Here is a 53,443-nt window from a genome sequence, read left to right as displayed (position 1 = left end):
GTCGAGCAGCTCGAAGCCCATCGAGGGGACCGGCGAGAGGACAATCTTGTTGAGCTCGGTGGCGATGCGCTCGCGCGAGACGATGCGAATCCGCTCGCGGTTGCGGCGAATCGCCTCGAAGGTCTCCTCCTCGACGGAGAAGCCCAGCTGCGTGGCGAAGCGCACGGCGCGCATCATGCGGAGCGGGTCGTCCGAGAAGGTGACGTCGGGGTCGCACGGCGTGCGGATGATGCAGGCCTCGAGGTCCTCCATGCCGCCGAAGGGGTCGACCAGCTCGCCGAACGTGTCGCCGTTGAGCGACCACGCCATGGCGTTGATGGTGAAGTCGCGGCGGCGCTGGTCATCCTCGAGCGTGCCGGGTTCGACCTGCGGCTTGCGCGAATCGCGGGTGTAGGACTCCTTGCGAGCCCCCACGAACTCGACCTCGACACCCCGGCAGCGGACCATCGCCGTGCCGAAGGTCTTGAAGACCGAGACGCGGGCGTGCAGCTCGGCGGCAAGCGCCTCGGCCACCTCGATGCCGCTTCCGACCACCACCACGTCGATGTCGGTCGAGGGGCGGTGCAGGTAGTAGTCGCGGACGTAGCCCCCCACGACGAAGGCCCTCACGCCCCGCTCGTCGGCAATGCGCCCGATGCGGCGGAATATGGGTTGCGACAGCGGCTCCACGTTACTTCACGTACTGCTCGATGGCCTTCTTCCAGACGAGGTAGCCCTCGCCCGTCAGGTGCAGACCGTCGTTCGTGTAGCGCTTGTCGAGCAGTCCGCGCTCGTCGACCAGCACCGAATAGATGTCCAGATAGGGGATGTCCAGCTCGCGGCAGAGCTCCTGCAGCAGCTTGTTGGTCTCGATGATTTCGGCACCCTTCGACCAGTGCTTGCGCGTCTTGCCGCCGGCATCGACGCCGTTGACCGGGAAGATGCTCTGCACGTAGAGCTTCGTACGGGGCGACTCCGTGCGGAAGCGCTCGAGGATGCGGCGGATGTTGTCGACGACCGTCTGCGGGGCGATGCCGGCCGCCAGGTCGTTGGTGCCGATGAGCAGGAAGAGCTTTTTGGGCTGCCCCTTCACAATCGGGTCGAGTCGCTCGAGCATCCAGCCCGTGCGGTCGGCGCTGATGCCGCGGTTCTTGATGCGGGGGTTGTCGAAGAGTTCGGCCCACTCGCAGCCGTCGGTGATGCTGTTGCCCAGGAAGACGATATCGTTCGAATGGATGGGCAGCACCTCGAAGAGGCTGCGGCGCTGGAAGTTGTAGGAGCTTTGCGCAAAGGTGGGAAGCGCCGCCGCAAGCAGCAGCGCAAGAAAGAGCAGTTTTTTCATATCGGTCAGTGTTTGAGTTGTCGTTGGTAGAGCTGCACAGTGTTCTCCAGCCCGTAGTAGAGGGCGTCGCAGATGAGCGCATGGCCGATGGAGACCTCGTCGGTCCAGGGAATCCGCCCGATGTAGTAGGCCAGATTCTCCAGATTGAGGTCGTGGCCCGCATTGAGGCCGAGCCCCTGTCGGCGGGCCTCCTCGGCGGCAGCCACATAGGGAGCCACGGCCCGCTCGGGCGAGGCGGCGTATTCGCGCGCATAGGCCTCGGTGTAGAGCTCCACGCGGTCGGCGCCGCAGGCGCGGGCGCCGGCCACCATCTCGGCTACCGGGTCGACGAATATCGAGACGCGGATGCCCCGCTCGTGGAAGCGGGCGGTCACCCCGGTGAGGAAGTCGCGGTTGGCGACGGTATTCCAGCCGGCATTCGAGGTGATGGCGTCGGGAGCGTCGGGCACGAGCGTCACCTGCGTCGGGCAGACCTCGAGCACCAGGTCGATGAAGCTCGGGATGGGGTTGCCCTCGATGTTGAACTCGGTCGTAAGCACCCGCTTGAGCGCCCGCACGTCGTCGTAGCGGATGTGGCGCGCATCGGGACGCGGGTGCACCGTGATGCCGTCGGCTCCGAAGCGCTCGATGTCCTGCGCCGCGCGCACGACGTCGGGCATGTTGCCGCCGCGCGAATTGCGGATGACGGCAATCTTATTGACGTTTACACTTAATTTTGTCATAATAATCACTAACTTTGCGGTCAAGGGCGGCCTTCGGAGCGAAACCGCAGGCAGCCCCGCCGGGTGGACGTTTCGTTGCGGAAAGGCCGCCCGGAAGGCTTTCGGGCCCCGTTCCGCGAGGTCAAAGTTACGTAAAATTTCGAAACTCTGCCGATGAAAATCATACTTTTTTCCCGCCCGCAGGTGGCGCACGACGCCGGGGAGCTCCGCCAGCTCTTCGACGGCATCGATGCCTTCGGATTCGAATGCGTCGTCAACGAGGAGTTCGCCCCCGTGGCCGAGCGCCTCACCGGCAGGCTCTTCCCCCCGTCGGCGCGCTACGGCAGCCGCGTCGGGGAGGTGGATGCCCGCGCGGCGGTGATGCTCTGCTACGGCGGCGACGGCACGCTGCTCGAGGGGGCGCACCGGCTGGGCGGAGCCCCCGTCCCGGTGCTGGGCGTCAACGCCGGCCACCTGGGCTTCCTGACCAGCGTCCCGACCGGAGGCATGGCCCCGCTGCTGGAGGAGATTCGCGACGGCGGGCTGCGCACCGAGCCGCGCACGTTGCTCGAGGTGCGGGGCAGCTTCGCACAGCAGCCCGAGTCGACTTTATGCCTCAACGAATTCACCGTCCAGCGCCACGGCGCCGGGCTGATTTCGGTCGAGACCTACGTCGACGAGCAGATGGTGGCCACCTACCACGGCGACGGGGTCATCGTCTCGACCCCCACCGGCTCGACCGCCTATTCGCTCAGCGCCGGAGGGCCGGTCGTCGCCCCGACCTGCTCCTGCATGGTCATCACCCCCATCGCCCCCCACAACCTCACGATGCGGCCGGTGGTCATCCCCGACACGAGCCGCGTGCGGCTCCACATCCGCGCCCGCCATTCGGACCCCTTCGTCACGCTCGACAACCGCACCTGCGCCGTGGCGCCCGAGGCGGTCTTCACCGTCGAACGTGCTGAGCAGAAGATTTTTTTGGCCGTGCCCCACAATATATCATTTTACGACACGTTACGCAATAAGATGATGTGGGGAATCGACATCCGCAGCTGACCGCCCGCCTCAGGGCTCCGCGCAACAGCGGGTCGGTGGGGATGGAGCGTCGTTTCATCGCCCTCAATTTGGCGGCAGGATTGAACCATTTTGAATTAAATTCCCTATATTTGCACCCTATATGAGTGAACAGAAACGCATACCGCAACACGTCGCCATCATCATGGACGGCAACGGCCGCTGGGCCGAGTTGCGCGGCAAGGAGCGCTACGAGGGCCACATCGCCGGTGTGGAGGCCGTACGCACGACGGTGCGGGCCGCATCGCACCGGGGTGTGAAGTATCTGACCCTCTACGCCTTCTCGACCGAGAACTGGGGACGCCCCCGCGCCGAGGTCGACGCCCTGATGGAGCTTTTCTGTACGAGCGTGGTCAATGAAACGCCCGAGCTGCAGCGCCAGGGGGTCCGCATCCGGATGATTGGCGACCGCAACCGCTTCTCGGAAAAGGTGCAGCACTACCTGGCCCGCGCCGAGGAGCAGACCGCCCAGGGGCAGACCCTGACGCTCATCCTGGCGCTCAACTACTCGTCGCGGAGCGAAATCACGCGCGCCGTGCGCCATCTGGCGCAGCAGGCCGCGCGGGGAGAACTGCGACCCGAGGCCATCACCGAAGAGTGCATCTCGGCCGCGCTCGACACGGCCGACTATCCCGACCCGGACCTGGTCATCCGCACCAGCGGCGAATACCGCCTGAGCAACTTCCTGCTCTGGCAATCCTCCTACGCCGAGCTCTACTTCCCGCAGGTGCTCTGGCCCGACTTCACGGAGGAGGAGTTCGACCGCGCGCTGGAGGAGTACGCCCGCCGGGACCGCCGCTTCGGCCTGGTTCACGAAAAGAAAAATGATGCCGAGCCGCCCGCGAAGTGAGGCATCCCGGCCGATGATGCGTAAGTCAAACGGAAAGACACTAATTGAATAGATGAAGTATTTCGGTAAAACCGTACTCCTCGCAGCCGCAGCCGTGCTGCTCAGTTGCCCCCATATATTCGCCCGCCAGGAGAACCCCGAGCCCCCCGCCGACTCGACGGCCGCGGCCGCTCCCGAGTTCGACCAGAACGCCCCGATGTTCTCCCAGGACGGCGCCCCGCGGCGCTACTACATCCGCCACATCAACGTCCACGGCGTGCAGTACCTCAACGAGGAGATGCTCAAGTCGTCGGCCGGCCTCATCGCCGGCGATTCGGTCTATCTGCCCAGCAACTTCATCTCGAACGCCATCTCGCGTCTGTGGAGCCAGCGCTTCTTCTCGGACGTGAAAATCGGCGCCACCATCGAGGGCGACAGCCTCGACCTGGAGGTCTTCCTCAAGGAGCGCCCCCGCGTCTACAACTGGGGCTTCGAGGGCATCACGAAGGGCAAGAAGCGCGACCTGCTCGACAAGCTCAAGCTCCGCCGCGGCAGCGAACTCTCGGACTACGTGCTCGACAAGAACAAGAAGCTCATCAAGGCCTACTGGGCCGAAAAGGGCTTCCGCAACGCCGAGGTCGACGTGCGCATCGAAAACGACACGGTGCGGCCCCAGGGCGTCAACGTCACCTTCATCATCGACCGCAAGGACAAGGTCAAAATCGGCCGCATCAACTTCATGGGCAACCAGCAGTTCACCGACAAGCGGCTGCGCCGGACCTTCAAGAAGACCCACCAGCGGAGCATCAACATCTTCCGCAACTCGAAGCTCAACGAGGAGGACTACGCCGCCGACAAGGAGCTGCTCATCGACTTCTACAACTCGCGGGGCTACCGCAACGCCACGGTGGTGCGCGACTCGATTTACTTCATCAACAACAAGCGGCTGGGCATCGACATCGAGGTCTCGGAGGGCAACAAGTACTACATCCGCAACGTCACGTGGGTAGGCAACTCGGTCTACGAGACCGACTTCCTGCAGAACATGTTCGGCGTCTCGAAGGGCGACACCTACGACAAGAAGTCGATGCACAAGCGTCTGGGTATCGGCAAGGAGACCGACCCCGACGCCATGTCCGTCTCGTCGCTCTACCAGAACAACGGCTACCTGATGTCGCAGATTGAGCCGGCCGAAATCATCATCGCTCCCGACTCCATCGACCTTGAAATCAAGGTCTTCGAGGGCAAGCAGTTCACCATCAACGAGGTGGGCATCACGGGCAACCAGCGCGTCGACGACGAGGTCATCCGCCGCGAGCTCTACGTCCGCCCGGGCGAGCTCTACAACCGCTCGCTGCTCATGCAGACCATGCGTACGCTCAGCTCGATGGGCCATTTCAACCCCGAGGCCATCATGCCCGACGTGAAGCCCGTCTCGAACGAGCTGGTGAACATCAACTGGCCGCTCGAGGAGCAGGCCTCCGACCAGTTCAACATCGCCGGCGGCTGGGGCTCGGGCACCTTCGTCGGTTCGGTGGGCATCACGCTCAACAACCTCTCGATGAAGAACTTCTTCAAGAAGGGGGCCTGGCGTCCCTACCCGATGGGCCAGAACCAGCGGCTCTCGATTTCGGCCCAGACCAACGGTACCTACTACAAGGCCTTCGCCTTCAGCTTCACCGACCCCTGGCTGGGCGGCCACAAGCCCAACTCGTTCACCCTTTCGGCCCACTATTCGGACCAGAACGACGCCTACTACGTCTGGCAGACCAGTACGCAGTACTTCCGCACCTACGGCGTGGCGGCCGGTCTGGGCAAGCGCCTGACGTGGCCCGACCCCTACTTCACCTTCTACGCCGAGGCGGCCTACGAGCGCTACTCGCTCAAGAACTGGTCGTCGTTCATCATGACCAACGGCTCGGCCAACATGCTCTCGCTCAAGCTGGTTCTCTCGCGCAACTCGGTCGACCAGCCGATTTATCCGCGCCGCGGTTCGGAGTTCACCGCCTCGGTGCAGTTCACGCCCCCCTACTCGCTCTGGGACGGTCTCAACTACCGCCAGCTGGCCGAAACGGCCGAGAACACGAGCCTGAGCAGCTCGGTGCGTGACCAGGCCAACCAGACGCGCTACCGCTGGGTCGAGTTCCACAAGTGGCAGCTCAAGGCGCAGTGGTTCCAGGCCCTCTCGAGCAACTCGAACCTCGTGCTGATGGCCAAGGCCGAGATGGGTTACCTGGGCAACTACAACAAGTACAAGGTATCGCCCTTCGAGCGATTCGAGGTCGGTGGCGACGGCATGTCGGGATACAACATGTACGGTATCGACATCATCTCGATGCGCGGTTACGAGGACGGAGCGCTCGACCCCGTGGGCAGCTACTCGTGCGCCTACAACAAGTATACGGTCGAGCTGCGCTACCCGGTGATTCTCAAGCCCTCGTCGCAGATTTACGTGCTGGGCTTCCTCGAAGGCGGTAACGGCTTCTCGTCGTGGAAGACCTTCTCGCCCTTCAAAATCAAGCGTTCGGCCGGCTTCGGCGTCCGCCTCTACCTGCCCGTGGTGGGTATGCTGGGCATCGACTGGGGTTACGGCTTCGACGCACCGGCAGGCTCGACCACCAAGAGCGGCAGCCAGTTCCACTTCGTCCTCGGTCAGCAGTTCTGACGCCCCGGGCCGGAGTGAGCCGGGTCCCGGATTAATAGGGAGGGATACCCCGGAATGGAGCGAGGAGTGCCCCGGACCGGAGAGAAAGGTGCCCCGGGATGGAGTAAGCGGTGCCGGGTGGAGTCCGACCCGGAGGAGGTTCCCCGAAGCGGCTGCGGACGAATTTGAGGCATGCCGGACGTTTGCGGCAGACAAAACGGGGCCGCTGGCAATAAATTTGAAAGAAAAGAGTTATCTTTATGGGTGCTTTGTGGCGCAAACCGCCCCCACCCGCCAAGAGAACCTGATAAAAACGGAACTATGAAACGTCTGATTTTGATTGCGGCATTCGTGCTTGCGGCCGGAACCGTCGCCGCCCAGAACTGCATCACCGTCAACAGCGAGAAGCTCTTCAAGTCGCTCGACACCTACAATGCGGCCATCGAGCAGCTCGATTCGCTCGCTTCGGCCTACCAGAAGCAGGTCGACGCCCGCTTTGCCGAGGTCGAGGAGCTCTACAATACCTACATGGCGCAGAAGCGTACGCTCACGGCCGCCATGCAGCAGAGCCGCGAAAACGCCATCCTGACCAAGGAGAAGGAGGCGCAGCAGTATCAGGAGAGCATCTTCGGCAACGAGGGTACGCTCATGAAACAGCGCGTGGCGCTCATCGAGCCGATTCAGAAGCAGGTATTCGCCGTCATCGAGGCCTATGCCGCCGAGGTGGGGGCCGACCTGGTCGTCGACTCGGCCAACAACCCGACGCTGCTCTACAACTCGGAGCGCGCCGACCATACGCAGCAAATTATCGAACGACTGAAAACAACAAACAAATAACAAGACAACAAAAACAACTGATTCACCATGAAAAGAGCCATCAAACTGACCCTTGCGGTAGCACTCATGATGAGCGCCACGTCGCTCTTCGCCCAGAAGTTCGGGCGCATCAATACCCAGGAAATCATCATGAACATGTCCGAGACCAAGGAGATGCAGACCAACCTTGAGAGCTTTGCCAAGGAGCTGCAGGACCAGGTCGAGAGCATCAACGTCGAATTCAACAACAAGCGGCAGGAGTTCCAGAAGAACTACAATACCTACTCGGAGTCCGTTCGCCAGCTCAAGGAGAAGGAGCTCTATGAGCTTCAGCAGCGCCTCGAGGACTACAGCCAGGTGGCACAGCAGGATTACCAGAAGCGTCAGAACGAGCTGCTCGCCCCGATTGTCGAGAAGGCTCGCGCAGCCATCGACAAGGTGGCCAAGGCCAACGGCTTCATGGCCGTCTTCGACATCTCGACGGGTGCCATCGCCTACTTCGACGAGGCGACGCTGACCGACCTTGCCCCGCAGGTACGGGCCGAGCTGGGCATTACGGAGACTCCCGCCGCGGAGACGACTTCGAAATAGTTCGAAACACGAGGAGTCCGTACGCCCTCCGGCAGGAAGGGGGCATTCGGGTCCGATAAAAGCCTCGATACGACGGGCGGCCGATGTTCGGCCGCCCGTTCTTATTTCCTGCACCGCCGCAACCTCCCGACCCGGCACACCCCGCCCCGCAACCCGGGCAGAAGGCTCCGCCCGATACGGCATCGTGCGGCCGCTCTGCAAAAAGGAGATACAACTGTCCGAATGTTCCGAAAATGAGACATTCCGAATACTAAGCGCAAATATTTACGTTATATTCGATGAAAAGACGACAATAAAATGGAACTCACAAACAACCCAACGGAAGAAATCCCCTGCTTCACCCTTGCACAGCTTCTCTCCATGCAGGGCGCCTCGCCCGAGCGGGAACTTGCAAAGGGTTGCATGACGGCCAACAACAATCTGCAGCGCCGGCTGTTCCGCTACCCCTGTCGCATCGACGCCCTCTTCATCGGGGTGTGCACGGAGGGAGAGGCCGAGATATCGTTCAACCTCAACAATTTCCGGTTCTCAAAGGACAGCATGTTCATCTATGCTCCCAAAAACATCATCCAGGTACACTCCGACGAGCGATTCTGCGCCCACATGGTAATCATCACCCCGGAGTTCATGCAACGTCTCAACGTCGACATCAAACGCATGATGCCGCTCTTTCTCCGCTACGCCAACCGTCCCTGTATCGAACTCTCGGAGGAGGAGTGCCGGACGTTCCGCAGTTTCCTCTCGCAGGTCGAGCAGGAGCTGGCTGCCCCTGACACGCCCTTCTCACGCGACGTGGTCGACGCGCTGGTCACGGCCACCATCTACAAGTCGTGCGACATTCTCACCCTGCATGCGGAGGAGCAGGCCTCGCCAGAGCCCCCCATACGAAGTCGCAACGAGTTTTATTTCAAGGAGTTCATGAAACTTCTGAACGAGAATTACAAGTCGGAGCGGAGCGTCCTGTTCTATGCTCAGAAGCTCTGCATCACGCCCAAATACCTCACCTCGCTCATCAAGCGCGTGAGCGGCAAGTCGGTCTCCGAATGGATTGACGACTACGTGATTCTCGAGGCAAAGACGCTGCTCAAGTCCTCCAACATGAGCATCCAGGAGATAGCCTACTACCTGAACTTCCCCAACCAGTCCTTCTTCGGCTGCTACTTCAAGCGCCACGCCGGACTCTCGCCCTCGCAGTACAAGCTCAAGAGCTGAGAAGCCGGCCCGCCCCACGCCCGAAGCGGCGAACCATCCCAAGGAAGAGGCACACACCAAGAGACGAAAGGCCCGTCACCGCTTCGGTGACGGGCCTTTTGCCGTGTATTGCCTGCACACAGCCTGCCTCAATCGCACTCCGCCGGACGGACGGAAGAGGTGACCGCACCCCGCACGCCGCCCCGAAACAGGCACAGGACAAAAAAATAAGAGGGCTCTTGTAGAAGAGTCCTCTCGAACAGATGTTCCGTGGAGCAATTACTTCGTCTCCTCAACGGGGGCAACCTCCTCAGCGGCGGCAGCCTTCGTCGAATCGCAAGCCTCGGCGCAAACCTTCGTCGAGTCGCACTCCTCGGTGCACTCTACAGCAGCCTCGGTAGCCTCAGCCTCAACCTCGGCAGCCTTCTTGTTCGAGTTACCAGCGCAGCCTACCATTGCAACGGCAGCCAGAACAACGACAAAAGAAAAAATCTTTTTCATAGCAGGAATAATTTTAATGGTTATTTTTTTACGCCGCAAAATTACATAATCGGTGGAATTATGCAAGAAAAAAGAGAAAAAAATACAGCTTTACGCCACCTTTGTCCCGTAGGTATCAGTCATTTCACCAAATCGGCCGCCGTCAGCTCCTCATTCTTGACGTAGGCCTTCGGAAAGACCCCCTGGACACGTCCCTTCAGGATGATGGCCTCCTCCGAAGTGAGGCAGTCGCCGGCCGTCACCTTGAAGTAGGGATTCTCATAAACCATGTAGACGCGGATGCCGGGAAAGTGCTCCTCGAAGAGCGTCTTGGCCTCGACGGCCTTGGCCCGGGCATCCTGCCCGTTGTCGAAGAAGATGCAGACGCGGTAGCCGCGGAAACGCAGCTGCGTCTCACCCGAAGAGAGCTCCTTCACGGCGCGGGCCGCCTGGGCATCCTCGCGCACCGTGACGCGGGCCGTCCCCAGGGCGGCTTCGGAGGCGGCCGGACGGGCCAGCTGCTCCTTGAAGGCCTCGAGCGACTGGGCCCGAAGCGAACCTGCGGCCGCAAGGGCCACAATCAGCATGATGAACGTGCGCATAGTCAGAAAGGTCAGAATAGTTTCTTGAGGTCATCGACCGACAGCCCGAAGTTACGCAAAAAATCCGACAAAGGGACCCTTTCCTGCGAAAGATTGGCCGAGGCGAGCCCATACCGCCCGCGGGCATGCCACGTGACGGTGGCCTCGGCCGTCTGGCCCGACTGCAGCCGCCGGCCGACGAGCAGCAGCGTCAGCGGGTCGGAGGCCTGCAGCCGCCACCGCGTCCCGAGGCTCGCCTCGCTCCGCCGCGGCAGCACCACCTCGTCGACAAGCCGCGCGCTGGCCAGACACCGCTCGCCCCAGTAGAGGTCGAAGCCCGCCTCCTTGAGCCGGAGCGTGCGGCCCGTATCGTTGACGGCCCGCAGCGTGAGGTCCACGCCCGAGAGGCCGTGCAGGGCGACCGACTCGACCCCCTCGAAGCGGATGTTGCGGCGCACCCGCTCGACCGCTCCCGAGCAGGAGCTCGCCGCGACGGCCACCAGCAGCAGCGCCGCACACCAGAGCCGCCGCACCGCCGGCCGCAACCGACGCGCGCGCTTTGTCTCCGTGCGCCCGTGCGCACCTCGTTCCGTTCCGCTGCCGCACACGGGGCGTGCGGCGCAGCATGGGGTCGTTGTTTCGTTTCGTTCCATCATCGTTCTCCCGTATAAATCCGGGCTATTCCGAAGCTCTGGCTCCGGGCCCGGCAGTTGTGGAATCCCGCCCGGCGCATCAGCTCCATGAAGGCTTCGGGCTCGGGGAAGGCCTCGACCGAGGCGGGCAGGTATTCGTAAGCCTTGCGGTCCTTCGAGACGGCGCCGCCGATGCGGGGCAGCAGCCATCCCGAATAGAAGCGGTAGAGGCGGCCGAAGAGTGCCCCTTTCGGTTCCGAGAACTCCAGAATAACGGCCACACCCCCCGGTTTTATTGTGCGGGCCATTTCGCGCAGCCCAGCCTCGAGGTCGCCGAAGTTGCGCACGCCGAAGGCTACCGTCAGGGCGTCGACCGAGGCGGTCTCGACACGCAGATGTTCGGCGTCGCCCTCCTCGAGCCGCACGCGGGCGTCTAGCCCGCGCTCCGTAACCTTGCGGCGCGCCCGCTCGAGCATCTGCTCCGAGAGGTCGATGCCCAGCACCTGCGAGCCCGGAATGCGGCGGGCCAGCTCGATGGCCAGGTCGCCCGTGCCGGTGGCCAGGTCGAGGATGCGCCGTGCGCCGTGCCGCCGCACAAGCCGCACCACGCGGCGGCGCCACAGGCGGTCGATGTTGAACGAAAGAGTATGGTTGAGCAGGTCGTAGCGCGGCGCTATGCGGTCGAACATGTCGCGCACCTGCGCCTTTTTGGGGCGCTCCTCATCGTAGGGTTTTACCGTCATTCGTATCGGATGGTTTGTTCGGGTTTAATCGATGATATAATATAGGTAGGAAGCACCAGCAGCAGGACGATGACCGCCAGCACCCCGGCGTTGAGCAGGAGCCACCACCCCCACTCGAGGGCGATGGGGACCTCCGAGAGGAGGTATCCCTCCGAGTCGAGCTTCACTACATGGAACCACTGCTGCAGGAGGCAGAGCAGCAGCCCCACGCCGTTGCCCCACGCCATGCCGCGCAGGGCGATGAAGGCCGCCCGGTAGAGGAAAATCCGCCGCAGCGGGCCGTTGCGCATCCCCAGCGCCTTGAGCAGGCCAATCATCCGCGTCCGCTCCAGCACCAGAATCAGCAGCGCCGAGGCCATGTTGAAGAAGGCCACCACAAGCATGATGCCCACTATGACGGCGGCGTTGACGTTGTGGGCCGCCAGCCAGTCGAAGATGTTGGGATAGAGCTCGCGCAGCGACGTGACGGTGAGGTTCTGCGCCTCATCGCCGTCGTCGTAGAGCAGGCGGAGGGCCACCCGCCGCGCGAAGTCGTCCGAGTGGGCGAAGTCGTCCGTACGCAGCTCGTAGCCCGAGACCTCGTCCTCCTGCCAGTCGGCCAGCCGCTGCACGTTGCGCAGGTCGGTGAAGGCCAGCAGGGCGTCGGCCTCGTCCATGCCCGTCGCGTAGAGGCCCGAGATGCGGAAGCGGTCGCGGCGGGGGCGCATGCCGCTCCCCTCGACGAAGAGCATCTCGACCTTGTCACCCACGTCGAGCTTCAGACGGCGCGCCATCAGCTCGGAGAGCAGCACATCCTTCGTCCGCAGCGAGTCGCCCACTCGGGGCAGCTCCCCGCGGCGCAGGCGGCTGCGCAGAAACGACCAGTCGTAGCTCGCGTCGACCCCCTTGAGCAGCACCCCCTGCACGGCGTCCTGCGTGCGGACAATGCCGCTGCGCGCGGCATAGGGGGCCATCGAGGCGAAGCCCTCGACGCTGCGGAGCAGCTCCTCGAGGGCGGCCGTACGCCGCACGGGCTCCGAATCGGGGGCCGAAACCCCGCGGATGTCGGTCACCACGGCATGCGCCGCCAGCCCCGTCAGGTTGCGGACCACCTCGCGCTTGAAGCCCACGATGACGGCCAGCGAGAGGAGCATCACCGCCACGCTCAGCACCACGGAGACCACCGCGATGCGCACCATCACGCCGGGCTTGCTGCCCGACGAGGCCGAGGCCAGACGACGCGCGATGAAAAAGGGAAGGTTCACGACTCGGGGTTTTATGGAATTGTGTGCAAAGTAACATATTTTTTCGTAATTTCGCCCATCACTAAACCCCGGAACAATGAAAAAACTGGCATTGATTACGGGAGCGACCTCCGGCATCGGCCGCGCAACGGCGCTCCGTCTGGCAAAGGAAGGATACGACATCGTGGCAACGGGCCGCCGCGCCGAGCGGCTCGAGACGCTCCGCCGCGAAATCGAGGCGCTGGGCGCCTGCTGCACGACGCTCTGCTTCGACGTGCGCTCCGAGGAGGAGGTGCGCCGCGTGCTGGAGCCCCTCGAGCGGGTGGACCTGCTGGTCAACAACGCCGGACTGGCCGCCGGACTGGAGCACATCGACCAGGGCGACACGGCCGACTGGGACGCGATGATTGACACCAACGTCAAGGGACTCCTCTACGTCACGCGCGTCATCACGCCCAAGATGGTGGCCGCCCACCGGGGCCACATCTTCAACATCGGCTCCATCGCCGGCACGGAGCCCTACGAGAACGGGGCGGTCTACTGCGCCTCGAAGCACGCCGTGCACGCCATCTCGCAGTCGATGCGCGCCGATCTGCTGGCCGACGGCATCAAGGTGACCGAAATCCGCCCGGGCATGGTCGAGACCGAGTTCTCCGAGGTGCGCTTCCACGGCGACAAGGCGCGCGCCGAGAAGGTCTACGAAGGGGTGACGCCCCTGACGGGCGACGACATCGCCGAGGCGATTGCCTGGGTGGCGCAGCTGCCCGACCACATGAACGTGAACGACATGGTGCTCATGCCCGCCCAGCAGGCCGGCGCCTACTACACCGTCCGCCGTCACTGAGCGCAGCCGCCGGGCGGCGACCCCCGCACGCAGGGGGCGGCCCGGAGACGGTGCCGATGCCGATGACGCCCCGACGCCGGGCGGCGGCACGATGCCGAACGGACGAAACTCCTCTCCGGCGAGGGAAAGTCGCGCGGAGGCGCACGTTTTTGTACGCTTCCGAAATAAAATGCCTATATTTGCCGTTGATTTTCCGTAAGGAATAATTGACGGAAAACAAAAACACGACACCATGTTACAACCACTTATCGCCCTGCTCTATGCGGGCACCCAACAGAGCGCACACTTCTCCGCCGCTTCGTCGGGCATGTTTCTGCTCATCATCGCCATCGGCATCGCCGGCTACATCGTCCAGGCACGGCTCCAGTCGGTGTTCAAGAAATATTCGAAGGTTCAGTTCCCCGGCGGGCTCACGGGCGCCCAGGTCGCCGAGAAGATGCTGCGCGAGAACAACATCCACAACGTCAAGGTGACGCACGTGGCGGGACACCTGACCGACCACTTCAACCCCCAGACGATGACCGTCAACCTGAGCGACAGCGTCTACAACTCGACGAGCGTCGCGGCGGCGGCCGTTGCCGCCCACGAGTGCGGCCACGCCGTGCAGCACGCCCGCGACTACGCCCCGCTGACGCTCCGCTCGCAACTGGTTCCCGTCGTGCAGTTCGCCTCGTCGGCCGCCACGTGGGTCATCCTGCTGGGTCTGGTGCTGCTGGCCACCACGCGCAACGAGCTGGTATGCTGGATTGGCGTGGCGCTGATTGTCATGTCAGCCCTCTTCTCGCTCATCACCCTCCCGGTCGAGTACAACGCCTCGGCCCGCGCCCTTGAGTGGCTCGAGTCGAGCCGCACGATGCAGGGCGCACAGCTCGTCCAGGCCCGGGAGGCCCTCACGTGGGCGGCCCGCACCTATCTGGTGGCGGCGCTCGGCGCCATCGCCTCGGTGCTTTACTACGTCTTCCTCATCCTCGGTCGCCGCGACTGATGCAACCCGAAAAGAACTACCTCAACCGCGGCTGTATAGCCCTCACGATGCTCATTGCGGTGCTCGTGGGGGTCAGTTTCATTCCGCCCCAAAGCGTGGGCGGCATCCATCTGCGGCGTGCCAACATCCTCTCCGACCTGCTCACCTTCGAGGATGCCGCCGAGACCAAGGCCGAACCCGCGCTCTTCGACGAGGAGGAGTTCCATGTGGACATGGAGCAGGTTGCCGAACGGATTGTGGCCGACTCGCTGGCCGACTCCGTCCGCACCACCTTCGAGTGGTCGCTCGCACGGCCCGACTCGACCCTCCGCGCCCGGCGTCCCGACACGGTGCGCCTCACACCGCGCATCGTCCCCATCGAGGACTACGACACGACGGGCATGAGCCCCATGCAGCGATTCTACGAGGCGCTGCTCGGCGGCCGGCCGGTGCGCATCGCCGTTCTGGGCGACTCCTTCATCGAGGGCGACATCCTGACGGCCGACCTGCGCGAACGGCTCCAGTGCGCCTATGGCGGCGGCGGTACGGGTTTCGCCCCGATGGCCTCGCCGCTGACGGCCTTCCGCCGCACGGTGCGCACGCAGGCCCGCGGTTGGAACTCCTACAACATCATGCAGCGGCAGCGCACGCCCGAGGAGCTGCGCGCCAACTACTTCGTCTCGGGATGGGTCTGCAGCCCCGACGAGGGGGCCTCGACGCGCTGGGAGGCGACCGACGCCCGACAGCGACTCGACTCGGTGACGACGGCCCGCGTACTCTTCCTCGCGCCGGAGGATGCCCGCATCGAGGCGACGCTCAACGACACGCTGAGCCGCAGCTTCGACGTCGAGGGTGACGCCGCCGTGCGGCAGCTGCTCGTCACGGCGCCCCACATCCATGCGCTGAGCTTCAAGGTGCTCTCGGGCACCCGCCGGTTCATCGGCTACGGCGCCACCTTCGAAGGGGGCGGCGTGACGGTCGACAACTACTCGGTGCGAAGCAACAACGGGCAGGCAATGTTCTGGACCAACCCCTCGGTCAACGCCCAGGTGAACGCAATGCTGGGCTACGACCTGGTGGTGCTCCAGTACGGACTCAACATCATGCAGGCGGGCGTACACGCCTACAACAGCTACGGCCGCCAGGTCGAGAAGATGGTGGCCTACGTACGACAGTGCTTCCCCGGCGCGGCGGTGCTCGTGCTGGGCGTGAGCGACCGCTCGGTCAAGGGCGAGGCGGGCTTCGAGCCGATGGATGCCGTCCCCTACATGAGCGAATGCCAGCGCCGTGCGGCCCGCAATACGGGAGCCGCCTTCTGGCCCACGAGCGACGCCATGCGCGTGCTGGGGGGCATGGAGCGCTTCGTGGCCAGCGGCTGGGCGGGCAAGGACTACACCCACATCAACTACGCGGGCGGCCGACAGGTGGCCTGGGCGCTCTTCGACGCCCTCAACGCCGCACTGGGCGATGCGACCCTGAGGCTCGAGGCGGAGGCTCGTCGCCGCGAAATGCAGCAGGGGGTCATCGACTCGCTGCACATCGTCCGCCTCGACCGGCAACTCTTCTCCGGCGTCATGCTGGAGGACCCCGATAACACCTCGTTGCAATGACCCTTCCCATCACGGACGACCTCGCGGACAAACTCCAATCGCTGCTGCTCTACGACCCCTCGTCGCCGCTGATTTTCAGCAGCGGGCTCTTCCTGTTCCTCTTCGCGGGATTCCTGCTCCTCTACAGCGCCCTGGGCCGCGCCCAGACGGCACGCGTGCTCTACGTCGTCCTCTTCTCGCTCTACTTCTACTACAAGTCGAGCGGCATCTACTTCCTGCTGCTGGTCTTTGCCGCGGCGAGCGACTACTGGCTCGCCCACGCCATCGCCCGCACCGAGCGGCAGAGCGCACGACGGTGGTTCGTGGCGTTGAGCGTTGCCATCAACCTCGGCATGCTGGGCTACTTCAAGTACACGAACTTCTTCATCGACCTCTCGAACCAGCTCTTCGGACAGGGATTCCTCGAATTCCGCAACATCTTCCTGCCGGTGGGCATCTCCTTCTTCGTCTTCCAGTCGATGAGCTATACCATCGACGTCTACCGCCGGCAGCTGCGCCCGCTCGACCACTGGCTCGACTACCTCTTCTACCTCTCCTTCTTCCCGCAGCTGGTCGCGGGCCCGATTGTCCGCGCCCGCGACTTCATCCCCCAGATTTGCCAGCGCCCCTTCGTCACGCGCGAAATGTTCGGCACGGGGGTCTTCCTGATTCTGACGGGCCTCTTCAAGAAGGCCGTCATCTCGGACTACATCTCGCTCAACTTCGTCGACCGCATCTTCGACGAACCGCTGCTCTACTCGGGCTTCGAGTGCCTGATGGGCATCTACGGCTACGCGCTGCAAATCTACTGCGACTTCTCGGGCTACTCCGACATGGCCATCGGCATCGCCCTGCTGCTGGGCTTCCGCTTCCCGAAGAACTTCGACGCCCCCTACAAGTCGGCCACCATCACCGAGTTCTGGCGGCGGTGGCACATCTCCCTCTCGAGCTGGCTGCGCGACTACCTCTACATCTCGCTGGGCGGCAACCGCAAGGGGCGCGTGCGCACCTACATCAACCTGCTCCTCACCATGCTGCTGGGCGGCCTGTGGCACGGCGCCGCCATCCGCTTCGTGCTGTGGGGCGCGCTGCACGGCGTGGCGCTGGCGCTCCACAAGATGTGGCTCGCCCTCGTCCCCGGCGCCAAGATTTCGGGTGCGCAGATGCACCCGCTGAGCCGCATCGCGGGCATCTTCCTCACCTTCAACCTCGTCTGCTTCGGGTGGCTGATGTTCCGCGCCGAATCGATGCAGTGCGTCGAGCTGATGCTCCACCAAATCTTCACCAACTTCAACCCCGCCGTCATTCCGCAGGCCCTTGCAGGCTATGCGGGGGTCTTCGCCCTCATCGGCACGGGCTACCTGCTCCACATGCTCCCGGGGCGGGTCGACCAGATGGCCCGCAGCGTGGTGATGCGCTCGCCGCTCGTGGTGCAGGTGCTGATGGCCGCCGTGCTGATTTGGTGCGTGATGCAAATCAAGTCGAGCGACATCCAGCCCTTCATCTACTTCCAGTTCTGAAAAACACACGACGATGAACTTCGACCACGACCTCTTCCTGCTGCTCAACTTCGACGGCGGCACGACGCTCGACCGCGTGATGCTCACGCTCTCGGGCACGACCATGTGGCTGCCGCTCTATGCGCTGATTCTCTGGCTCGTCTGGCGCCGCAACGGCTGGCAGCGGACGCTGCTCTTCTGTGTGCTCATCCTGCTGGCCGTCGCTCTGGCCGACATGGTGGCCGGCATCTTCAAGCATTCGGGGCTGCTGGGCGGGCTCTGCCCCGACCTTGAGCCGCGCCTGCGCCCGATGTTCACCCCCGCACTCGAAGGGCTCGACATCACGCCCGACTCGCTCGCGGTGCTGCGCCGTGCCGCACCGGCCGACGCCTCGTGGGTGGTTCACGTACCGCAGGGGGCCCTTGCGGGCCGCTACGGAACCGTCTCGGCCCACGCCTCGACGACGGTGGCGCTGGCCCTCCTCTCGGCGGGCATCATCCGCCGCCGCTGGTTCACGTGGGTGATGGTCATCGCCACGCTGCTGATTTGCTACTCGCGCATCTATCTGGCCAAGCACTTCCCGATGGACATCGTCTGGGGAGCCGCACTGGGCGCCGTGCTGGGATGGGCCGGCTGCCGGCTCTACCGCATCATCGGCCGCCGTCTGCCCGAAAGGAAGTAAAACCGCACCAACGACACCCGAGCGCGGGGTCCGGACTGTCCGGGCCCCGCGCCTGGCTTGTATGCGCGTCCATGCACCGGCATCCGCGTCGGGATGTGCTGCATGCAAGGCTGTTTTCGACCGAAATGCATCACCATTCAATCAAAATGGTAAAAAGGAGAGCTGATTTTTCTTTTTGTCGTATAATTTTATTTGTTTTTCCTGCCGTTTTTTCCGATATTGCACCAACCTTTTCCCTTTATTAATCATTTAACCTTTGCAAGCATGAAAAAAATCTACTCGATTCTCGCATGCGCCATGCTTCTGCTGACGTCATGGAGCTGCTCCGAGGACACAACGTCCGGTCCGGGGCCAGAAGAACCCACGGCCCCCGAACTCTCGGCCCAACTTCAGTCCGCCCAGGAGGGCACCGTCACCTTCACGGTCACCGCAACCGAGGGTGCCGAGGTGGCCTACTGGTTCGGTGAGGCAGCCTTCTTCGAGACGGTGGACGTCACCCCCGAGACGATTTTCCGGACCGGCGAGACCATCACCCCCGTCAGCTTCCCCGCAACGGTCACCATCGAGGAGGCCAACCTCTACGTCGCAAACCGCATCTGGATAGCCGCCCGCAGCAACGGACTCTACAGCCAGGCACTCTGTCTGGAGGTCAACCCCTCGGACGAGGATATCCTCACGGCCGGCGAGGCGACCAAGACCAGCCTGAGCTACATCATCGGCAACGTCGCTCCGGACGCCGCCGTGAGCCACACCTACATCGAGCTCTGGTTCTACAAATACCTCCACGACCAGGCCGTGGCCGAATACGGCGAACTGACCGAGGAGGAGTTCAACCGTCTGGTGCTGGCCAACTACGGCATCACCTCGACCGGTCCGCGCACCGTGGTCTGGAACGCCGGTGATGCGAACGAGCCTCGCGACAGCTTCGCCGCCATCGTCGGCGGACGCACCTACGTGGCCCTCGCCGCACCGCTGCTCAATGCCGAAACCGGTCAGATGGGACGCGCCGAGTCGGTCGAAATCAACACCCCCGAGCCCGACGAGTCGTCGGCCCGCGTCCAGGTGACCATCTCGGAGCTCACCCCCGAGGGGATGCTCTCGGTCATCGACCCCGGCGAGGATGTGCGCTTCTTCTACTACGCCCTCTTCAGCCGGCAGACCCTCGACGAGTTCCTCAGCGAGAATACCGAGAAGGACCTCTGCGACTACCTCTACGAATACGGCTACGTCAGCGCCAACTGCTACACCGACCGGTGGGGCTTCACGGTTCCGGGAGCCGCCTACGTGCTGGCCATCTACGGCGTCGACATGAACGGCGACACCTTCCTCCAGCAGGAGGCCATCGAGCCGGAGCCCTACGAGCCCGAAATCGAGCTGACGCTCACCCCCTACGAGAACGAGGCGGAGTCGCTCTACGGCTACAACACGCTCCACGTCTCGGCCACGTTCCGCTACTTCGACCAGATTGACCCCTCGACGGTCATGTACCTCTTCACCTCGAAGGAGATGATTGACGCGTTGAGCTCCGGGCTTTCCATCGAGGATGCCATCCAGTACGGCCTCTTCCTCCGCAACGCCATGCCCCTGTCGGAGGAGTGGAGCGCATCGCTCACCGCACGGCAGCAGTTCTCGGGCGTACTCAAGGAGGACCCCTTCACCTTCAGCGCACTCCAGCCCCAGACCGAATACTGCTTCCTGGTGATGACCAACGACCCCTCGGGCACCGAAATAATCGGAGCGTATGCCGTCGCCGCGACCAACGCCGAGCCCAGCGAGGAGGAGGACGAGGGCTACAAGGCCTATCTGGGCGAGTGGACGCTCAAGGGGCAGAGCACCGAGTTCTGGAGCCCCAACACCATCACCTACAACCTGCGCGTCGAGGAGCTGGTGGCCAACTACAGCTACCGCGTCTACGGCTGGTCGGATGCCGACGTGGCACAGACCACCCCCTTCGTGATGAACTACGACCCCGAGACCCAGCAGGTCTACATCCAGGGTCCTCAGGACCTGGGTCCCTACAACGGCAACGACAACATCCACCTCTACTTCGGCGGCATGGTGCTCGGCGACGGTGACAACCTCAATTACGTCAACACCGCACCGCAGCGGCTCTTCACGGGCCACCTCTACGACGACAGCTTCATCCTGCAGGGTGAGTTCACCGAGTTCGAGGGGCGCAGCACCGACTACCGCTCGATGAACTACGTGAGCGTCGACTCGGCAACCCCCGACACCTATTCGCGCATCCCGGGAGCGCTCTACGACGCCATCTACTTCAACATCCAGCGCGCCGCCGCATCGGGCACCGCCACACGCCGCAACTACGTCGAGCGGCCGGCAGCTCCCGCGCCCGCCCTTCAGAGCGCTGCCGCCGGACAGCTGCGCCATGACGTCGACCCGCGCAGCACACGGCCGCGTCCGCGCATCGCCCTCCGATAGCGCACGCCCGGCAGCGTGACGGCAGCGGCCGCCGCGCCGGGCAACCCGCACGCATGAACGACCCCCGGAGCCACTGGCCCGGGGGTTGCTGCGTCGGAGGAGGGTCGAAAAAAAGGGGCCGCACCCGAAATCTCGACTTTTTTTTGTAATTTTGCCCTCCGGAAAACAAATCAAACAGGAGATAATATGAGCATCGAACTCAGTGAACAGGAACTGCTTCGCAGACAGTCGCTCAAGGCGCTGCGCGAATTGGGCATCGACCCCTACCCCGCCGCCCGTTACGAGGTGACGGCCACCGCGCGTGAAATCGCCGAGAACTACGACGAAGCGAAGGGCAACTTCCAGGATATCCGCATCGCGGGCCGCATCATGTCGCGCCGCATCATGGGCAGCGCGTCGTTCTTCGAACTGCAGGACCACACGGGCCGCATCCAGGTCTACATCCGCCGCGACGACATCTGCCCCGAAGGCGACCCGACGCTCTACAACATCGTATTCAAGAAGCTGCTCGACATCGGCGACTTCGTCGGCGTGGAGGGCTTCGCCTTCCATACCAAGACGGGCGAGCTCTCGGTGCACTGCCGCAAGTTCACCCTGCTCTCCAAGTCGATTCGTCCGCTGCCCGTCGTCAAGGAGAAGGACGGCAAGACTTTCGACGCCCTCACCGACCCCGAAATTCGCTACCGCCAGCGCTACCTCGACCTGATTGTCAATCCGCAGGTCAAGGAGGTCTTCGTCAAGCGTGCCAAAATCATCACGACGATGCGCGAGTTCTTCAACGAGCGAGGCTACCTCGAGGTCGAGACGCCCATTCTGCAGCCCATTCCGGGCGGTGCGGCGGCGCGTCCCTTTATCACACACCACAACTCGCTCGACATAGACCTCTACCTGCGCATCGCCACGGAGCTCTACCTCAAGCGGCTCATCGTCGGCGGCTTCGACGGCGTCTACGAGCTGGGCAAGAACTTCCGCAACGAGGGCATGGACCGCACGCACAACCCCGAGTTCACCTGCATGGAAATCTACGTGGCCTACAAGGACTACCGCTGGATGATGGAGTTCACCGAGCAGATGCTCGAGCGGATTTCGACCGCTGTGAACGGCACCACGGAGCTGACCATCGACGGCCGACAAATCTCCTTCAAGGCCCCCTTCCGCCGCCTGACGATGACCGACGCCATCCGCGAAAAGACGGGCTACGACATCACGGGCCAGAGCGAGGAGCAGCTGCGCGAGGCATGCAGCCGTCTGGGTGTCGAGACCGACGAGACGATGGGCAAGGGCAAGCTCATCGACGCCATCTTCGGGCAGTACTGCGAAGGGGAGCTCATCCAGCCCACCTTCGTCTGCGACTACCCCATCGAGATGTCGCCGCTGTGCAAGCGCCACCGCGACAACCGGGAGCTCACGGAGCGTTTCGAGCTCTTCGTCAACGGCAAGGAGCTCTGCAACGCCTACTCCGAGCTGAACGACCCGATTGACCAGCTGGAGCGCTTCCAGGAGCAGCTGCGCCTCTCGGAGAAGGGTGACGACGAGGCGATGTTCATCGACATGGACTTCGTCCGCGCACTGGAGTACGGCATGCCGACCTGCTCGGGCATGGGCATGGGCATCGACCGTCTGGTGATGTTCATGACGGGCCAGACGTCGATTCAGGATGTGCTCTTCTTCCCGCAGATGCGTCCCGAGAAGAAGGTCGTGGCCGACCCCGCGGAGGCCTACACCGCCATCGGCGTTCCCGAGGAGTGGGTTCCCGTCATCCAGAAGATGGGCTACATCACCGTAGAGTCGCTGCGCAAGCTCGCACCGGGCAAGTTCTTCAACGACCTCTGCGGATACAATAAGAAAAACAAGCTCGGGCTGAAGGCCCCCACGATGGAGGAGGTCAAGGCGTGGTGCGCGGCCGAATAACGGGCCGGGCACCTCGGGCCGCGGGGCCCCACGGGGGGGCACTGAGGAGGCACTGAGGAGGAGCCGGGAGCCACAAGGGCCACGGAGGAGCCGAGAGCCCGGAAGGCCATGAGGGTCGCAAGGGTCGCGGAAGTCTCCGGGGTCACAGGGCACGAGGATTAGCGGGGTAACATGGCCCCGGGAGTCATTGTCCCCGCAACGCCCCGCAATGCAGCATTTCGGAAGCATGAGCGAACAGGAAACAGAGCATCGGAAGCGGAGAATCGCCGACGCGGTCATCATCGCCGTCATCGTGGCGGGCGGCCTCTCCATCGGAGGGGTGCTGCCGGCATGGTTCGGCCGCGCGGTGTGGCTGCTGCTGGCCGCCGGATGCTGGCTCTGGCTCGCGCTCCGGGCGTGGCACAGGCTCACGATGCGGCAGCGCGGCTGGCTGGTCTTCTGGAGCTATGCGGCCGCAGGGTGTGCCGCCGCATGGGTGCTCCACACGGCGCCGGAGCAGGCGACCCTCTGGGTGCGGTTCGACCGCATCTGCAGCGCCATCCTGCTTGCGGGGCTGATAACGGCAATTGCATACAACATCATCTATAAAAACAAACCGAACATGAGAAAGAAAATCGTAGCCGGCAACTGGAAGATGAATACGCTTCCCGCCGAAGGAGTCGAACTGGCAAAGGGCGTCGTAGCAGGACGCGGCGAGGTATGCTCGTGCGTGAACTTCATCGTCTGCCCGCCGTTCACCCATCTGTCGATGGTGGCCGAGGCCCTGAAGGGTTCGGACATCGCGCTGGGCGCCCAGAACTGCGCCGCCGAGGCCAAGGGTGCCTACACGGGCGAGGTTGCTGCATCGATGCTTGCCGCCCTGGGCTGCAAGTATGTCATTCTGGGCCACTCGGAGCGCCGCCAGTATTACGGCGAGACCTCCGCTACGCTCAACAAGAAGATGGAGCAGGCCTATGCCAACAACCTCACGCCGATTTACTGCGTGGGTGAGAACCTCGAGGAGCGCGAGGCCGGCAAGCACTTCGACGTGGTGAAGGCTCAGATTGAGGAGGTGGTCTACAACCTCACGGAGGAGCAGTTCAAGAACCTGGTCATCGCCTACGAGCCCGTATGGGCCATCGGTACGGGCAAGACCGCCACGGCCGAGCAGGCTCAGGAGATTCACGCCTACATCCGCAAGGTGCTGGCCGAGAAGTTCGGCGCAGCTGCTGCCGAGTGCCCGATTCTCTACGGAGGTTCGTGCAAGCCGGCCAACGCTGCCGAAATCTTCGCCAAGGAGGATGTCGACGGTGGTCTGATTGGCGGCGCCGCCCTCAAGGCTGCCGACTTCCTGGCCATTGGCAAGGGATTTGCCAAGTAGTCCCGGACTCCGGAAACAGCGGCCGGCGCCCCCGTCGGGGCGTGGACCGCATCCACGACAAAGCCCGTGCTGCACAATGCAGCACGGGCTTTGTCGTTGCGTCGCGGAGAGGCCACTGCACAGGTCCGGCGGCCAGTGTTCCTCCCCCACCTCCAGGCAAAAAAAGCGGCGGGGCCGAAGCCTCGCCGCATGCTGCCGATGGAAGCCGGCATCAGTCGTCGATGTCAATCACCTGGAAGTTCTTGTCGAACTTGATTTCCAGACCGTTCATCAGCTCGGCCTCCCAGGTGTACTTGTTGCGCTCGATTTTGCGGATGGTCTGCCCTGCGAAGCTCTTGGCAACGTAGTCGCGAATCTGGGCCGGCACAATCGCCTCGGGAACCGCCGCATAACGGCACTCGACCGAGGTCCAGGCACCGTCGTTGTCGAAGTCGACCTCCGTACGGTCGGTGTAGGTCACCTCATACTCCGAACCGATGAACTGCGGGTCCTCGATGGCGAAGGCGAGGGTCAGGTTCTTGAAGTTGGCGGAGAGGAACTCCTGCGCGGCGGCGGGAAGCTGCTCGAGGGTGATGGGGCGCTCGCGGCCGTCGGCGAACGAAGCGGTGATACCTGCAAAGAGAAGGGCTGCTGCTGCAAAATACTTTTTCATGGTCATACGGTTTTTTAAGTTTTAACGTGTTCTGTTTTCTTTTACGATACAAAGTTCGCGCTCAAATCTGAAAAGAATCTAACATCGGCTGCCGAGGGGCGATTTTTTGCAAAAAATTTTTTCCGCCACCCCTTCCGACGCACCTCCCCCACTGTTGCCGGCCTATCACCGCACCTACGACACGGCTTTCTCTTCGGTCGTCAATCCTTCGCCACAACTTCGACGACCCGCTTACCTACTGCCGCCGGCCGGTCTACCCGATGTCCGGCAATTCAATTGCTACTCCTCGGAGAAGGCCTCGACCCCGAGCGTCGGGTCCCAGGTGCAGGGGGCGCCATAGCTCTCCCCCACGGCACGGAGGTAGTCGTCGATGGGTTCGAGTCCCACCGCCTCACGCAGCGAATCGAGCCGCTCGGGCGACTCGACGGGCCAGAGGCGGCAGATGCGCTCGACGCGCTGCGGCGCTCCGTCGACCAGGAGCGTCGAGGCGTGCGTCTGCGTGCCATAGCGCTGGGGGCGTCCCTCACGCATGAGCATCCGGTCGAGCAGCGTGGCGTAGCTCGCTCCGGAGATGCGGCCGGCCCGCATCTGCTCCTCGACGAGCGGCATGAAGCGTCGCTGCATCGCCAGGTCGGCGTGGTCAATCACCAGCCAAATGGTCTCGTTCGCCTCGTCGGAGAGTCCCTCGGGCCACCCATTCTCGAGCAGCGAGGAGACAATCTGCCGGTTGCGGGCATCAACCTCCTCCATGCGTGCGCAGGCCGCAAGCAGCGAGTCGACCTGCTGCGGCTCCTGCTGCGAGAGGCGAAGAACCTCGAGGCGCACCGCCTGGTCCCGGTCGTGAACCGTCCGCAGCAGCGAATCGAGGTTCTGAGCCGAGAGTGTCTGAAGGCCGCACAGGGCGCCGAGGCCGAGCAGCCATCGTTTCATCGTCGTCATTCCTATCATCGTCTTCATCGTCTTCATTGCGCTCCTCATCGCGGTTTCAAAGGATTGAAATCTGTACGACTCCCCCAACCGCATGCGGCCGAAGGTGCGCATGGTCCGAGTAACGCTTCGTCCTATAAATATAAGGAAAAAATCGGCAACAGCGTGACGCAACGCGCCGAAACACACCAACCACGGCACAAAAACAGAAGAGGACAACAAGAACCCGAAGGGAGCGCACCACGCCGAAAAGCATCCTCCACAACGCCACAAGTCCCCGAAGAAAACAACGCGACAACCGAAAAGCCCCAGCTGCGCACAAAAAAATTCCCGGGAGTGTCGCTCGGCGACCCCTCCCGGGAACTCTTCGGCTGACGGGTTCCGGACCCCGGTCGGGGTCCGCCCGTGCGCGATTACATCTTCTTGCCTACGTTGGTCTTCTTGGCAGCCTTCGGAGCGGCGGTCTTGGCCGATGCAGCCTTCGGGGCCTTCGGCGCAGCCGTCTTCTTGCTCTCTACGACCGTAGCATCCTCCACGGCGTCGGTCGTCTTCTTCGAACGCGAACGACGCGTCTTGGGCTTCGCCTCCGTAGCGGCCGGCTTAACACCCAGCGTGTAGGGCTCGTTGAAGTCAACGAACTCGATGATGCACATGTCGGCAGCATCGCCCAGACGGAAGCCCGTCTTCAGAATACGCGTATAACCGCCCGGACGCTCGGCAATCTTCGGCGCGATGGTACGGAAGAGCTCCGTTACGGCCTCCTTCTGCTTGAGGTAGGAGAATACGACACGGCGCGAGTGCGTGGTGTCCTCTTTCGACTTCGTTACGAGCGGCTCCACGAACTGACGCAGGGCCCGTGCCTTCGCAACCGTAGTCTCGATGCGCTTGTGCAGGATAAGCGACGAAGCCATGTTCGACAGCAGCGCCTTGCGGTGACCCGCCTGACGGCCGAGATGGTTGAAATTCTTATTGTGTCTCATGTTTAGTCTTTGTCAAGTTTGTAGATAGATACGTCCATACCGAACTTAAGGTTGAGCGAGGCCAGCAATTCATCGAGCTCCGTCAGCGACTTCTTGCCGAAGTTGCGGAACTTCAGCAGGTCGTTGCGGTTGAGCTTCACCAGGTCGCCTACGGTGTCCACATCGGCGGCTTTCAGGCAGTTGAGCGCACGTACGCTCAGGTCCTGGTCCGAAAGCTTCGTCTTCAGCAGTTGGCGCATGTGAAGCACATCCTCGTCGAACTCCTCGGCGCCGTTCGTATCCTCCATGTTCACCGTAATCTTCTCGTCGGAGAAGAGCATGAAGTGCTGGATGAGGATTTTCGCGGCCTCCTTGAGCGCCTCCTTGGGATGAATCGACCCGTCGGTAGTAATCTCTATGTTGAGCTTCTCGTAGTCGGTCTTCTGCTCGACACGGTAGTTCTCCACAGAGTATTTCACGTTCTTGATGGGCGTGAAAATCGAGTCGATGGGCAGCGTCCCGAATTCGCAGTCGGCCGGCATGTTCTCCTCCGAGGGAACATAGCCGCGCCCCTTGCCAATCGTGAGCGTCATCTGCATCTTCGTACCCGGAGCCAGGTGGCAAATCACCAGGTCGGGGTTCAGCACCTTGAAGAACGACAAGTAATTCGAGATATATCCGGCAGTCAGCTCCGTCACACCCGCAACGTTAATAGACACCTTCTCGGCATCCTGATTATCGACTGTGCGGATAAAACGAACCTGCTTCAGATTGAGGATAATGTCAATCATACCCTCCATCACACCGGGGATGGCGGCAAACTCGTGGTCGACACCGGCGACCTTGACAGTCGTGATTGCATATCCCTCCAGCGAAGAGAGCAGAATACGACGCAAAGCGTTACCGACAGTCATACCGAATCCGGGCTCCAGCGGTCGGAATTCGAACTTCCCGAACGACGGAGTGGATTCGAGCATAATAACCTTCTCAGGTTTCTGGAATGCTAAAATTGCCATAATATTGAATTGCTGTTAAATTACTACTTCGAGTAGAGTTCGACGATGAGCTGCTCCTTGATGTTCTCGGGAATCTCCTCGCGCTCCGGGGTCTGGAGGAACTTGCCGCTCATGGTGGCGTTGTCCCACTCCAGCCAGGCGTAGCGGCTCTTCGAACCGCCGGCGAGGGATGCCGTGATGACTTCGAGGCTCTTCGACTTCTCGCGAACGGAGACGATGTCGCCCACGCGGAGCGAATACGACGGTACGTTCACTACGCTTCCGTTCACGCAGATGTGGCAGTGCGATACGAGCTGACGGGCAGCTGCGCGCGTCGGAGCGATACCCAAGCGGTAAACAACGTTGTCCAGACGGCACTCGAGCAGCTTCAGCAGGTTCTCACCCGTGATGCCGCCCATACGGGCAGCCTGCTCGTACGTGCGCGAGAACTGCTTCTCCAGCAGGCCGTAGGTATACTTGGCCTTCTGCTTCTCGCTCAGCTGCGTACCGTACTCGGAAATCTTCTTGCGCTTGCGCGCCAGGCCATGCTGTCCGGGAGGATAGTTGCGCTTTTCGAGCACTCTGTCCGCACCGTAAATAGCTTCTCCGAACTTTCTGGCGATTTTAGATTTTGGTCCTATATATCTTCCCATGGTTTTACTATGTTAAATATCGTTGATTAGTTGTTGGCTCCGTCCCTGGCCGACGGCCGGCCCGCAAACACCTTCCCAGAGGAGCATTGCTGCCCGCCGCCCGAAGGGCCGGCACCGGAATTATACGCGGCGACGGTTGGGAGCACGGCAACCGTTGTGCGGCAGCGGAGTGACGTCGATAATCTCCATCACCTCGATACCGGCACCGTGGATGGTGCGTACGGCCGACTCGCGACCTGCACCCGGGCCCTTGACATAGACCTTCACCTTGCGCAGACCCATGTCGTATGCAACCTTGGCGCAATCGGCGGCCGACGTCTGTGCGGCATACGGAGTATTCTTCTTCGAACCACGGAAGCCCATCTTGCCGGCCGACGACCAGCTGATGACGTCACCCACCTCGTTGGTAATCGTGATGATGACGTTGTTGAAAGTCGAGTGTACGTAAGCGTTGCCCACGGCACCTACCTTCACGACCTTTTTCTTGACTGTTCCAGTTTTCTTTGCCATAATTCTCTAAAGATTACTTAGTTGCCTTTTTCTTGTTTGCGACCGTCTTCTTCTTGCCCTTGCGGGTGCGGGCGTTGTTCTTGGTCGACTGGCCGCGAACGGGAAGACCCAGGCGGTGACGGATGCCGCGGTAGCAGCCGATATCCATCAGACGCTTGATGTTGAGCTGAACCATCGAACGGCACTCGCCCTCGACCTTGATGCCCATCTCGGCAATCTTCGAACGAATGGCGGTTACCTGCTCATCGGTCCAGTCCTGTACTTTGACGTCGTAGCTGATTCCTGCGCCGTCGAGAATCTTGCGGGCCGTCGAGCGACCGATACCGTAGATATAGGTCAGACCGATTTCGCCCTGCTTGTTTTTTGGTAAATCTACACCAACTATACGTGCCATAAAAATCTTTTCTTCTTAAATAAACCGTTTAAACATTACCCTTGGCGCATTTTAAACTTGGGATTTTTCTTGCAGATGACGTAAAGTTTGCCCTTACGCTTCACAATCTTGCAATCCTCGCTTCTCTTCTTGATGGATGCTTTAACTTTCATGATTTCAAGCAATCAATTGTTATTTGTAACGGAAGGAGATACGCCCCTTGGTCAGGTCGTACGGCGTCATCTCCACTTTTACCTTATCGCCGGGAAGAATCTTGATGTAATGCATGCGCATTTTACCCGAGATGTGTGCGGTAAGAATGTGGCCGTTGTCCAGCTCGACGCGGAACATCGCGTTGGAGAGGGCCTCGATAATCGTACCGTCCCGTTCGATAGCAGCTTGCTTTGCCATAGAGTCTCAGTTTTTTAGTGTTTTCTCGATGATACTGAAGTCCGTCAGGACATCGGGACCATCCTTGCGGATTGCCACGGCAAACTCGAAGTGTGCCGCCGGCTTGCGGTCCTTGGTCCTTACCGTCCAGCCATCCCGTTCGAAAACCACCGCCTTGGTCCCCATGTTGATCATGGGTTCGATGCAGATGACCATACCCTCCTTCAGGAGCGGTCCTCTGCCTCGTGCTCCGTAGTTGGGAACACCCGGGTCCTCGTGCATCTTCCGACCCAGTCCGTGTCCCTCCAGTTCGCGCACTACGCCGTAACCAAAATGTTCGGCGTACTCCTGTACGGCCGCCGAGATATCGCCTACGCGATTTCCCGCCTTGGCCTGCGCCGTACCTTTATAAAGAGCCTCTTTGGTGACGTCGAGCAACTGCCGTACTTCCTCGGCAATCTCTCCCACGGCGAACGTATAGGCCGAATCACCAACAAACCCCTTCATAAACGTACCACAATCGACCGAAACGATGTCGCCCTCCTTGAGGACGCATTTCGAGGATGGGATACCGTGAACTATCTGCTCGTTGACCGAAATGCACAACGAGGCGGGATAGCCCTCGTACCCGAGGAAAGCGGGAACCGCTCCGTGCGAACGGATAAAATCTTCGGCTATCTTATCCAACTCCTTGGTGGTGACGCCGGGCGCGATGTGGCGACCCACCTCCGCCAGCGTCTCGCTCACCAGGATGTTGTTTTCGCGAAGCAGCTCGATTTCCTCGTCTGTCTTTAGGTAAATCATGTTCAAGAACTCTAAAAATCGCCTCCTAATGACGTCCCTGGATTCGACCCGTCTTCATCAGACCGTCGTAGTGACGCATCAGCAGGTAGCTCTCTATCTGCTTGAGAGTGTCGAGCACCACACCGACCATAATCAGCAGCGACGTTCCGCCGTAGAAGTAGGCGAAGGCCTGCTGAATGCCCAGGAACTTCATCGCCAGCGCCGGAAGAATCGCTACGATGGCGAGGAAAATCGAACCCGGAAGGGTGATGCGCGTCATGATGGTATCGATGTAGTTCACCGTCTGCTTGCCCGGTTTCACTCCCGGGATAAAGCCGCCGTTGCGCTTCATGTCATCGGCCATCATTTGAGGATTGATGATAATCGCCGTGTAGAAGTAGGTGAAGGCGATTACCAGCACTGCCAGCGTAAAGTTGTACCAGAAGCCGGTCATCGAGCTGAACGCCGAAGCAAAGCCCGGAGCGACGTTGGTGAACAGCGCCGGAATAAACATCAGAGCCTGCGCGAAGATGATGGGCATCACGTTCGCGGCATTCATCTTCAGCGGGATGTACTGACGCACACCGCCGTACTGCTTATTGCCGACAATACGCTTGGCATACTGTACGGGCACCTTGCGGACTGCCTGTACCAGGGCAATCGTTGCCATGAAGACAAGGAAGAGGAGCACCAGCTCGAGAATCAGCATGATGGCGCTGCCCGAGGCGGTCTGTAAGCGCGCGTTGACCTCGGCCAACAGCGCGTGGGGCAGACGGGCCACGATGCCAATCATGATGATGAGCGAGATACCGTTGCCGATACCCTTGTCCGTAATCTTCTCGCCGAGCCACATGATGAACATGGTGCCGGCAATCAGAATCGTCGTCGCATAGCAGACGAAGCCGAACGAGTTGCCGTAGACGAACGCGTCGGGAACCTGGTGGTAGAGGTTCGCGATGTAGGCCGGTCCCTGGATAATCAAGACGACGATTGTCAGGAAACGCGTCCACTGGTTCATCTTGCGGCGGCCGCTCTCACCCTCCTTCTGCATCTTCTGGAAATACGGAATCATCATGCCCATGAGCTGGATGACGATGGAGGCGGTGATGTACGGCATGACTCCGAGCGCGAAAATCGCCGCATTGCCAAATGCACCGCCCGAGAAGACGTTCAACAGACCCAGAAGTCCGTTGCCCTCCAACTGGCTGGCATACGCCGAACCCTCGCCCAGGGCGTTGGGGTTGATGCCCGGAATCACTACGAAACTACCAAGACGGTAGACCACGAGCAGCCCGATGGTGTAGAGTACACGCTTGCGGAGCTCCTCGATTTTATAGATGTTCTTGATAGTCTCCACCACTTTCTTGTTGGTCGCCAGAAGAACGATTACCACCAAAAAGACGAGACCAACGATAAGGTATTGACTCATAATGTTTTCGTTCTAAAGGTCCTACAGTTTTTCGACACTGCCGCCGGCTGCCGTGATGGCTGCCTCGGCGCTCTTCGAGAAGGCGTGAGCCTTGACCGCAAGGGCCTTCGTCAGCGCGCCGTCGCCGAGAATCTTCACACGGTCGCCGTTCGCTACGAAACCTGCCTCGACGAGCGTCTCGAACGTAACCTCCGAGAGCGACTTCTTGGCTGCCAGCTCCTCGAGCGTCGAAAGGTTGATGGGCTTGTACTCCACACGCTTCAGGTTCGTGAAACCGAACTTCGGCACGCGACGCTGCAGAGGCATCTGACCGCCCTCGAAGCCCAGCTTGCGCGAGTAACCCGAACGCGACTGAGCACCCTTGTGACCACGCGTGGCCGTGCCGCCGTGACCCGAACCTGCACCGCGGCCAATCCGCTTGTCGTGGTGCGTAGAACCCTTAGCGGGTTTGAGATTATTGAGTTCCATGCTTAAATTACGTCTTTGCAATTATACTTTACTTTACCTCCTCGACCTTGACGAGGTGCTTTACGCGCTCAATCATCCCCTTGATGATGACCGAGTCGTCGTGCTCCACGCTTGCGTTAATCTTCTTCAGACCCAGCGCGTCGAGGTTCTTGCACTGACGCGCGGTGGCGCCGATGCGGCTTTTGACCTGAGTGATTTTCAATCTTGCCATTTGTCTTCGAGAAATTAACCGTTAAACACCTGGTTCATCGAGATGCCGCGAAGCTGGGCGATGCTGCGTGCGTCGCGCAGCTCGCAGAGGGCACCGATGGTTGCCTTGACGAGGTTGTGGGGGTTCGACGAGCCCTTGCTCTTGGCAAGCACGTTCTTCACGCCCACCGACTCCAGAACGGCACGCATGGCACCGCCGGCGATGATACCCGTACCGGGAGCGGCCGGACGAATCATCACGAGCGAACCGCCGTAACGGAGCTCCTGCTTGTGGGGAATCGTACCGTTGATGACCGGAATCTTGACCAGGTTCTTCTTGGCATCCTCCACGCCCTTGGCGATGGCAGCCTGTACCTCCGAGGCCTTGCCCAGGCCGTAGCCTACCACGCCGTTCTCGTTGCCGACAACGACGATGGCCGAGAAGCTGAATGTGCGACCACCCTTCGTTACCTTCGTAACACGCTGGATGCTTACGAGTCTGTCCTTAAGCTCGAGGTCGCTCGTGCGTACTTTCTTTATGTTCGTATTAGACATATTCGCTTAGAATTTAAGACCGGCTTCGCGAGCTGCTTCGGCCAACTGTTTTACGCGTCCGTGATAGAGGTAGCCGTTACGGTCGAACGACACCGTCGAGATGCCCTTGGCTACGGCACGCTCGGCTGCGAGCTTGCCCACCAGAGCGGCCACTTCGCACTTGGTCTTGCCGGCGGCTGCTTCGGCAACCTCCTTGTCGAGCGAAGATGCGGCGGCCAGCGTCTGACCGGCCAGGTCGTCAATAAACTGTACGTAGATTTGCTTGTTGCTACGGAATACAGTCATGCGAGGCTGTTCGGGCGTACCGTTGACGATTTTACGGATACGCATCTTAATCCTCTCTCTTCTTTCTATCTTGTTCAGTGACATAACTCTTGACTATTTACTATTTGGCACCAGCCGATTTACCTGCCTTGCGGCGAATCTGCTCGCCTACGAACTTGATACCCTTGCCCTTGTACGGCTCCGGCTTACGCAGCGAGCGGAGCTTGGCGGCTACCTGGCCGATGAGCTGCTTGTCAATCGACTTGAGCGTTACAATCGGGTTGCCCTTCTTCTCCGTCACGGCCGTAGCGGTAACCTCGGGGGGCAGCATCAGGTAGGTGTCGTGCGAATAGCCCAGGCTCATCTCAAGCACCTGGCCCTTGACCTCGGCCTTGTAGCCGACGCCCACCAGCTCCTGCTTGATTTCATAGCCCTTCGATACGCCGATGACCATGTTGTTGATGAGTGCGCGGTAGAGACCGTGCAGCGAACGATGGCGCGGCTGGTTGGTCGGGCGCGTTACGAACACGGCGGGAATATCCTTCTCCGTGTGGGGGTCCTTGTGCGAGCCTACCGTAACCGTGATGTCCGAGTCTACCTTCAGACTCAGTGTCCCGAGTGGCCCTTTCACGCTTACCGTATTGTCGGCAGCTACCTCGACGGTAACGCCGGCGGGCAAGTTTACAGGTAATTTACCAATTCTTGACATGTTGTTGTTGTTTAATGATTTCGATGATTAGTAGATGTAGCACAGAACCTCACCGCCTACGTTCTCCTTGCGGGCCTTGGCGTCGGTCATGATGCCCTTCGAGGTCGAGAGGATGGCGATACCCAGACCGTTGAGCACGCGCGGCATCTCCGATACCGAAGCGTAGCGGCGCAGACCCGGACGGCTGATGCGCTGCAGCCCCTTGATGGCGTTGCTCTTCGTGGCGGCATCCCACTTCAGGGCAATCTTGATGGTCGGGTGGCCCTTCTCGTTCGTGTCGAACTTGTAGGCGAGGATGTAACCCTGCTCGTAGAGAATCTTCGTAATCTCCTGCTTAATTTTTGAACCGGGAGCTTCAACCACCTTGTGGTTGGCTTTCACCGCGTTTCTAATTCTGGTCAGAAAGTCCGCAATAGGATCAGTCATAACGAATAGAAGTTAAAAATTAAAGTTTGTTAGTAAATAATTTATTCAAAATCATCGGTTTACGCCATTCGGTCGTCCGAGCGGCCATCCGTTGAGTTTTCCTTTTTGCCGTTCCGGGAGCGGTCCGCGGAGGCGGTTTTCACACGCACATGCGACGCCCAACCCAGAGTTTAAGCGCGCAAATATACGTATTATTTCCCGATAAACCATGCATTTAACCTTAATTTTGAGGCCCGCGATGCAGATTCCGCAATACGGACAATGTTAGCACCCTTGGCTGCTAACATGTCTCCGTACCGATTTCCGCCCTGTGCGACCTCGGTTCCACCCTCCGAAACGACCGTCGCGCCCCCTGCAGGGTAGCGGCAACGGCGTCTCTCGGGCGACACCGGTCCGGGAAATCCGTAACAAAACGCCTAACCTTTTCGGGTGTCACGCCATCGAGAAGTTACCGCTTGTGGCGGCACTTTCCCCGATTTTGCGACCTCCTTACTCGGGCTCTGCGCCCCTATCGGGTTCCGACTCTGCGAGCATGCGGCGAGCAGACGCGCCCCAACGGGCGACGCCTCCTGATGCGATGCTCCTGGGCTTGCACCCCGGAGAACGGAACCCCTCGACTCGACGGGAAGATGATTTCCGATGCTTTCGGTACCTCTTCGGCTCCTCCTCAGGCTCCTCTTTCGATTCCCCCTTCGGTTCCTCCTCAGACTCCCCTTCGGCACCTCCTTCTCCCCCTCCCGTGAATCGGAAGTGAATTTACGGGTGCGACGCATCGCACCCGTAAATCGACTACCAGCTGGCCTTCTTCACGCCGGGAATCAACCCCTGCGAAGCCATCTCACGGAACTGGATACGGCTGATACCGAACTGACGGATATAGCCCTTCGGACGTCCCGTAATCTTGCAGCGGTTGTGCTGACGGATGGGGTTCGAGTTGCGCGGCAGCTTCGAAAGGGCTACCCATGCCTCCTCGTGGTCCATCTCGCCGCTCTTCACCTTGGCAGCAATCTCCTCGCGCTTGTGCTGATAACGCTTCGCGAGCTTTGCACGCTTTACCTCGCGTGCCTTCATCGATTCTTTTGCCATATAGCTTAGTTCTTTTTAGCGTTCTTGAAAGGAAGACCGAAGCTACGGAGCAGCGAGTAGGCCTCCTCGTCGGTCTTGGCCGTGGTCACGAAGGTAATCTCCATGCCGAAAATCTTCGTAATCTTGTCGATGTCGATTTCCGGGAAGATAATCTGCTCGGCGATGCCGAGGGTGTAGTTGCCGCGACCGTCGAACTTCTCGTTGATACCCTTGAAGTCACGGATTCGGGGCAGAGCCACGGCAATCAGACGCTCGAGGAACTCGTACATCTTCGTGTCACGCAGCGTGACGCGTACGCCGATGGGCATACCCTTGCGCAGCTTGAAGTTCGAGATGTCCTTGCGCGAACGGGTCTGAACGGCCTTCTGACCTGCAATCTGCGTCAGCTCGGCCTCCGCTACGTCGATGAGCTTCTTGTCGGCTACGGCCTGACCCATACCCTGGTTGATAACAATCTTGGTGAGTTTCGGGCACTGCATGACGCTCGAGTAACCGAACTCCTTCATAAGGGCAGGGACAATCTGCTCCTTATACTGTGTCTTGAGTGTTGGTACGTATGCCATTATTTAATCTCCTCCCCTGACTTTTTAGCGTAACGAACTAATTTACCTTTATCATTGAGCTTGCGGCCTACGCGGGTAGGTTTGCCGCTCTTGGGATCGAGCACCTGCAAGTTCGAGATGTGGATGGGAGCCTCCTGCTCGACGATTCCACCCTGAGGGTTCTTGGAGCTGGGCTTAGTGGCCTTCTTGCAGAGGTTCACGCCCTCGACGATGGCACGCTGCTTTTCGGGCTCGACCTTGAGGACCTTGCCCTGCTGGCCCTTGCTGTCGCCGGCGATGACCGCTACCATATCCCCCTTCTTAATATGTAATTTGACTGACATATCCGAAATTTGTTTTTTGATTTACAATACTTCAGGTGCAAGAGAGATAATCTTCATATACTGGTCGCGCAGCTCGCGGGCTACGGGGCCGAATATACGAGTACCGCGCATTTCACCCTGATTGTTCAGCAGTACCACGGCATTGTCGTCGAAACGGATGTACGAACCGTTGGCACGTCTGATTTCCTTGGTCGTGCGGACCACAACCGCCTTCGATACGGCGCCCTTCTTGACATCGCCCGAGGGGCTCGCGCTCTTGACGGCTACCACGATTTTATCGCCAATCGACGCGTAGCGACGCTTCGTGCCGCCGAGAACTCGGATGCAGAGAACCTCCTTTGCACCGCTGTTGTCGGCTACTACGAGTCTACTTTCCTGTTGTATCATAACTACTTCGCTCTTTCAATGATTTGTACTAATCTCCAACGCTTCGTCTTGCTCAGGGGACGGGTCTCCATAATCCGGACCGTATCGCCCTCCTTGCAGCTCTCGTCGAGGCATTCGGCTACGAACTTGGTCGTCTTGTTGACGAACTTGCCGTAAATGGGATGCTTCACCTTACGTGCGACGGCAACCACAATGGTCTTCTCCATCTTGTTGCTGACAACCACCCCGATACGCTCTTTTCTAAGATTTCTTTCCATGGTTTATCTCCTTATTTGGCGTTTTTTTGACGCAGGATGGTCAGCATGCGAGCGATATCTCTGCGGTTTTTCTTGATGATGGAAGGGTTCTCGACGGGGGATACCGCATGCTGCACCTTGAGCGTGGCCAGCTGGGCCTTCTCCGTCTCGATGCGCTCTGCGAGGTCCTTCACCGAAAGATCCTTGATTTCTGCACTTTTCATCTTGTCGTCCTGTTAGATAGTGGTTTCAACGTAATCACGTCGTACAATAAACTTGGTCGTAATGGGAAGCTTCTGTGCACCCAGACGCAGCGCCTCCTGCGCCACTGCCAGAGGCACACCTTCCGCCTCGAAGAGAATACGTCCCGGCGTTACGGGAGCCACGAATCCTTCGGGATTACCCTTACCTTTACCCATACGTACCTCGGCAGGCTTCTTCGTGATGGGTTTATCGGGGAAGATGCGAATCCAGAGCTGACCTTCACGCTTCATGTAACGGGTGATGGCCTGACGTGCGGCCTCTATCTGACGGCCCGTAATCCACGAGGACTCCAGGGCCTTGATTGCGAACGATCCGTATGCAAGTTGGTTACCTCTCTGAGCAAGCCCTTTCATACGGCCTTTCTGCATTCTTCTAAACTTGGTCTTTTTCGGCTGTAACATGTTCGTTCTGCTTTAAAAAGGTCCGACTTACTTGTTGTTGTTGCGACGACGTCCGCCACGACGCTCTCCGCGGTCACCGCGACGCTCGCGACGCTCGCCATCGCGCTGCGAGGGAGCCTGTGCCGATGCGCCGGCGATTTCGAAGATGTCGCGCTTGCCGTAAACCGTACCCTGGCAAATCCACACCTTCACACCGAGGATACCCACCTTCGTGAGCGCCTCCGTGAGGCAGTAGTCGATGTCGGCACGGAACGTGTGCAGCGGAATACGTCCCTCCTTAACGGTCTCCGTACGGGCCATCTCGGCGCCGCCTACACGGCCGGCAACCTGGATTTTGATACCCTCGGCGCCCATGCGCATGGTCGATGCCACGGCGGTCTTCACCGCACGGCGGAACGACACGCGGCCCTCGAGCTGACGGGCGATGTTCTGACCCACGATGACGGCATCCACCTCGGGACGCTTCACCTCGAAGATGTTAATCTGGACCTCCTTGCCGGTGAGCTTCTTGAGCTCCTCCTTCAGTTTGTCGACCTCCTGGCCGCCCTTGCCGATGATGATACCCGGACGGGCGGTCGAGATGGTCACCGTAACGAGTTTCAGCGTACGCTCGATGATGATTTTCGAGATGCTCGCCTTGGCCAGACGGACATTCAGGTACTTGCGAATCTTGGCGTCTTCTACGAGCTTGTCGGAGAAGTCCTTGCCACCGAACCAGTTGGAATCCCAACCGCGGATGATACCAAGACGATTTGCTATCGGATTAACTTTCTGTCCCATCTGAATTACTTGTTTTCTACGGTTACCATTTTGTCAACTACGATTGTCACATGGTTCGAACGCTTGCGGATGCGGTGTGCACGACCCTGGGGCGCAGCCTGAATACGCTTCAGCATGCGGCCGCCGTCGACGAACACTTCCTTCACGCAGAGCTTCGTATCCTCCAGACGCTCGCTCTCGTTCTTGGCCTCCCAGTTGGCGATGGCCGACTTGAGGAGCTTCTCCATGCGAATCGAGGCCTCCTTCTTCGAATAGCGGAGGATACCCAATGCCTTGTTAATCTCAACACCGCGGATGATGTCGGCCACCAGGCGCATCTTGCGGGGAGAGGTCGGGCAATCACGCATAATGGCAATCGCCTTCTGCTTCTTTTCAGCCTTTAATTTCTCGGCTCTTATTGCTTTTCTTGCACCCATTTTCTACCTATTTTTTCTTGTTACCTGCGTGACCACGGAAATTGCGGGTGGGAGCAAACTCACCGAGTTTGTGACCTACCATGTTCTCAGTTACATACACCGGAATGAACTTGTTTCCGTTGTGGACAGCAACCGTCTGACCTACGAAGTCAGGCGAAATCATACTTGCGCGCGACCAGGTCTTGATGACAGACTTCTTGTTGCCTTCGGCCTGGGCGATTACCTTGGCCTCGAGCTTCGGGTCGATATACGGTCCTTTTTTTAATGAACGGCTCATTATGTACTCTTTTTAATTATTTTTTCTTGGAAATAATAAACTTCGAGGTCGTCTTCTTCGGGTTACGAGTCTTATAACCCTTGGCAAGCAGACCCTTGCGCGAACGGGGATGACCACCCGAAGCACGTCCTTCGCCACCACCCATCGGGTGATCCACCGGGTTCATTACGACACCACGGTTGCGGGGACGACGACCGAGCCAACGCTCGCGTCCGGCCTTGCCCGAGCTCTCGAGGTTGTGGTCCAGATTCGAAACCACGCCCACGGTCGCACGGCAAGTTACGAGTACCATACGAGTTTCACCAGAAGGCAGCTTGATGATGGCAAATTTGCCCTCACGCGCCAGCAGTTGAGCATACGAGCCAGCCGAACGTGCCATGGCGGCACCCTGACCCGGGTAGAGTTCGATGTTGTGGATGACCGTTCCCAGAGGAATCTCGCTCAGGAAGAGCGTGTTGCCCACCTCGGGAGCGACGCCTGCGCCGCTCATCACGGTCTGGCCCACCTTCAGGCCGTTCGGTGCGATGATGTAGCTCTTCTCACCGTCGGCATACACCAGAAGTGCAATACGTGCAGTACGATTGGGGTCGTACTCGATAGTCTTTACAGTAGCGGCAATGCCGTCCTTGGCACGCTTGAAGTCCACGTGACGGTACATCTGCTTGTGACCGCCGCCGATGTAGCGGACCGTCATCTTGCCGGTGTTGTTACGTCCACCCGTGCTCTTCTTGGGGCTCAGGAGCGACTTCTCCGGTACATTCGAGGTAATCTCGTCGAATGCGCCGATAACCTTATGTCTCGTACCTGCGGTAACAGGCTTAAATTTTCTTACTGCCATCTTCGTTAGATATTACTGTAAAAATCTATCTTGTCTCCATCCTTCAAGGTGACAATAGCCTTCTTGAAGTTGTTCGCGCGGCCTGCAAGAAGACCGGCCTTCGTGTAGCGGCTCTTCTGCTTGCCCATGTAGTTCACCGTGTTCACGTCCGTGACCACGACGTTGTACATCTGCTCTACGGCGTTGCGAATCTGCAGCTTGTTAGCTCTCACGTCAACGATAAAACCGTAGCGATTCAACTTTTCGCCCTGAATCGTCATTTTCTCGGTCAAAACCGGCTTAATAATAATCTCCATTGTGTCTCTTGCGTTTTAAGCTAACATCGTATTCAATACATTCTCGGCACCCTCGACCATTACCAGGGCCGAAGCGTTCATCACGTCGTAGGTGCAGAGGTTCTGTGCCAGCACCGGCTTCACGTAGGGAAGGTTGCGGCACGAGAGCTGCAGCGTGTAGTTCGACTCGGGCAGTACGAGGAGCACCTTCTTGTCGGCGACCTTCAGCGCCTCGGCCATTGCCTCGACGAACTTGGTCTTCGGAGCCTCCATCTTGACGGCCTCAACCACGCTGATGGCACCGGCCTGCGCCTTGTAGGTGAGGGCGCTGCGACGGGCCAGCTGCTTGAGCTTCTTGTTGAGCTTGAAGCTGTAGTCGCGGGGCACGGGACCGAAGACGCGGCCGCCGCCTACGAACAGAGGCGACTTGATGCTGCCGCAACGGGCACCGCCGGTACCCTTCTGGCGCTTGAGCTTGCGCGTCGAACCGGCAACCTCGTTGCGCTGCTTCGACTTGTGCGTGCCCTGACGCTGGTCGGCCAGATACTGCTTCACATCGAGATAAATAGCGTGGTCATTAGCCTCCACGCCGAAGACAGCGTCCGAAAGGACTACCTTACGACCCGTCTCTTTTCCTTGTGTGTTCAATACAGCTAATTCCATGACTATTTCTCAATTGTTAAGTAAGCACCCTTTGCACCCGGAATCGAACCCTTTACGAGAATGAGGTTGTTCTCGGGAATCACTTTCAATACCTTCAGGTTCAGCACCTTGACCTGCTCGCCTCCCATCTGGCCAGGCAGACGCTTGCCGGGGAATACGCGCGAAGGATAGGACGAGGCACCCAGCGAACCGGGCTTGCGCTGACGGTTGTGCTGGCCGTGGGTCTGGCCGCCGACACCGCCGAAGCCGTGGCGCTTCACAACGCCCTGGAAGCCCTTGCCCTTCGAAATCCCGGTGACGTCCACCCAGTCCTCCTCCGTGAAGAGGTCAACCGTAAGCGTGTCGCCCAGGTTCACTTCGGGCATGCCCTTGAACTCGGCAAGCTTGCGCTTGGGAGTCGTTCCGGCCTTCTTGAAGTGCCCTAACAAACTGCTGCTGGTGTGCTTTTCGCTCTTTTCGTCATAGGCAATCTGAACCGCCTCGTAGGAGTCCTTCTCGACGGTTTTGATTTGCGTAACAACGCACGGACCAGCCTCAATGACAGTGCATGGTATGTTCTTACCCTCGGCACTGTAAACGGAAGTCATTCCGATTTTCTTTCCAATAAGTCCTGACATTTTTGTCGAATTACGTTTGTTATATTAAGTGAGCTTTTTCTCATTCGGTAGCAAACACCCCCATCAGACCTTGATTTCAACCTCGACGCCCGAGGGAAGCTCCAGCTTCATCAGTGCGTCGATGGTCTTCGGAGTCGACGAATAGATGTCGAGGATGCGCTTGAAGGTGCAGAGCTGGAACTGCTCGCGGGCCTTCTTGTTGACGAACGTCGAGCGGTTCACCGTGAAAATCTGCTTGTGCGTGGGCAGGGGTACGGGACCGCTCACCACGGCGCCCGTGCTCTTCACGGTCTTCACAATCTTCTCGGCCGACTTGTCGACGAGATTGTGGTCGAATGACTTTAACTTGATTCTAATCTTCTGGTTCATATGTGTGCTTATTCTATATCCTTACGTTTACCACTCGCTTTCTCGATAATCTCCTTGGCAAGGTTTGCGGGAACCTCCTCGAAGTGCGAGAACTCCATGGAAGAGGTGGCACGGCCCGACGAAATCGTACGCAGTACGGTCACGTAGCCGAACATCTCCGACAGGGGCACCTTGGCCTTGACCACGCGTGCCGTACCCTTCGTCTCCATGCCGGTAATCTGACCGCGGCGCTTGTTCAGGTCGCCGATGATGTCGCCCATGTTCTCCTCGGGGGTAACAACCTCCACCGACATGACGGGCTCCATGATGACCGAACCGGCCTTGGGAGCTGCGGCGCGGAAGCCGTTGCGTGCGGCGATTTCGAACGACAGCTGGTCGGAGTCCACGGGGTGGAACGAACCGTCCTTGAGGGTAACCTTCATCGAGTCAATCGGATAGCCGGCCAGTGCGCCGTTGGCCATGGCGGCCTCGAAGCCCTTCTGAACCGAGGGGATGAACTCCTTGGGAATGTTACCGCCCTTCACCTCATCGACGAACGTAAGGCCCATCTTGCCCTCGTCGGCAGGACCAATCTCGAAGATGATGTCGGCGAACTTACCGCGACCACCGGTCTGCTTCTTGAAGACCTCACGGTGCTGAACCGTCTTGGTGAGGGCCTCCTTGTAGTTGACCTGGGGAGCACCCTGGTTGATTTCGACACCGAACTCGCGGCGCAGACGGTCGACGATGATGTCGAGGTGGAGCTCACCCATACCGCTGATGACCGTCTGACCCGAATCCTCGTCGGTGTGTACCGTGAAGGTGGGGTCCTCTTCGGCCAGCTTCGCCAGAGCGATGCCCAGCTTGTCGAGGTCCTTCTGCGTCTTGGGCTCTACGGCCAGACCAATCACCGGCTCGGGGAAGGTCATCTGCTCGAGCACGATGGGTGCGTTCTCGGCGCAGAGCGTATCACCGGTGCGAATCTCCTTGAAGCCGACAGCTGCACAGATGTCACCGGCGCAGACCGTCTCGAGGGGGTTCTGCTTGTTGGCGTGCATCTGATAGATGCGGCTGATGCGCTCACGCTTGCCGCTGCGCGAATTGAGCACGTAGGAACCTGCGTCGAGCTTGCCCGAGTATACGCGGACGAATGCCAAACGGCCTACGAAGGGGTCGGTGGCAATCTTGAAGGCCAGACCGCAGAAGGGTTCGTCGTCCGAAGCGTGGCGGACCTCCTCGGCGTCGGTCTTGGGGTTGATGCCGTGTACGGGGGGCACATCCAGCGGCGAAGGCAGGAAGGCCATCACGTAGTCGAGCAGCTTCTGAACGCCCTTGTTGTGGAACGACGAGCCGCAGAGCATCGGGACGAGCTGCATCGAGATGGTGGCCTTGCGGATGGCGGCCAGCAGTTCGTCGGGGGTAATCGAATCGGGGTCCTCGAAGAACTTCTCCATCAGGGCGTCGTCCGTAGCGGCAACCTCCTCGATGAGCTTGGCACGCCACTCGGCAGCCTCGGCCTTCATCGACTCGGGAATCTCGCGGATTTCGAAGTTGTCGCGGACGGTCTTGTCGTCGAAGTAGTAAATCGCATTATTATAAATAAGGTCTACCAGTCCCTCGAACTTGTCCTCGGCGCCGATGGGCAGAACCACCGGAAGCGCCGTTGCGCCGAAGTGCTCCTTAATCTGCGCGCAGACCGAGAAGAAGTCGGCGCCCGTACGGTCCATCTTGTTGACGTAGCCGATACGGGGAACATGGTACTTGTCGGCCTGACGCCAAACGGTCTCCGACTGGGGCTCCACGCCGCCTACTGCGCAGAAGGTGGCGATGGCGCCGTCGAGTACGCGGAGCGAACGCTCCACCTCGACGGTGAAGTCCACGTGTCCCGGGGTATCAATCAGGTTAATCTGATACTGATGGTCCTTGTAGTGCCAGAACGCCGTGGTAGCGGCCGAGGTGATGGTGATACCGCGCTCCTGCTCCTGGACCATCCAGTCCATGGTGGCGCCGCCCTCGTGCACCTCGCCGATTTTGTGGGTCTTGCCCGTGTAGAAAAGGATACGCTCCGATGTGGTGGTCTTACCGGCATCGATGTGCGCCATGATACCGATATTACGCGTATAGTGTAAGTCTCTGGTTGCCATCTGTCGTCTCCTTTTTTAGAATCTGAAGTGTGCGAACGCCTTGTTGGCCTCTGCCATGCGGTGCATCTCCTCCTTGCGCTTGAAGGCGGCACCCTGCTGGTTGTAGGCGTCCATTATCTCTGCTGAAAGCTTCTCTGCCATCGTTTTGCCGGCGCGCTTACGCGAGTAAAGGACAAGGTTCTTCATGGAAATAGAAATCTTGCGCTCCGGCCGAACCTCCATAGGAACCTGGAAGGTCGCGCCACCGATACGCTTCGACTTCACTTCGACTTGGGGCGTGATATTCTCGAGAGCCTGTTTCCAGATTTCCAGCGGAGATTTATCAGCATCCTTCATCTTCTTGCCCACCAGCTCCAGTGCATCGTAGAAAATGGTGTAGGCAATACTCTTCTTACCATCCAGCATGAGGTTGTTCACGAAACGGGTCACTGCCACGTCGTTGAACTTCGGATCCGGAAGTAGAATTCGCTTCTTAGGCTTAGCTTTTCTCATTGTTTCTTGCTAAAAAAATTCGATTGATTCTTCTGTTTTCGATTATTTACCGGCCTTGGGTCGCTTTGCACCGTACTTCGAGCGACGCTGACGACGTCCGTCTACACCGGCCGAGTCGAGCGCACCGCGCACCAGGTGGTAACGTACACCGGGGAGGTCCTTCACACGACCGCCGCGGACGAGCACGATGGAGTGCTCCTGCAGGTTGTGGCCCTCGCCCGGGATGTAGGCGTTGACCTCCTTGCCGTTGGTCAGGCGCACACGCGCCACCTTACGCATAGCCGAGTTAGGCTTCTTCGGGGTCGTGGTGTACACACGCGTGCAGACGCCGCGGCGCTGGGGGCACGCTGCGAGTGCAGGGGACTTCGACTTGTCCTCGAGGGCAACCCGACCGTTTCTCACTAACTGTTGAATAGTTGGCATTTCTTAAAACGTTTTTGTCCTTGAAACTTGGTTAAAAAATCTATCTCCATTGTCCAAAATGGACTGCAAAGGTACGCATTTTTTTGGAAATTCCATATATAGCCCCATCTTTTTTCGCGTTTTTCCAGCATTTTGCAGGGTTTTCCATACTTTTTACTTATCGTTTCTGTAAAACCATATAAATACATTTATACACAATCATTCAATGCGGGAAATATCAGCTCGTTACCCGCATTGTCGCCGGAGGTGTCGGGAAGGGTCTGCAAACCGACCTCCGGAGCATGGACGGAGGGCGGCAGCCACCCGCTATCGGCGTGTCCTTCAAGCGCATGCACCGCATGGCAATTGCCGGAGCGGGGAGACGCGAAGCGAGGCGGGCGGAATGTGAAAAGAGAGGCGGGAAGAGGGGTCTCCGGAGCCGAGAGGGAGGGGTGGAAAACGGGAGAGAGCGGGACCGACGGAGCAAGCGGAAGAGAACCACCCGGACGGGCCACACGGGCCCCTCCCGCACAGACCGCACACGCCTCCCGGACGAACCACAGAAAGCACCCCCGCAAGGACCGCATAAACCCTCCCGGACGGGCCGCGCAGGGGGCGAAACCGCACACGCTCACCCCTTTTCAAAGGGAAACTCCCCCGAAATGGACGAAATCCGAAAAGTTTTCCTTACTTTTGCGGGAAAATCGACAACAAACAGAAACCCGATATGGAATACAATTTCAAGGAGATTGAGTCCAAATGGCAGCACCGCTGGCAGGAGGAGGGAACCTACCGCGTCGAAGTCGACCCTTCGCGCCCGAAATACTACGTGCTCGACATGTTCCCCTACCCCTCGGGGGCGGGGCTCCACGTCGGCCACCCGCTGGGCTACATCGCCTCGGACATCTACGCCCGCTACAAGCGGCTCCGGGGCTTCAACGTCCTCCATCCGATGGGCTACGACGCCTTCGGACTCCCGGCCGAGCAGTACGCCATCCAGACAGGGCAGCACCCCGCCGTCACCACCGAACGCAACACGGCCCGCTACCGCGAGCAGCTCGACAAAATCGGCTTCTCGTTCGACTGGTCGCGCGAGGTGCGCACGTGCGACCCCAAGTACTACAAGTGGACGCAGTGGGCCTTCCTGCGGATGTTCGACCACTGGTACGACCGCGCGCAGCAGAAGGCGCGCCCCATCGCCGAGCTGACGGCCGCATTCGCCGCCTCGGGCACCGAGGGCATCGACGCCGCCTGCACCCACGAGATGAGCTTCACGGCCGACGAGTGGAACGGCTGGGACGAGGCACGTCGCGAGCAGGTGCTGCAGAACTACCGTCTGGCCTACCGCGCCGACACGATGGTCAACTGGTGTCCGAAGCTGGGCACCGTGCTGGCCAACGACGAGGTGCGCGACGGACTCTCGGTGCGCGGCGGCTACCCCGTCGAGCAGAAGCGCATGAAGCAGTGGCTGCTGCGCGTGACGGCCTACGCCGAGCGGATGCTCGAGGGGCTGGAGCATCTGGCCTGGAGCGACTCGCTCAAGGAGATTCAGCGCAACTGGATTGGCCGCTCGGTCGGCGCACAGGTCTTCTTCGACATCGCCGGCTCGGAGCGCAAGCTCGAAATCTTCACGACGCGTCCCGACACGATTTTCGGCGTCACCTTCATGGTCATCGCCCCCGAGCACGAGTGGGTTGCCGAGCTGACCACCGCAGAGAACCGTCAGGCCGTCGAGGACTACATCGAGCAGACGAAGAAGCGCTCGGAGCGTGAGCGCATCGCCGAGACGCGCCGCGTGAGCGGCGTGAAGACGGGCTCGTTCGCCATCAACCCCTTCACGGGCAAGCAGATTCCCATCTACGTCTCGGACTACGTGCTGGCCGGCTACGGCACGGGAGCCATCATGGCCGTCCCGGCCCACGACTCGCGCGACTGGGCCTTCGCCCGCCACTTCGGCCTCGACATCGTGCCGGTGGTCGAGGGGGGCGACGTGGAGCAGGCCTCGTACGACGCCAAGCAGGGACGCCTCATCAACTCGGACTTCCTCAACGGCATGGAGGTCAAGGAGGCCATCGCGCGGATGTTCGACGAAATCGAGCGCCGCGGTCTGGGCAAGCGGCTGGTCAACTACCGCCTGCGCGACGCCATCTTCTCGCGCCAGCGCTACTGGGGCGAGCCCTTCCCGATTTACTACCGCAACGACATCGCCTGCCCGCTGTCGGACGACCAACTGCCGCTGACGCTGCCGCCGATTGAGAACTTCGGCCCCACGGCCGAGGGCGAGCCGCCACTGGCCCGCGCCAAGGGTTGGACCACCCCCGAGGGCTACCCCTACGAGCTCTCGACGATGCCCGGATTCGCCGGCTCGTCGGCCTACTACCTGCGCTACATGGACCCGCACAACGACCAGGCGCTCGTCAGCCGCGAAGCGAACGCCTACTGGCGCAACGTCGACCTCTACGTCGGCGGCATCGAGCACGCCACGGGCCACCTGATGTATGCCCGTTTCTGGAACATGTTCCTCTACGACCTGGGCTGCGTCTGCGAACCCGAACCCTTCCGCAAGCTGGTCAACCAGGGTATGATTCAGGGCCGCTCGAACTTCGTCTACCGCGTGGTGGGAACCAACAAGTTCGTCTCGCTGGGGCTGCGCGACCAATACGAGACGCAGGAGATTCACGTCGACGTGAACATCGTCCACAACGACATCCTCGACCTGGATGCCTTCCGCGCCTGGATGCCCGACTTCCGCGATGCGGAGTTCATCCTCGAGGACGGCAAGTATATCTGCGGTTGGGCCATCGAGAAGATGTCGAAGTCGATGTACAACGTCGTGAACCCCGACCGCGTCATCGAGCTCTACGGCGCCGACACGCTGCGCATGTACGAGATGTTCCTCGGGCCGCTCGAGCAGGCCAAGCCGTGGGACACCAACGGCATCGACGGCGTGCACAAGTTCCTGCGCCGCCTCTGGCGCCTCTACTTCGACCGCGACGGCCGTCTGGCCGTCACCGACGCCGAGCCTACGGAGGAGGAGCTGCGGACGCTGCACAAGACCATCCGCAAGGTGACCGACGACATCGAGAACTTCTCGTTCAACACGGCCGTGGCCGCCTTCATGATTTGCCTCAACGAGCTGGGCGACTGCTCGAAGCGGAAGATTCTCGAGCCGCTGGCCGTGCTGATTGCCCCCTTCGCGCCGCACCTGGCCGAGGAGCTGTGGGAGGCGCTGGGCCACACGACGACGGTCTGCGACGCGACGTACCCCGTCTGCGAGGAGCGCTACCTCGTGCGCAGCACCTTCGAATACCCCGTGTCGGTCAACGGCAAGCTGCGCTTCAAGAAGCAGTACGCCGTGGCGATGACGCCGGCCGAAATCCAGGCGGCGGTGGTCACCGAGCCCGAGGCGCAGAAGTGGCTCGACGGCAAGACGCCCAAGAAGGTGATTGTCGTGCCGGGCAAAATCATCAACATCGTCATCTGACCCGCCGGCCGCCCCGGCCTGCCGGACTGAGCGGCCCCGAAAGGAGCAATCCCGAAAGGAGCGGCCCGCTTTTTACCGCCGAAGGGTGAAAATCGGGCTGCGATTTCCAAAATCGTCAAATGTATCGTATCTTTGTCCTCAAAACAAGATACGATACCTTTTTTATGGCAGACAACACCATACTGACCCGCCTCGACGGGTTGAAACTCAAGTACGAGGAGATTGGCCAGAAGCTCACTGACCCCGAAGTGATTGCCGACGTCAAGCAGTTCGTCCAGCTCAACAAGGAGTACAAGGAGCTCGAGCCCATCATCGAGACCTCGGAACGCTACCGCACGGCGCTGGCCAACCTGGCCGAAGCGAAGGATGTCCTGGTCAACGACAAGGACGAGGAGATGCGCGAGATGGCCCGCGGCGAAATCGCGGAGCTCGAGCCCGCCATCTCCCGCATGGAGGAGGAAATCAAGCTGCTGCTCATCCCCAAGGACCCGCAGGATGCCAAGAACGCCATCATGGAGATTCGCGGCGGCACGGGCGGCGACGAGGCGGCCCTCTTCGCCGGCGACCTGCTGCGCATGTACACCAAATACATCGAGTCGAAGGGGTGGAAGTACGAAATCACCTCGGCCTCGGAGGGCGCCGCCGGCGGCTACAAGGAGGTGGTGATGAAGGTGACGGGGCAGAACGTCTACGGCACGCTCAAATACGAGTCGGGCGTGCACCGCGTGCAGCGCGTCCCCCAGACCGAGACGCAGGGCCGCGTCCACACCTCGGCCGCTTCGGTGGCCGTGCTGCCCGAGGCGGAGGAGTTCGACGTCGAGATTTCGATGAACGACATCCGCAAGGATATCTTCTGCGCCAGCGGCCCGGGCGGGCAGTCGGTCAACACGACCTACTCGGCCATCCGCCTGACCCACATCCCGACGGGCATCGTCGTGCAGTGCCAGGACCAGAAGTCGCAGCTGAAGAACTTCGACAAGGCCTTCGAGGAGTTGCGCACGCGCGTCTTCAACCTCGAATACTCGAAGTACCTCGACGAAATCGCCTCGAAGCGCAAGACGATGGTCTCGACGGGCGACCGTTCGGCCAAAATCCGCACCTACAACTACCCGCAGGGGCGCATCACCGACCACCGCATCAACTACACCATCTACAACCTGGCGGCCTTCATGGACGGCGACATCCAGGATGTCATCGACCACCTGATTGTGGCCGAGAACGCCGAGCGGCTCAAGGAGAGCGAGCTCTGATGTCCCGCACGAAGCACACGACGCTGCCCGCGGCACTCGACGCCGAGCTCTACGAGCTTGTCCGAGAGATTCCCGCGGGCAGCGTCGCCACATACGGCCAGCTGGCCCGGCTGCTCGGACGGCCCAACCATGCGCGGCTGGTCGGACGGCTGCTTGGAAGAGCTCCCTCCGACATCCCCTGCCACCGGGTGGTCAGCGCCTCGGGGCGCACCGTCGCGGCGTGGAGCGCCCAGCGCACACTGCTCGAGGGCGAAGGGGTGCGCTTCCGTCCCAACGGAGCCGTCGACCTGCGGAGTTTTCTCTGGAGACCCGGGGCTCCGGAGTGAGGTCCGACGGCGGGGCGAGGTTCCGACAGCAGACGGAGCGAGGGGGTGCGAGGCCTGCCCGCAGAGAGGGGCCCGACAAAGCAAAGTCCCACCCGACCGAGGAGATAAGTCGCCAGCGCGGCAAAGCCCCCGGTGGAACAAGCCCCTGCCACCGGGACGAGCCCCGGAAAAGAGGGCGGCGCATGCAATAGGAGCCCCCGGCGAAACGTTATCCGAAAAAAGAGAACCGCATGAAACGACTGTTGCTCATACTGCTCCTCACGTCGGCACTCACGGCCGCCGCACAGGAGCCCCTCTATCTGGTCAACGGGAAGGAGGTCGACGAAATCAGCTCCATCCCGCCCGACGACATGGAGAGCGTCGAGATGCTTCCGGCCGACGAGGAGACCATCGCCCGCTACGGCGAGAAGGCCTACAACGGAGTGATGGTCGTCACGCTGCGCTACGACACCCCCGCCCGCTTTCCGGCCGGGGAGTCGTTCGACGCCTACATCGCCTCGCAGGTGAAGTGGCCCGAGGAGGAGACCGCCGCCCGCGTGGTGCTGCGCTACACCGTCACCCCCGAGGGGCGTACGGTGGCGGGCGACGAGCTGGAGTCGACCGACAGCCGCCTGCGCCGCCGCGTGCTGAAGGCCCTGGAGGAGGCCCCCCTCTGGGAGCCCGCCACCAAGAACGGCACCCCCGTGGCCAGCGAAGGGGTGCTGCGCATCCAGCTGCCCGAGGGCAAGCCGCTGCCCCGCCTTCCCGAGCTGATTTGGCGCTGAGCCGCCGCCCGCCCCGGCAACCGACTGAAGACCGAACCCCGCAACCACCGCCAGGCAGCCGCGCCCGCAACCCTCCAACCGCCAAATCCCGCAGCCACCCCGCAACCACCCTCCCGCAGCNAATCTGATAGATTCCAGTATGCATCACTTGTGGCAATTCGATCGGGTGGTAGTTATTGCGAGTGTATTTGTTTTAATCAACAGGGTCCACCGACAATGCACACGTCTCTATTCGCCGGCAGCTTAAGATGTATAAAAGGAACAGTGCCGGGACAATCCACTATCTTTGCCTCCCGATGCAGCCATCGGCACATATCACCCTCGTGGAGTTGCAGCGACTCGTGAAGGAGCGTCTTCACGAGCAGTTCCCGCTGCCGCTCTGGGTCAGCGCCGAGATTGCCGAACTGAAGGTCAACTACTCGGGCCACTGCTACCTCGAGCTGGTCGAGAAGGGGGGCGACAACGGCGTGCCGCTGGCGCAGTCGCGCGCCGTCATCTGGCGCTCGGTCTACCCGCGCGTGGCCGCATACTTCGAGGCGGAGACCGGCCGCAAGCTCGCCCCCGGCATCCGCATCCTGGCCCGCGTGACGGTCAACTACCACGAACTCTACGGCTTCTCGCTCCAGATAACCGACATCGACCCCGCCTACACGCTGGGCGACATGGAGCGCCAGCGCCAGCAGACCATCGCCCGCCTGCAGCGCGAGGGGGTATGGGAGATGAACCGCGAAACGGAGCTGCCCCCCGTCGTGCAGCGCATCGCGGTGGTCTCGAGCGCCCATGCGGCCGGCTATCAGGACTTCTGCCAGGAGCTGGCGAAGAGCCCCTATGCCTTCCGCACGGAGCTCTTCGACGCCTTCATGCAGGGCGACGCCGCCGAGGAGTCCATCATCGCGGCGCTCTGCGCCGTGGCCGAACGCTCCGAGGAGTTCGACGCCGTGGTCCTCATCCGCGGCGGCGGCTCGGCCAGCGACCTCAACTGCTTCAACGCCTACCGCCTCTGCGCCTACATCGCCCAGTTCCCGCTCCCCGTACTGACGGGCATCGGCCACGACAAGGATACGAGCGTGGCCGACATGGTGGCCCACACGGCGCTCAAGACCCCAACGGCAGTGGCCGGCTGGCTGGTTGACCGTGCGGCGCAGGTCGACGCCTGGCTGGACCGGGCCGCCGTGCAGCTTCACGACACCACCGTCGAGGCGATGCGCCGCGCCGAGCTGCAGCTTGAGCGCCTCACGGGCGAACTGCGGCGGCGGAGCGACGAGCTCGTGGCCCGCCGGCGCCTGCAGCTCGAACGGCTTGCGGGCGAGCTGTCACAGCGCTGCGCCACGCTCGTGGCCCGGCAGCGGCTGCTGCTCGAAGGGGCGGCCCGGGAGCTGCCCCGCGCCGTCGGGGAGCTGCTCACGCGCCAGCGCAACCGCCTCGCGGCGGCCGGCGAGCTGGTCGAGGCGCGCTCGCCGCGGCGGATTCTCAAGCTGGGATTCGCCGTCGTGCGCACCGGAGGGCGGGCCATCGCCTCGGTGCGCGGCATCGCGGGGGGCACGCCGCTCGAGATTGAGGTGGCCGACGGACGGCTCCGCGCCACGGCCGACGAAGAGCAGCCCTCCGGCGAGGAAGGCTCCCCGGAGGAGGCACCCCGCGCCTGAACCCATACCACAACGCACAAAACCATCCACGCACCATGGCCAAGAAAGAGATAAGCTACAGCGAGGCGATGGCCGAAATCGACAAGATTCTCGCCCGCCTGCGCAACGAAGAGATGGACGTCGACAGCCTCGCTGCCGAGGTCAAGCGGGCCACCGAGCTGATTGCCCGCTGCAAGGAGCGGCTCGGCAAGGCCGAAACCGAAGTCCGCAAGATTCTGGAATAACCCGCCGCACGCGCCTTCCGGCCGATGCCCGGCAACGCTGACCGCCGACACGCTGCGGGACATGCCCACCGGGGAAGGACAAACGTCCGCCGCCCGGCAAGAGCGGCCCGCACGACCGGAACACCCAACCGTCGGCCTGCCGAAGCCGAAGTCGGGACCGAAGCCGGAACCGGGTATAACAAGGAGCAATAAAAACACGTCACGCCTATGCGCCGAATCATCAAATGGGCCCTCAACCACCTGCCGCGCACGCTGCTGCAACGGCTTGCCGGCTGGATGGTGCCCCTTGCGGGACTCTTCTACCGCGGCCGCCGGGTCGAGTGCCCCATATGCGGCTCCCACTACCGCAAGTTCCTCCCCTACGGCTACGTCACCTCGCGCCCCAATGCGCTCTGCCCCCACTGCCTCTCGCTCGAACGCCACCGCCTGCTCTGGCTCTGGCTCGTGCGCGAGACGAGGCTGCTCGACGACTGCCCGCGGCTGCTGCACATCGCCCCCGAGGTCTGCCTGATGCGCCACCTCGGCCGCCTCTACGCGCAGCACCCCGAGCGCTACGTGACGGCCGACCTCGAGAGCCCGCTGGCGAAGCTCCACTTCGACGTGCAGCAGATTCCGCTCGAGGATGGCTTCGCCGAGGTGCTGCTCTGCAACCACATCCTCGAACATGTGGCCGACGACCGCCGCGCGATGCGCGAACTCTTCCGCGTGCTGCGTCCCGGCGGCTGGGGCGTCATCCTCTCGCCCGTCGACCGCACGCGTGCCGCCACCTTCGAGGACGACTCCATCACCGACCCCGACGAGCGCACCCGCATCTTCGGGCAGTACGACCACCGGCGCATCT

General features: G+C 60.9%; 63 protein-coding genes and 1 pseudogene (2 of these 64 running past the window's edge). 21 read left to right on the top strand and 43 right to left on the bottom strand.

Features of this window, described 5'->3' with window-relative positions:
- The 3 genes and pseudogenes from C8267_RS08445 to C8267_RS08435 form a co-directional block, all read right to left on the bottom strand.
- Positions 1-660 (bottom strand): annotated as a pseudogene (locus C8267_RS08445) (CCA tRNA nucleotidyltransferase); its annotated part reaches 726 nt to the left of the window's first position; the annotation flags it as partial.
- Between the two features lie 10 nt (positions 661-670).
- The gene (locus tag C8267_RS08440) at positions 671-1,321 is read right to left on the bottom strand and encodes a GDSL-type esterase/lipase family protein (RefSeq protein WP_087359861.1); all 651 of its coding nucleotides are present in this window, start codon (positions 1,319-1,321) and stop codon (positions 671-673) included.
- Positions 1,322-1,326: 5 nt separating this feature from the next.
- Positions 1,327-2,043, bottom strand: a complete 717-nt coding sequence (locus tag C8267_RS08435; RefSeq protein WP_106634330.1) for a pyridoxine 5'-phosphate synthase — start codon at positions 2,041-2,043, stop codon at positions 1,327-1,329.
- A 153-nt stretch (positions 2,044-2,196) separates the two neighbouring features.
- Between C8267_RS08435 and C8267_RS08430 the strand changes: the two genes are divergently transcribed.
- The 6 genes from C8267_RS08430 (at position 2,197) to C8267_RS08405 (ending at position 9,188) form a co-directional block, all read left to right on the top strand.
- The gene (locus tag C8267_RS08430) at positions 2,197-3,078 is read left to right on the top strand and encodes an NAD(+)/NADH kinase (RefSeq protein WP_106634329.1); all 882 of its coding nucleotides are present in this window, start codon (positions 2,197-2,199) and stop codon (positions 3,076-3,078) included.
- 121 nt (positions 3,079-3,199) lie between these two features.
- Positions 3,200-3,946 carry an isoprenyl transferase gene (locus tag C8267_RS08425; RefSeq protein ID WP_106634328.1) on the top strand — a complete coding sequence of 249 codons (747 nt, stop codon included), beginning with the start codon at positions 3,200-3,202 and terminating at the stop codon, positions 3,944-3,946.
- A gap of 52 nt (positions 3,947-3,998) precedes the next feature.
- Complete coding sequence (locus C8267_RS08420) at positions 3,999-6,590, top strand: BamA/OMP85 family outer membrane protein (protein WP_087359849.1); 2,592 nt, start codon at positions 3,999-4,001, stop codon at positions 6,588-6,590.
- Positions 6,591-6,890: 300 nt separating this feature from the next.
- The gene (locus tag C8267_RS08415; RefSeq protein WP_106634327.1) at positions 6,891-7,406 is read left to right on the top strand and encodes an OmpH family outer membrane protein; all 516 of its coding nucleotides are present in this window, start codon (positions 6,891-6,893) and stop codon (positions 7,404-7,406) included.
- A gap of 27 nt (positions 7,407-7,433) precedes the next feature.
- Positions 7,434-7,976 carry an OmpH family outer membrane protein gene (locus C8267_RS08410; protein ID WP_087359843.1) on the top strand — a complete coding sequence of 181 codons (543 nt, stop codon included), beginning with the start codon at positions 7,434-7,436 and terminating at the stop codon, positions 7,974-7,976.
- 297 nt (positions 7,977-8,273) lie between these two features.
- Positions 8,274-9,188 (top strand): helix-turn-helix domain-containing protein, encoded by a 915-nt coding sequence (locus tag C8267_RS08405; protein ID WP_106634326.1) that lies wholly within the window; start codon positions 8,274-8,276, stop codon positions 9,186-9,188.
- Between the two features lie 258 nt (positions 9,189-9,446).
- Here the strand turns inward: C8267_RS08405 and C8267_RS08400 are convergent, their stop codons facing one another.
- The 5 genes from C8267_RS08400 to C8267_RS08380 all read right to left on the bottom strand — a co-directional run bounded on the left by C8267_RS08400 (position 9,447) and on the right by C8267_RS08380 (position 12,847).
- Positions 9,447-9,668 (bottom strand): hypothetical protein, encoded by a 222-nt coding sequence (locus C8267_RS08400; RefSeq protein WP_087359838.1) that lies wholly within the window; start codon positions 9,666-9,668, stop codon positions 9,447-9,449.
- Positions 9,669-9,787: 119 nt separating this feature from the next.
- Positions 9,788-10,249 carry a hypothetical protein gene (locus tag C8267_RS08395; RefSeq protein WP_106634325.1) on the bottom strand — a complete coding sequence of 154 codons (462 nt, stop codon included), beginning with the start codon at positions 10,247-10,249 and terminating at the stop codon, positions 9,788-9,790.
- Positions 10,250-10,260: 11 nt separating this feature from the next.
- Positions 10,261-10,881, bottom strand: coding sequence for a hypothetical protein (locus C8267_RS08390; protein ID WP_158699767.1), 621 nt, complete (start codon positions 10,879-10,881; stop codon positions 10,261-10,263).
- Positions 10,881-11,603: a bifunctional demethylmenaquinone methyltransferase/2-methoxy-6-polyprenyl-1,4-benzoquinol methylase UbiE gene (gene ubiE, locus C8267_RS08385; protein ID WP_087359830.1), complete on the bottom strand. Its 723-nt coding sequence runs from the start codon at positions 11,601-11,603 to the stop codon at positions 10,881-10,883. The genes C8267_RS08390 and ubiE overlap by 1 nt, the downstream gene beginning before the upstream one ends.
- Positions 11,600-12,847, bottom strand: coding sequence for an ABC transporter permease (locus C8267_RS08380; protein WP_106634324.1), 1,248 nt, complete (start codon positions 12,845-12,847; stop codon positions 11,600-11,602). The genes ubiE and C8267_RS08380 overlap by 4 nt, the downstream gene beginning before the upstream one ends.
- 76 nt (positions 12,848-12,923) lie before the next feature.
- On the opposite strand from C8267_RS08380, the gene C8267_RS08375 reads away from it, so the two are divergent.
- From C8267_RS08375 to tpiA, 8 genes are all read left to right on the top strand, one after another.
- On the top strand, positions 12,924-13,670 hold the full coding sequence (locus tag C8267_RS08375) for an SDR family NAD(P)-dependent oxidoreductase (RefSeq protein WP_087359824.1): 747 nt from the start codon (positions 12,924-12,926) through the stop codon (positions 13,668-13,670).
- A gap of 232 nt (positions 13,671-13,902) precedes the next feature.
- Positions 13,903-14,655, top strand: coding sequence for a zinc metallopeptidase (locus tag C8267_RS08370; protein WP_106634323.1), 753 nt, complete (start codon positions 13,903-13,905; stop codon positions 14,653-14,655).
- Complete coding sequence (locus C8267_RS08365) at positions 14,652-16,244, top strand: hypothetical protein (protein ID WP_106634428.1); 1,593 nt, start codon at positions 14,652-14,654, stop codon at positions 16,242-16,244. The genes C8267_RS08370 and C8267_RS08365 overlap by 4 nt, the downstream gene beginning before the upstream one ends.
- On the top strand, positions 16,241-17,743 hold the full coding sequence (locus C8267_RS08360) for an MBOAT family O-acyltransferase (protein WP_106634322.1): 1,503 nt from the start codon (positions 16,241-16,243) through the stop codon (positions 17,741-17,743). Before C8267_RS08365 ends, C8267_RS08360 begins: the two co-directional genes overlap by 4 nt.
- 13 nt (positions 17,744-17,756) lie before the next feature.
- Entirely contained in the window at positions 17,757-18,404 is a 648-nt protein-coding gene (locus C8267_RS08355; RefSeq protein ID WP_087359817.1) for a phosphatase PAP2 family protein, read from the top strand.
- Positions 18,405-18,668: 264 nt separating this feature from the next.
- Entirely contained in the window at positions 18,669-20,843 is a 2,175-nt protein-coding gene (locus C8267_RS08350; protein ID WP_158699766.1) for a hypothetical protein, read from the top strand.
- 186 nt (positions 20,844-21,029) lie between these two features.
- The gene (gene lysS / locus C8267_RS08345) at positions 21,030-22,754 is read left to right on the top strand and encodes a lysine--tRNA ligase (RefSeq protein ID WP_106634320.1); all 1,725 of its coding nucleotides are present in this window, start codon (positions 21,030-21,032) and stop codon (positions 22,752-22,754) included.
- Between the two features lie 601 nt (positions 22,755-23,355).
- Positions 23,356-24,114, top strand: coding sequence for a triose-phosphate isomerase (gene tpiA / locus C8267_RS08340; protein ID WP_087360632.1), 759 nt, complete (start codon positions 23,356-23,358; stop codon positions 24,112-24,114).
- 211 nt (positions 24,115-24,325) lie between these two features.
- Here the strand turns inward: tpiA and C8267_RS08335 are convergent, their stop codons facing one another.
- From C8267_RS08335 to rpsL, 35 genes are all read right to left on the bottom strand, one after another.
- A complete protein-coding gene (locus C8267_RS08335; RefSeq protein WP_087360630.1) occupies positions 24,326-24,766 on the bottom strand; it encodes a PepSY-like domain-containing protein in 441 nt (146 codons plus the stop codon).
- A 279-nt stretch (positions 24,767-25,045) separates the two neighbouring features.
- On the bottom strand, positions 25,046-25,732 hold the full coding sequence (locus tag C8267_RS08330) for a DUF6624 domain-containing protein (protein ID WP_087359809.1): 687 nt from the start codon (positions 25,730-25,732) through the stop codon (positions 25,046-25,048).
- Positions 25,733-26,106: 374 nt separating this feature from the next.
- Complete coding sequence (rplQ, locus tag C8267_RS08325) at positions 26,107-26,673, bottom strand: 50S ribosomal protein L17 (RefSeq protein ID WP_087359806.1); 567 nt, start codon at positions 26,671-26,673, stop codon at positions 26,107-26,109.
- Between the two features lie 2 nt (positions 26,674-26,675).
- Positions 26,676-27,668, bottom strand: a complete 993-nt coding sequence (locus C8267_RS08320) for a DNA-directed RNA polymerase subunit alpha (protein WP_087359803.1) — start codon at positions 27,666-27,668, stop codon at positions 26,676-26,678.
- 23 nt (positions 27,669-27,691) lie between these two features.
- Positions 27,692-28,300 (bottom strand): 30S ribosomal protein S4, encoded by a 609-nt coding sequence (gene rpsD, locus C8267_RS08315; protein ID WP_087359800.1) that lies wholly within the window; start codon positions 28,298-28,300, stop codon positions 27,692-27,694.
- A 120-nt stretch (positions 28,301-28,420) separates the two neighbouring features.
- Entirely contained in the window at positions 28,421-28,810 is a 390-nt protein-coding gene (rpsK, locus tag C8267_RS08310) for a 30S ribosomal protein S11 (RefSeq protein ID WP_022307380.1), read from the bottom strand.
- Between the two features lie 13 nt (positions 28,811-28,823).
- Entirely contained in the window at positions 28,824-29,204 is a 381-nt protein-coding gene (gene rpsM, locus C8267_RS08305) for a 30S ribosomal protein S13 (RefSeq protein ID WP_087359798.1), read from the bottom strand.
- 35 nt (positions 29,205-29,239) lie between these two features.
- Positions 29,240-29,356 carry a type B 50S ribosomal protein L36 gene (gene ykgO, locus C8267_RS08300; RefSeq protein ID WP_010262443.1) on the bottom strand — a complete coding sequence of 39 codons (117 nt, stop codon included), beginning with the start codon at positions 29,354-29,356 and terminating at the stop codon, positions 29,240-29,242.
- Between the two features lie 19 nt (positions 29,357-29,375).
- A complete protein-coding gene (gene infA, locus C8267_RS08295; RefSeq protein WP_087359795.1) occupies positions 29,376-29,594 on the bottom strand; it encodes a translation initiation factor IF-1 in 219 nt (72 codons plus the stop codon).
- Positions 29,595-29,600: 6 nt separating this feature from the next.
- Positions 29,601-30,377 carry a type I methionyl aminopeptidase gene (gene map, locus C8267_RS08290; RefSeq protein WP_106634427.1) on the bottom strand — a complete coding sequence of 259 codons (777 nt, stop codon included), beginning with the start codon at positions 30,375-30,377 and terminating at the stop codon, positions 29,601-29,603.
- A gap of 25 nt (positions 30,378-30,402) precedes the next feature.
- Positions 30,403-31,785, bottom strand: a complete 1,383-nt coding sequence (gene secY, locus C8267_RS08285) for a preprotein translocase subunit SecY (RefSeq protein ID WP_106634319.1) — start codon at positions 31,783-31,785, stop codon at positions 30,403-30,405.
- 21 nt (positions 31,786-31,806) lie between these two features.
- Entirely contained in the window at positions 31,807-32,253 is a 447-nt protein-coding gene (gene rplO, locus C8267_RS08280; protein WP_106634318.1) for a 50S ribosomal protein L15, read from the bottom strand.
- A gap of 28 nt (positions 32,254-32,281) precedes the next feature.
- Positions 32,282-32,464, bottom strand: coding sequence for a 50S ribosomal protein L30 (gene rpmD / locus C8267_RS08275; RefSeq protein WP_087359783.1), 183 nt, complete (start codon positions 32,462-32,464; stop codon positions 32,282-32,284).
- Between the two features lie 14 nt (positions 32,465-32,478).
- Positions 32,479-32,997: a 30S ribosomal protein S5 gene (gene rpsE, locus C8267_RS08270; RefSeq protein WP_087359780.1), complete on the bottom strand. Its 519-nt coding sequence runs from the start codon at positions 32,995-32,997 to the stop codon at positions 32,479-32,481.
- Positions 32,998-33,003: 6 nt separating this feature from the next.
- Complete coding sequence (gene rplR, locus C8267_RS08265) at positions 33,004-33,366, bottom strand: 50S ribosomal protein L18 (protein WP_087359777.1); 363 nt, start codon at positions 33,364-33,366, stop codon at positions 33,004-33,006.
- 16 nt (positions 33,367-33,382) lie between these two features.
- Complete coding sequence (gene rplF / locus C8267_RS08260) at positions 33,383-33,970, bottom strand: 50S ribosomal protein L6 (protein ID WP_087359774.1); 588 nt, start codon at positions 33,968-33,970, stop codon at positions 33,383-33,385.
- 27 nt (positions 33,971-33,997) lie between these two features.
- Positions 33,998-34,396, bottom strand: a complete 399-nt coding sequence (rpsH, locus tag C8267_RS08255) for a 30S ribosomal protein S8 (protein WP_087359771.1) — start codon at positions 34,394-34,396, stop codon at positions 33,998-34,000.
- Between the two features lie 789 nt (positions 34,397-35,185).
- Complete coding sequence (rpsN, locus tag C8267_RS08250) at positions 35,186-35,482, bottom strand: 30S ribosomal protein S14 (protein ID WP_087359767.1); 297 nt, start codon at positions 35,480-35,482, stop codon at positions 35,186-35,188.
- A 5-nt stretch (positions 35,483-35,487) separates the two neighbouring features.
- Entirely contained in the window at positions 35,488-36,045 is a 558-nt protein-coding gene (gene rplE / locus C8267_RS08245; protein WP_087359764.1) for a 50S ribosomal protein L5, read from the bottom strand.
- On the bottom strand, positions 36,045-36,368 hold the full coding sequence (gene rplX, locus C8267_RS08240; protein WP_087359761.1) for a 50S ribosomal protein L24: 324 nt from the start codon (positions 36,366-36,368) through the stop codon (positions 36,045-36,047). Before rplX ends, rplE begins: the two co-directional genes overlap by 1 nt.
- Positions 36,369-36,389: 21 nt before the next feature.
- Positions 36,390-36,755: a 50S ribosomal protein L14 gene (gene rplN, locus C8267_RS08235; RefSeq protein ID WP_087311260.1), complete on the bottom strand. Its 366-nt coding sequence runs from the start codon at positions 36,753-36,755 to the stop codon at positions 36,390-36,392.
- A gap of 2 nt (positions 36,756-36,757) precedes the next feature.
- Positions 36,758-37,012, bottom strand: a complete 255-nt coding sequence (rpsQ, locus tag C8267_RS08230) for a 30S ribosomal protein S17 (protein ID WP_087359758.1) — start codon at positions 37,010-37,012, stop codon at positions 36,758-36,760.
- 11 nt (positions 37,013-37,023) lie between these two features.
- Positions 37,024-37,215, bottom strand: coding sequence for a 50S ribosomal protein L29 (rpmC, locus tag C8267_RS08225; RefSeq protein WP_087359755.1), 192 nt, complete (start codon positions 37,213-37,215; stop codon positions 37,024-37,026).
- 12 nt (positions 37,216-37,227) lie between these two features.
- On the bottom strand, positions 37,228-37,656 hold the full coding sequence (gene rplP, locus C8267_RS08220; RefSeq protein ID WP_087359752.1) for a 50S ribosomal protein L16: 429 nt from the start codon (positions 37,654-37,656) through the stop codon (positions 37,228-37,230).
- A gap of 27 nt (positions 37,657-37,683) precedes the next feature.
- Positions 37,684-38,436 (bottom strand): 30S ribosomal protein S3, encoded by a 753-nt coding sequence (gene rpsC / locus C8267_RS08215; RefSeq protein WP_087359749.1) that lies wholly within the window; start codon positions 38,434-38,436, stop codon positions 37,684-37,686.
- A gap of 5 nt (positions 38,437-38,441) precedes the next feature.
- On the bottom strand, positions 38,442-38,852 hold the full coding sequence (gene rplV / locus C8267_RS08210; RefSeq protein ID WP_087359746.1) for a 50S ribosomal protein L22: 411 nt from the start codon (positions 38,850-38,852) through the stop codon (positions 38,442-38,444).
- A 7-nt stretch (positions 38,853-38,859) separates the two neighbouring features.
- Positions 38,860-39,129 carry a 30S ribosomal protein S19 gene (gene rpsS / locus C8267_RS08205; protein WP_087359743.1) on the bottom strand — a complete coding sequence of 90 codons (270 nt, stop codon included), beginning with the start codon at positions 39,127-39,129 and terminating at the stop codon, positions 38,860-38,862.
- A 16-nt stretch (positions 39,130-39,145) separates the two neighbouring features.
- Positions 39,146-39,967, bottom strand: a complete 822-nt coding sequence (gene rplB, locus C8267_RS08200) for a 50S ribosomal protein L2 (protein WP_087359740.1) — start codon at positions 39,965-39,967, stop codon at positions 39,146-39,148.
- A gap of 5 nt (positions 39,968-39,972) precedes the next feature.
- The gene (gene rplW / locus C8267_RS08195; RefSeq protein ID WP_087359737.1) at positions 39,973-40,263 is read right to left on the bottom strand and encodes a 50S ribosomal protein L23; all 291 of its coding nucleotides are present in this window, start codon (positions 40,261-40,263) and stop codon (positions 39,973-39,975) included.
- Positions 40,264-40,278: 15 nt separating this feature from the next.
- Complete coding sequence (rplD, locus tag C8267_RS08190; RefSeq protein ID WP_087359734.1) at positions 40,279-40,905, bottom strand: 50S ribosomal protein L4; 627 nt, start codon at positions 40,903-40,905, stop codon at positions 40,279-40,281.
- Between the two features lie 2 nt (positions 40,906-40,907).
- Positions 40,908-41,522, bottom strand: coding sequence for a 50S ribosomal protein L3 (gene rplC / locus C8267_RS08185; protein ID WP_087359731.1), 615 nt, complete (start codon positions 41,520-41,522; stop codon positions 40,908-40,910).
- Positions 41,523-41,585: 63 nt separating this feature from the next.
- Positions 41,586-41,891, bottom strand: coding sequence for a 30S ribosomal protein S10 (gene rpsJ / locus C8267_RS08180; RefSeq protein WP_004329464.1), 306 nt, complete (start codon positions 41,889-41,891; stop codon positions 41,586-41,588).
- An 8-nt stretch (positions 41,892-41,899) separates the two neighbouring features.
- Complete coding sequence (gene fusA / locus C8267_RS08175) at positions 41,900-44,014, bottom strand: elongation factor G (protein WP_106634317.1); 2,115 nt, start codon at positions 44,012-44,014, stop codon at positions 41,900-41,902.
- Positions 44,015-44,029: 15 nt separating this feature from the next.
- Entirely contained in the window at positions 44,030-44,506 is a 477-nt protein-coding gene (gene rpsG, locus C8267_RS08170; RefSeq protein WP_087359725.1) for a 30S ribosomal protein S7, read from the bottom strand.
- Positions 44,507-44,548: 42 nt separating this feature from the next.
- The gene (rpsL, locus tag C8267_RS08165; RefSeq protein ID WP_087359722.1) at positions 44,549-44,929 is read right to left on the bottom strand and encodes a 30S ribosomal protein S12; all 381 of its coding nucleotides are present in this window, start codon (positions 44,927-44,929) and stop codon (positions 44,549-44,551) included.
- 706 nt (positions 44,930-45,635) lie between these two features.
- On the opposite strand from rpsL, the gene leuS reads away from it, so the two are divergent.
- The 7 genes from leuS to C8267_RS08130 form a co-directional block, all read left to right on the top strand.
- The gene (gene leuS, locus C8267_RS08160; protein WP_106634316.1) at positions 45,636-48,392 is read left to right on the top strand and encodes a leucine--tRNA ligase; all 2,757 of its coding nucleotides are present in this window, start codon (positions 45,636-45,638) and stop codon (positions 48,390-48,392) included.
- A 164-nt stretch (positions 48,393-48,556) separates the two neighbouring features.
- A complete protein-coding gene (gene prfA, locus C8267_RS08155) occupies positions 48,557-49,642 on the top strand; it encodes a peptide chain release factor 1 (RefSeq protein WP_087359716.1) in 1,086 nt (361 codons plus the stop codon).
- On the top strand, positions 49,642-49,968 hold the full coding sequence (locus C8267_RS08150) for an MGMT family protein (RefSeq protein WP_087359714.1): 327 nt from the start codon (positions 49,642-49,644) through the stop codon (positions 49,966-49,968). The genes prfA and C8267_RS08150 overlap by 1 nt, the downstream gene beginning before the upstream one ends.
- A gap of 230 nt (positions 49,969-50,198) precedes the next feature.
- Positions 50,199-50,732, top strand: coding sequence for a TonB-dependent receptor plug domain-containing protein (locus C8267_RS08145; protein WP_087359711.1), 534 nt, complete (start codon positions 50,199-50,201; stop codon positions 50,730-50,732).
- A gap of 296 nt (positions 50,733-51,028) precedes the next feature.
- Entirely contained in the window at positions 51,029-52,378 is a 1,350-nt protein-coding gene (gene xseA, locus C8267_RS08140) for an exodeoxyribonuclease VII large subunit (protein WP_087359708.1), read from the top strand.
- A 35-nt stretch (positions 52,379-52,413) separates the two neighbouring features.
- Positions 52,414-52,602 carry an exodeoxyribonuclease VII small subunit gene (xseB, locus tag C8267_RS08135; RefSeq protein WP_087359705.1) on the top strand — a complete coding sequence of 63 codons (189 nt, stop codon included), beginning with the start codon at positions 52,414-52,416 and terminating at the stop codon, positions 52,600-52,602.
- 207 nt (positions 52,603-52,809) lie between these two features.
- Positions 52,810-53,443, top strand: the 5' portion of a protein-coding gene (locus C8267_RS08130; protein ID WP_199792093.1) for a class I SAM-dependent methyltransferase. Its footprint extends 353 nt past the window's final position; the window shows 634 of its 987 coding nt (coding positions 1-634); the start codon lies at positions 52,810-52,812; its stop codon lies beyond the right edge, outside the window.

Source organism: Alistipes sp. Marseille-P5061 (assembly GCF_900290115.1).
Classification (GTDB): Bacteria; Bacteroidota; Bacteroidia; order Bacteroidales; family Rikenellaceae; genus Alistipes; species Alistipes excrementigallinarum.
Note: the sequence above shows the minus strand (reverse complement) of the source record. Positions and strands in the feature narration are given on the sequence as shown.

Excerpts from the sequence above, each read along its gene's own strand:
- C8267_RS08370 (WP_106634323.1), top strand. The coding sequence starts at position 13,903 with ATGTTACAACCACTTATCGCCCTGCTCTATGCGGGCACCCAACAGAGC.
- rpsM (WP_087359798.1), bottom strand. The coding sequence starts at position 29,204 with ATGGCACGTATAGTTGGTGTAGATTTACCAAAAAACAAGCAGGGCGAA.
- C8267_RS08335 (WP_087360630.1), bottom strand. The coding sequence starts at position 24,766 with ATGAAAAAGTATTTTGCAGCAGCAGCCCTTCTCTTTGCAGGTATCACC.
- rpmD (WP_087359783.1), bottom strand. The coding sequence starts at position 32,464 with ATGGCAAGATTGAAAATCACTCAGGTCAAAAGCCGCATCGGCGCCACC.
- rpsE (WP_087359780.1), bottom strand. The coding sequence starts at position 32,997 with ATGTCTAATACGAACATAAAGAAAGTACGCACGAGCGACCTCGAGCTT.
- ubiE (WP_087359830.1), bottom strand. The coding sequence starts at position 11,603 with ATGACGGTAAAACCCTACGATGAGGAGCGCCCCAAAAAGGCGCAGGTG.
- xseB (WP_087359705.1), top strand. The coding sequence starts at position 52,414 with ATGGCCAAGAAAGAGATAAGCTACAGCGAGGCGATGGCCGAAATCGAC.
- C8267_RS08375 (WP_087359824.1), top strand. The coding sequence starts at position 12,924 with ATGAAAAAACTGGCATTGATTACGGGAGCGACCTCCGGCATCGGCCGC.
- rplF (WP_087359774.1), bottom strand. The coding sequence starts at position 33,970 with ATGTCAAGAATTGGTAAATTACCTGTAAACTTGCCCGCCGGCGTTACC.
- rplE (WP_087359764.1), bottom strand. The coding sequence starts at position 36,045 with ATGGCATACGTACCAACACTCAAGACACAGTATAAGGAGCAGATTGTC.
- C8267_RS08425 (WP_106634328.1), top strand. The coding sequence starts at position 3,200 with ATGAGTGAACAGAAACGCATACCGCAACACGTCGCCATCATCATGGAC.
- rplD (WP_087359734.1), bottom strand. The coding sequence starts at position 40,905 with ATGGAATTAGCTGTATTGAACACACAAGGAAAAGAGACGGGTCGTAAG.
- rpsG (WP_087359725.1), bottom strand. The coding sequence starts at position 44,506 with ATGAGAAAAGCTAAGCCTAAGAAGCGAATTCTACTTCCGGATCCGAAG.
- C8267_RS08400 (WP_087359838.1), bottom strand. The coding sequence starts at position 9,668 with ATGAAAAAGATTTTTTCTTTTGTCGTTGTTCTGGCTGCCGTTGCAATG.
- rplQ (WP_087359806.1), bottom strand. The coding sequence starts at position 26,673 with ATGAGACACAATAAGAATTTCAACCATCTCGGCCGTCAGGCGGGTCAC.
- rplP (WP_087359752.1), bottom strand. The coding sequence starts at position 37,656 with ATGTTACAGCCGAAAAAGACCAAGTTTAGAAGAATGCAGAAAGGCCGT.
- rpsD (WP_087359800.1), bottom strand. The coding sequence starts at position 28,300 with ATGGGAAGATATATAGGACCAAAATCTAAAATCGCCAGAAAGTTCGGA.
- rpsC (WP_087359749.1), bottom strand. The coding sequence starts at position 38,436 with ATGGGACAGAAAGTTAATCCGATAGCAAATCGTCTTGGTATCATCCGC.
- C8267_RS08330 (WP_087359809.1), bottom strand. The coding sequence starts at position 25,732 with ATGAAGACGATGAAGACGATGATAGGAATGACGACGATGAAACGATGG.
- C8267_RS08410 (WP_087359843.1), top strand. The coding sequence starts at position 7,434 with ATGAAAAGAGCCATCAAACTGACCCTTGCGGTAGCACTCATGATGAGC.
- rplO (WP_106634318.1), bottom strand. The coding sequence starts at position 32,253 with ATGGAACTCAATAATCTCAAACCCGCTAAGGGTTCTACGCACCACGAC.
- leuS (WP_106634316.1), top strand. The coding sequence starts at position 45,636 with ATGGAATACAATTTCAAGGAGATTGAGTCCAAATGGCAGCACCGCTGG.
- prfA (WP_087359716.1), top strand. The coding sequence starts at position 48,557 with ATGGCAGACAACACCATACTGACCCGCCTCGACGGGTTGAAACTCAAG.
- C8267_RS08320 (WP_087359803.1), bottom strand. The coding sequence starts at position 27,668 with ATGGCAATTTTAGCATTCCAGAAACCTGAGAAGGTTATTATGCTCGAA.
- rpsJ (WP_004329464.1), bottom strand. The coding sequence starts at position 41,891 with ATGAACCAGAAGATTAGAATCAAGTTAAAGTCATTCGACCACAATCTC.
- C8267_RS08360 (WP_106634322.1), top strand. The coding sequence starts at position 16,241 with ATGACCCTTCCCATCACGGACGACCTCGCGGACAAACTCCAATCGCTG.
- C8267_RS08390 (WP_158699767.1), bottom strand. The coding sequence starts at position 10,881 with ATGGAACGAAACGAAACAACGACCCCATGCTGCGCCGCACGCCCCGTG.
- C8267_RS08145 (WP_087359711.1), top strand. The coding sequence starts at position 50,199 with ATGAAACGACTGTTGCTCATACTGCTCCTCACGTCGGCACTCACGGCC.
- ykgO (WP_010262443.1), bottom strand. The coding sequence starts at position 29,356 with ATGAAAGTTAAAGCATCCATCAAGAAGAGAAGCGAGGATTGCAAGATT.
- rplC (WP_087359731.1), bottom strand. The coding sequence starts at position 41,522 with ATGTCAGGACTTATTGGAAAGAAAATCGGAATGACTTCCGTTTACAGT.
- C8267_RS08395 (WP_106634325.1), bottom strand. The coding sequence starts at position 10,249 with ATGCGCACGTTCATCATGCTGATTGTGGCCCTTGCGGCCGCAGGTTCG.
- rplW (WP_087359737.1), bottom strand. The coding sequence starts at position 40,263 with ATGGAGATTATTATTAAGCCGGTTTTGACCGAGAAAATGACGATTCAG.
- rpsL (WP_087359722.1), bottom strand. The coding sequence starts at position 44,929 with ATGCCAACTATTCAACAGTTAGTGAGAAACGGTCGGGTTGCCCTCGAG.
- fusA (WP_106634317.1), bottom strand. The coding sequence starts at position 44,014 with ATGGCAACCAGAGACTTACACTATACGCGTAATATCGGTATCATGGCG.
- C8267_RS08150 (WP_087359714.1), top strand. The coding sequence starts at position 49,642 with ATGTCCCGCACGAAGCACACGACGCTGCCCGCGGCACTCGACGCCGAG.
- infA (WP_087359795.1), bottom strand. The coding sequence starts at position 29,594 with ATGGCAAAGCAAGCTGCTATCGAACGGGACGGTACGATTATCGAGGCC.
- map (WP_106634427.1), bottom strand. The coding sequence starts at position 30,377 with ATGATTTACCTAAAGACAGACGAGGAAATCGAGCTGCTTCGCGAAAAC.
- C8267_RS08420 (WP_087359849.1), top strand. The coding sequence starts at position 3,999 with ATGAAGTATTTCGGTAAAACCGTACTCCTCGCAGCCGCAGCCGTGCTG.
- rplR (WP_087359777.1), bottom strand. The coding sequence starts at position 33,366 with ATGTCACTGAACAAGATAGAAAGAAGAGAGAGGATTAAGATGCGTATC.
- C8267_RS08430 (WP_106634329.1), top strand. The coding sequence starts at position 2,197 with ATGAAAATCATACTTTTTTCCCGCCCGCAGGTGGCGCACGACGCCGGG.
- rpsK (WP_022307380.1), bottom strand. The coding sequence starts at position 28,810 with ATGGCAAAGAAAACTGGAACAGTCAAGAAAAAGGTCGTGAAGGTAGGT.
- rplN (WP_087311260.1), bottom strand. The coding sequence starts at position 36,755 with ATGATACAACAGGAAAGTAGACTCGTAGTAGCCGACAACAGCGGTGCA.
- C8267_RS08440 (WP_087359861.1), bottom strand. The coding sequence starts at position 1,321 with ATGAAAAAACTGCTCTTTCTTGCGCTGCTGCTTGCGGCGGCGCTTCCC.
- C8267_RS08415 (WP_106634327.1), top strand. The coding sequence starts at position 6,891 with ATGAAACGTCTGATTTTGATTGCGGCATTCGTGCTTGCGGCCGGAACC.
- C8267_RS08405 (WP_106634326.1), top strand. The coding sequence starts at position 8,274 with ATGGAACTCACAAACAACCCAACGGAAGAAATCCCCTGCTTCACCCTT.
- rplV (WP_087359746.1), bottom strand. The coding sequence starts at position 38,852 with ATGGGTGCAAGAAAAGCAATAAGAGCCGAGAAATTAAAGGCTGAAAAG.
- lysS (WP_106634320.1), top strand. The coding sequence starts at position 21,030 with ATGAGCATCGAACTCAGTGAACAGGAACTGCTTCGCAGACAGTCGCTC.
- C8267_RS08350 (WP_158699766.1), top strand. The coding sequence starts at position 18,669 with ATGAAAAAAATCTACTCGATTCTCGCATGCGCCATGCTTCTGCTGACG.
- rpmC (WP_087359755.1), bottom strand. The coding sequence starts at position 37,215 with ATGAAAAGTGCAGAAATCAAGGATCTTTCGGTGAAGGACCTCGCAGAG.
- secY (WP_106634319.1), bottom strand. The coding sequence starts at position 31,785 with ATGAGTCAATACCTTATCGTTGGTCTCGTCTTTTTGGTGGTAATCGTT.
- C8267_RS08355 (WP_087359817.1), top strand. The coding sequence starts at position 17,757 with ATGAACTTCGACCACGACCTCTTCCTGCTGCTCAACTTCGACGGCGGC.
- rpsN (WP_087359767.1), bottom strand. The coding sequence starts at position 35,482 with ATGGCAAAAGAATCGATGAAGGCACGCGAGGTAAAGCGTGCAAAGCTC.
- C8267_RS08435 (WP_106634330.1), bottom strand. The coding sequence starts at position 2,043 with ATGACAAAATTAAGTGTAAACGTCAATAAGATTGCCGTCATCCGCAAT.
- rpsS (WP_087359743.1), bottom strand. The coding sequence starts at position 39,129 with ATGAGCCGTTCATTAAAAAAAGGACCGTATATCGACCCGAAGCTCGAG.
- rpsQ (WP_087359758.1), bottom strand. The coding sequence starts at position 37,012 with ATGGAAAGAAATCTTAGAAAAGAGCGTATCGGGGTGGTTGTCAGCAAC.
- tpiA (WP_087360632.1), top strand. The coding sequence starts at position 23,356 with ATGAGAAAGAAAATCGTAGCCGGCAACTGGAAGATGAATACGCTTCCC.
- rplB (WP_087359740.1), bottom strand. The coding sequence starts at position 39,967 with ATGGCAGTAAGAAAATTTAAGCCTGTTACCGCAGGTACGAGACATAAG.
- xseA (WP_087359708.1), top strand. The coding sequence starts at position 51,029 with ATGCAGCCATCGGCACATATCACCCTCGTGGAGTTGCAGCGACTCGTG.
- rpsH (WP_087359771.1), bottom strand. The coding sequence starts at position 34,396 with ATGACTGATCCTATTGCGGACTTTCTGACCAGAATTAGAAACGCGGTG.
- rplX (WP_087359761.1), bottom strand. The coding sequence starts at position 36,368 with ATGTCAGTCAAATTACATATTAAGAAGGGGGATATGGTAGCGGTCATC.